The organism is Streptomyces sp. NPDC005955, assembly GCF_042871255.1.
In the GTDB taxonomy this organism is placed as follows: Bacteria; Actinomycetota; Actinomycetes; order Streptomycetales; family Streptomycetaceae; genus Streptomyces.
Map to the genome: position 1 here is coordinate 57672 of NZ_JBIAIF010000012.1, position 57671 is coordinate 115342.

Annotated in this window: 49 protein-coding genes and 7 tRNA genes (2 of these 56 cut by a window edge); 40 read left to right on the forward strand and 16 right to left on the reverse strand. The window is 73.3% G+C overall.

The genetic code is table 11. The features are described 5' to 3' along the window. From cobT to ACFYOU_RS25255, 3 genes are all read left to right on the forward strand, one after another. On the forward strand, positions 1-3337 hold the 3' portion of the coding sequence (gene cobT, locus ACFYOU_RS25245) for a nicotinate-nucleotide--dimethylbenzimidazole phosphoribosyltransferase (protein WP_391308730.1). The gene continues 1367 nt to the left of window position 1, outside the view; the window shows 3337 of its 4704 coding nt (coding positions 1368-4704); its start codon lies beyond the left edge, outside the window; its stop codon occupies positions 3335-3337. 286 nt (positions 3338-3623) lie between these two features. Then, complete coding sequence (gene cobA, locus ACFYOU_RS25250; protein ID WP_385493204.1) at positions 3624-4889, forward strand: uroporphyrinogen-III C-methyltransferase; 1266 nt, start codon at positions 3624-3626, stop codon at positions 4887-4889. Between the two features lie 104 nt (positions 4890-4993). Next, a complete protein-coding gene (locus ACFYOU_RS25255) occupies positions 4994-5812 on the forward strand; it encodes a TrmH family RNA methyltransferase (protein ID WP_391308732.1) in 819 nt (272 codons plus the stop codon). A gap of 31 nt (positions 5813-5843) precedes the next feature. Here ACFYOU_RS25255 and ACFYOU_RS25260 read toward each other — a convergent pair whose 3' ends face one another. Then, on the reverse strand, positions 5844-7193 hold the full coding sequence (locus ACFYOU_RS25260; RefSeq protein ID WP_391308733.1) for a protein kinase: 1350 nt from the start codon (positions 7191-7193) through the stop codon (positions 5844-5846). Positions 7194-7826: 633 nt separating this feature from the next. Here ACFYOU_RS25260 and ACFYOU_RS25265 point away from each other — a divergent pair. From ACFYOU_RS25265 to ACFYOU_RS25275, 3 genes are all read left to right on the forward strand, one after another. After that, complete coding sequence (locus ACFYOU_RS25265; protein WP_391308735.1) at positions 7827-8033, forward strand: hypothetical protein; 207 nt, start codon at positions 7827-7829, stop codon at positions 8031-8033. 247 nt (positions 8034-8280) lie between these two features. Beyond that, on the forward strand, positions 8281-9276 hold the full coding sequence (locus ACFYOU_RS25270) for a phosphotransferase (RefSeq protein WP_391308736.1): 996 nt from the start codon (positions 8281-8283) through the stop codon (positions 9274-9276). Positions 9277-9388: 112 nt separating this feature from the next. Beyond that, the gene (locus ACFYOU_RS25275; protein ID WP_385493210.1) at positions 9389-9697 is read left to right on the forward strand and encodes a zf-TFIIB domain-containing protein; all 309 of its coding nucleotides are present in this window, start codon (positions 9389-9391) and stop codon (positions 9695-9697) included. 157 nt (positions 9698-9854) lie between these two features. Here the strand turns inward: ACFYOU_RS25275 and ACFYOU_RS25280 are convergent. The 5 genes from ACFYOU_RS25280 to ACFYOU_RS25300 form a co-directional block, all read right to left on the reverse strand. Next, a tRNA-Val gene (locus ACFYOU_RS25280) sits at positions 9855-9929 on the reverse strand. A gap of 81 nt (positions 9930-10010) precedes the next feature. Continuing rightward, a tRNA-Val gene (locus ACFYOU_RS25285) sits at positions 10011-10082 on the reverse strand. A gap of 22 nt (positions 10083-10104) precedes the next feature. Then, positions 10105-10176 (reverse strand) — tRNA-Val (locus tag ACFYOU_RS25290). 1 nt (position 10177) lies between these two features. Continuing rightward, positions 10178-10251, reverse strand: a tRNA-Cys gene (locus ACFYOU_RS25295). A 36-nt stretch (positions 10252-10287) separates the two neighbouring features. Then, positions 10288-10360 (reverse strand) — tRNA-Gly (locus ACFYOU_RS25300). Positions 10361-10504: 144 nt separating this feature from the next. Between ACFYOU_RS25300 and ACFYOU_RS25305 the strand changes: the two genes are divergently transcribed. From ACFYOU_RS25305 to ACFYOU_RS25315, 3 genes are all read left to right on the forward strand, one after another. Next, the gene (locus tag ACFYOU_RS25305) at positions 10505-11563 is read left to right on the forward strand and encodes a chorismate-binding protein (protein ID WP_391308738.1); all 1059 of its coding nucleotides are present in this window, start codon (positions 10505-10507) and stop codon (positions 11561-11563) included. Continuing rightward, on the forward strand, positions 11560-12378 hold the full coding sequence (locus tag ACFYOU_RS25310; RefSeq protein ID WP_391308740.1) for an aminotransferase class IV: 819 nt from the start codon (positions 11560-11562) through the stop codon (positions 12376-12378). Before ACFYOU_RS25305 ends, ACFYOU_RS25310 begins: the two co-directional genes overlap by 4 nt. Before the next feature lie 74 nt (positions 12379-12452). After that, on the forward strand, positions 12453-13271 hold the full coding sequence (locus ACFYOU_RS25315; protein WP_391308742.1) for a GNAT family N-acetyltransferase: 819 nt from the start codon (positions 12453-12455) through the stop codon (positions 13269-13271). Between the two features lie 18 nt (positions 13272-13289). On the opposite strand, the gene ACFYOU_RS25320 is transcribed toward ACFYOU_RS25315, so the two are convergent. After that, complete coding sequence (locus ACFYOU_RS25320) at positions 13290-13808, reverse strand: DsbA family protein (protein ID WP_391308743.1); 519 nt, start codon at positions 13806-13808, stop codon at positions 13290-13292. A gap of 163 nt (positions 13809-13971) precedes the next feature. On the opposite strand from ACFYOU_RS25320, the gene ACFYOU_RS25325 reads away from it, so the two are divergent. Both ACFYOU_RS25325 and ACFYOU_RS25330 read left to right on the forward strand, forming a co-directional pair. Continuing rightward, complete coding sequence (locus ACFYOU_RS25325; RefSeq protein ID WP_391308745.1) at positions 13972-14448, forward strand: hypothetical protein; 477 nt, start codon at positions 13972-13974, stop codon at positions 14446-14448. A gap of 126 nt (positions 14449-14574) precedes the next feature. Beyond that, complete coding sequence (locus ACFYOU_RS25330; protein WP_391308903.1) at positions 14575-15165, forward strand: hypothetical protein; 591 nt, start codon at positions 14575-14577, stop codon at positions 15163-15165. Between the two features lie 31 nt (positions 15166-15196). On the opposite strand, the gene ACFYOU_RS25335 is transcribed toward ACFYOU_RS25330, so the two are convergent. Then, the gene (locus ACFYOU_RS25335; RefSeq protein WP_391308747.1) at positions 15197-15766 is read right to left on the reverse strand and encodes a CGNR zinc finger domain-containing protein; all 570 of its coding nucleotides are present in this window, start codon (positions 15764-15766) and stop codon (positions 15197-15199) included. Positions 15767-16039: 273 nt separating this feature from the next. Continuing rightward, complete coding sequence (locus ACFYOU_RS25340; RefSeq protein WP_003959770.1) at positions 16040-16453, reverse strand: SsgA family sporulation/cell division regulator; 414 nt, start codon at positions 16451-16453, stop codon at positions 16040-16042. A 190-nt stretch (positions 16454-16643) separates the two neighbouring features. Here ACFYOU_RS25340 and ACFYOU_RS25345 point away from each other — a divergent pair, with 190 nt between their 5' ends. Both ACFYOU_RS25345 and ACFYOU_RS25350 read left to right on the forward strand, forming a co-directional pair. Then, a complete protein-coding gene (locus ACFYOU_RS25345; RefSeq protein WP_391308749.1) occupies positions 16644-17087 on the forward strand; it encodes a TIGR02611 family protein in 444 nt (147 codons plus the stop codon). Between the two features lie 82 nt (positions 17088-17169). Beyond that, positions 17170-17241: transfer RNA gene (locus ACFYOU_RS25350), tRNA-Val, on the forward strand. Positions 17242-17479: 238 nt separating this feature from the next. Here the strand turns inward: ACFYOU_RS25350 and ACFYOU_RS25355 are convergent. Then, positions 17480-19936 (reverse strand): SCO7613 C-terminal domain-containing membrane protein, encoded by a 2457-nt coding sequence (locus tag ACFYOU_RS25355; protein ID WP_391308751.1) that lies wholly within the window; start codon positions 19934-19936, stop codon positions 17480-17482. Positions 19937-20053: 117 nt separating this feature from the next. Here ACFYOU_RS25355 and ACFYOU_RS25360 point away from each other — a divergent pair, with 117 nt between their 5' ends. Together ACFYOU_RS25360 and ACFYOU_RS25365 are read left to right on the forward strand one after the other, a co-directional pair. Then, a complete protein-coding gene (locus tag ACFYOU_RS25360) occupies positions 20054-20545 on the forward strand; it encodes an SRPBCC family protein (RefSeq protein WP_391308753.1) in 492 nt (163 codons plus the stop codon). A 39-nt stretch (positions 20546-20584) separates the two neighbouring features. After that, positions 20585-20656, forward strand: a tRNA-Val gene (locus ACFYOU_RS25365). Between the two features lie 66 nt (positions 20657-20722). Here the strand turns inward: ACFYOU_RS25365 and ACFYOU_RS25370 are convergent. After that, positions 20723-21448 carry an exonuclease domain-containing protein gene (locus tag ACFYOU_RS25370; protein WP_391308754.1) on the reverse strand — a complete coding sequence of 242 codons (726 nt, stop codon included), beginning with the start codon at positions 21446-21448 and terminating at the stop codon, positions 20723-20725. Positions 21449-21818: 370 nt separating this feature from the next. Here ACFYOU_RS25370 and thrS point away from each other — a divergent pair, with 370 nt between their 5' ends. Then, positions 21819-23795, forward strand: coding sequence for a threonine--tRNA ligase (gene thrS / locus ACFYOU_RS25375; RefSeq protein ID WP_387001007.1), 1977 nt, complete (start codon positions 21819-21821; stop codon positions 23793-23795). A gap of 51 nt (positions 23796-23846) precedes the next feature. After that, entirely contained in the window at positions 23847-24407 is a 561-nt protein-coding gene (locus ACFYOU_RS25380) for an HIT family protein (RefSeq protein WP_389765581.1), read from the forward strand. 50 nt (positions 24408-24457) lie between these two features. Here ACFYOU_RS25380 and ACFYOU_RS25385 read toward each other — a convergent pair whose 3' ends face one another. Together ACFYOU_RS25385 and ACFYOU_RS25390 are read right to left on the reverse strand one after the other, a co-directional pair. After that, positions 24458-26116: a hypothetical protein gene (locus tag ACFYOU_RS25385; RefSeq protein ID WP_389765583.1), complete on the reverse strand. Its 1659-nt coding sequence runs from the start codon at positions 26114-26116 to the stop codon at positions 24458-24460. 326 nt (positions 26117-26442) lie between these two features. After that, positions 26443-28650, reverse strand: a complete 2208-nt coding sequence (locus tag ACFYOU_RS25390; protein WP_391308758.1) for an elongation factor G-like protein EF-G2 — start codon at positions 28648-28650, stop codon at positions 26443-26445. 195 nt (positions 28651-28845) lie between these two features. On the opposite strand from ACFYOU_RS25390, the gene pgsA reads away from it, so the two are divergent. The 15 genes from pgsA to ACFYOU_RS25465 all read left to right on the forward strand — a co-directional run bounded on the left by pgsA (position 28846) and on the right by ACFYOU_RS25465 (position 44856). After that, positions 28846-29589 (forward strand): phosphatidylinositol phosphate synthase, encoded by a 744-nt coding sequence (gene pgsA, locus ACFYOU_RS25395; RefSeq protein WP_389765626.1) that lies wholly within the window; start codon positions 28846-28848, stop codon positions 29587-29589. Further along, the gene (locus ACFYOU_RS25400) at positions 29586-30518 is read left to right on the forward strand and encodes a phosphatidylinositol mannoside acyltransferase (RefSeq protein ID WP_391308760.1); all 933 of its coding nucleotides are present in this window, start codon (positions 29586-29588) and stop codon (positions 30516-30518) included. Before pgsA ends, ACFYOU_RS25400 begins: the two co-directional genes overlap by 4 nt. Then, entirely contained in the window at positions 30515-31675 is a 1161-nt protein-coding gene (locus tag ACFYOU_RS25405) for a glycosyltransferase (RefSeq protein WP_391308762.1), read from the forward strand. Before ACFYOU_RS25400 ends, ACFYOU_RS25405 begins: the two co-directional genes overlap by 4 nt. Positions 31676-31723: 48 nt before the next feature. After that, positions 31724-32266: a hypothetical protein gene (locus ACFYOU_RS25410; RefSeq protein WP_387000997.1), complete on the forward strand. Its 543-nt coding sequence runs from the start codon at positions 31724-31726 to the stop codon at positions 32264-32266. Between the two features lie 423 nt (positions 32267-32689). Continuing rightward, a complete protein-coding gene (pdxS, locus tag ACFYOU_RS25415; protein ID WP_385493246.1) occupies positions 32690-33538 on the forward strand; it encodes a pyridoxal 5'-phosphate synthase lyase subunit PdxS in 849 nt (282 codons plus the stop codon). 82 nt (positions 33539-33620) lie between these two features. Beyond that, positions 33621-34262 carry a pyridoxal 5'-phosphate synthase glutaminase subunit PdxT gene (gene pdxT, locus ACFYOU_RS25420; protein WP_389765592.1) on the forward strand — a complete coding sequence of 214 codons (642 nt, stop codon included), beginning with the start codon at positions 33621-33623 and terminating at the stop codon, positions 34260-34262. 112 nt (positions 34263-34374) lie between these two features. Next, complete coding sequence (locus ACFYOU_RS25425) at positions 34375-35127, forward strand: YebC/PmpR family DNA-binding transcriptional regulator (RefSeq protein WP_385493233.1); 753 nt, start codon at positions 34375-34377, stop codon at positions 35125-35127. 205 nt (positions 35128-35332) lie between these two features. Next, positions 35333-35878, forward strand: a complete 546-nt coding sequence (ruvC, locus tag ACFYOU_RS25430) for a crossover junction endodeoxyribonuclease RuvC (protein ID WP_391308765.1) — start codon at positions 35333-35335, stop codon at positions 35876-35878. Beyond that, on the forward strand, positions 35875-36483 hold the full coding sequence (gene ruvA / locus ACFYOU_RS25435; protein ID WP_391308767.1) for a Holliday junction branch migration protein RuvA: 609 nt from the start codon (positions 35875-35877) through the stop codon (positions 36481-36483). Before ruvC ends, ruvA begins: the two co-directional genes overlap by 4 nt. A 118-nt stretch (positions 36484-36601) precedes the next feature. Then, positions 36602-37693, forward strand: a complete 1092-nt coding sequence (gene ruvB / locus ACFYOU_RS25440) for a Holliday junction branch migration DNA helicase RuvB (RefSeq protein ID WP_385494203.1) — start codon at positions 36602-36604, stop codon at positions 37691-37693. 164 nt (positions 37694-37857) lie between these two features. Continuing rightward, positions 37858-38367 carry a preprotein translocase subunit YajC gene (gene yajC / locus ACFYOU_RS25445; RefSeq protein ID WP_387000986.1) on the forward strand — a complete coding sequence of 170 codons (510 nt, stop codon included), beginning with the start codon at positions 37858-37860 and terminating at the stop codon, positions 38365-38367. 139 nt (positions 38368-38506) lie between these two features. Beyond that, positions 38507-40294, forward strand: coding sequence for a protein translocase subunit SecD (secD, locus tag ACFYOU_RS25450; protein ID WP_391308769.1), 1788 nt, complete (start codon positions 38507-38509; stop codon positions 40292-40294). A 1-nt stretch (position 40295) separates the two neighbouring features. Beyond that, the gene (gene secF / locus ACFYOU_RS25455; protein ID WP_389765601.1) at positions 40296-41393 is read left to right on the forward strand and encodes a protein translocase subunit SecF; all 1098 of its coding nucleotides are present in this window, start codon (positions 40296-40298) and stop codon (positions 41391-41393) included. After that, on the forward strand, positions 41390-41929 hold the full coding sequence (locus tag ACFYOU_RS25460) for an adenine phosphoribosyltransferase (RefSeq protein ID WP_389765603.1): 540 nt from the start codon (positions 41390-41392) through the stop codon (positions 41927-41929). Before secF ends, ACFYOU_RS25460 begins: the two co-directional genes overlap by 4 nt. A gap of 377 nt (positions 41930-42306) precedes the next feature. Beyond that, positions 42307-44856 (forward strand): RelA/SpoT family protein, encoded by a 2550-nt coding sequence (locus tag ACFYOU_RS25465; RefSeq protein WP_389765605.1) that lies wholly within the window; start codon positions 42307-42309, stop codon positions 44854-44856. Positions 44857-44944: 88 nt separating this feature from the next. On the opposite strand, the gene ACFYOU_RS25470 is transcribed toward ACFYOU_RS25465, so the two are convergent. Then, entirely contained in the window at positions 44945-46174 is a 1230-nt protein-coding gene (locus ACFYOU_RS25470) for a DUF349 domain-containing protein (RefSeq protein ID WP_389774278.1), read from the reverse strand. 134 nt (positions 46175-46308) lie between these two features. Continuing rightward, positions 46309-47136, reverse strand: a complete 828-nt coding sequence (locus tag ACFYOU_RS25475) for a peptidylprolyl isomerase (RefSeq protein WP_391308772.1) — start codon at positions 47134-47136, stop codon at positions 46309-46311. A gap of 211 nt (positions 47137-47347) precedes the next feature. Between ACFYOU_RS25475 and ACFYOU_RS25480 the strand changes: the two genes are divergently transcribed. The 5 genes from ACFYOU_RS25480 (at position 47348) to rpsD (ending at position 52628) form a co-directional block, all read left to right on the forward strand. Further along, positions 47348-48055 (forward strand): MBL fold metallo-hydrolase, encoded by a 708-nt coding sequence (locus ACFYOU_RS25480; protein WP_391308774.1) that lies wholly within the window; start codon positions 47348-47350, stop codon positions 48053-48055. A 13-nt stretch (positions 48056-48068) separates the two neighbouring features. Next, a complete protein-coding gene (gene hisS, locus ACFYOU_RS25485) occupies positions 48069-49331 on the forward strand; it encodes a histidine--tRNA ligase (RefSeq protein WP_391308775.1) in 1263 nt (420 codons plus the stop codon). A 219-nt stretch (positions 49332-49550) separates the two neighbouring features. After that, entirely contained in the window at positions 49551-50195 is a 645-nt protein-coding gene (locus tag ACFYOU_RS25490; RefSeq protein WP_391308777.1) for a vitamin K epoxide reductase family protein, read from the forward strand. Between the two features lie 90 nt (positions 50196-50285). Continuing rightward, positions 50286-51665 carry an AAA family ATPase gene (locus ACFYOU_RS25495; RefSeq protein ID WP_391308778.1) on the forward strand — a complete coding sequence of 460 codons (1380 nt, stop codon included), beginning with the start codon at positions 50286-50288 and terminating at the stop codon, positions 51663-51665. Positions 51666-52013: 348 nt separating this feature from the next. Then, the gene (rpsD, locus tag ACFYOU_RS25500) at positions 52014-52628 is read left to right on the forward strand and encodes a 30S ribosomal protein S4 (protein WP_073792029.1); all 615 of its coding nucleotides are present in this window, start codon (positions 52014-52016) and stop codon (positions 52626-52628) included. 31 nt (positions 52629-52659) lie between these two features. Here rpsD and ACFYOU_RS25505 read toward each other — a convergent pair whose 3' ends face one another. Next, entirely contained in the window at positions 52660-54933 is a 2274-nt protein-coding gene (locus ACFYOU_RS25505) for an ATP-binding protein (protein ID WP_391308781.1), read from the reverse strand. Between the two features lie 248 nt (positions 54934-55181). On the opposite strand from ACFYOU_RS25505, the gene ACFYOU_RS25510 reads away from it, so the two are divergent. The 3 genes in view from ACFYOU_RS25510 to alaS are tightly spaced (at most 6 nt apart) and all read left to right on the forward strand, a layout consistent with a single transcriptional unit that may run on beyond the window. Then, a complete protein-coding gene (locus ACFYOU_RS25510) occupies positions 55182-55625 on the forward strand; it encodes a DUF948 domain-containing protein (RefSeq protein WP_389774296.1) in 444 nt (147 codons plus the stop codon). A 6-nt stretch (positions 55626-55631) separates the two neighbouring features. After that, entirely contained in the window at positions 55632-56003 is a 372-nt protein-coding gene (locus ACFYOU_RS25515) for a DUF6167 family protein (protein ID WP_389774299.1), read from the forward strand. Then, positions 56003-57671, forward strand: partial view of an alanine--tRNA ligase gene (gene alaS, locus ACFYOU_RS25520; RefSeq protein WP_391308784.1) — the 5' portion only. The gene runs 1004 nt beyond the window's last position; the window shows 1669 of its 2673 coding nt (coding positions 1-1669); it begins with the start codon at positions 56003-56005; the stop codon falls past the right edge of the window. The genes ACFYOU_RS25515 and alaS overlap by 1 nt, the downstream gene beginning before the upstream one ends.

A 57671-nucleotide genomic window follows, 5' to 3' on the forward strand; every position in this document is an offset into this window, starting at 1 on the left:
CGAGGCGCGGGTCGCCGAAGTTCCGGCCCCGGTCGGTGAGTTCGTCCCGGTCGCGGGTTCCGTGCCCTCCACCCCGCACCTCGCGCCGACCCCGCCGCACGCCCTCGTCCTCCCGCCGCAGCAGGAGCCGCCCGTACCCGCCGCGCCGGAGGTGCCCGAGGCCCCCGCGCCGGAGGCCACCGCCGTGCCCGAGGCCGTCGAGCCCGCGCCCGTCGCCCCGGTCGTGACGCCCGCTCCGGCGACGGAGCCCGGGGCCACCCCGGCCGCCGGATCCGTGGACCCGCAGCCCGAGTCCGCGGCCGACACCGCTGAACCGGCCGCCGACCAGCCCGCGACCGCCGCCGTCGCCCCCGCCGCCGTCGCCCCCGCCGCCGTCGAGCCCGGCCCGGCCCCCGCGCAGGACCAGCCCGCCACGCCGCCGTCCGACGCGGTCACCGCCCCGGCCGCGGTCGCGACCGCGGAGCCGGCCCAGGTCGCACCGGACCAGCCGGAGCCCTCCGGGGTCACCGCCCCCGAGGCCACCGCCCCCGAGGCGGAGCCCGCGGTGGCCGAGGCCGTGCCCGACTCGGTCACCCCGGACGCGGTTGCCGAAGCAACGCCCACGGCACCCGTCGAAGCCGCCGTCCCCGAGGAGCCCTCCGCCGAGGAGCCCCCCGCCGAGCCGACTCCGGCCGTGGCCGCGCCCGAGCCGACCGACGCCCCCGCGGCAGGGCCGGACCCGTCCGGTGCACCCGAGACGCCCGCCCCCGCCCAGCAGGAAGCGCCCGCCGACGGGCCCACCGCCGCGGCCCCCGTCACCGAGGCGCCCACCGCGCCCACCGACGAGACCGCCGCGGCAGCACCGGCCGAGCCGCACGAGGCACCCGCCGAAGCCACCGCATCGGCCCCCCCGGCCGAGGCAGCGGCTGACGCGACGACGACCGGCGCCCCGGCCGCCGAAGCCCCCGTAGCCACGGCCGAGGCCGCCGAAGCGCCCGCAGCCCCGGCCGCCGAGGCGACGCCGAACGCACCGGAAGCGCCCTCCGGGCCGGCCGCGGAAGCCGAGGTGACGGCGGAAGCCGACACCGCAGTTCCCGCCGAGGCACAGAGCGCGCCGGAGGCCGTGGCGGCCCCGGAGCCCGCGCGTCCTCAGGCACCCGCCGACCAGGCCCCCGCCGACCAGGCGCCCCCCGCCGAGACCCCGGCCTCCCCGGTCACCCCCGAGGCAGCCGACGCCGCCGAGCCGGCCGAGGCCCCGGCCGCCCCCGTCGACTCCGCCGACCCCGCGGAAGAATCCCCGGCCACCGACGGGACCGACGTCCCCGAAGGCGCCGACGTCCCCGAAGACGCCGACACCGCCGAAGCAGCCGAAGCGGAGACCCCCGCGCAGACCCCGGACAGCCTGCCCACCCACTCCGCCGACGACGAGCCCGGCGGCCCCGACGCGGGCACGGAGGCGGACACCGTCACCGTCTCCGTCCAGGACCGCAGCGCTGCCGCCGCCGGCCCGGCGGCCACCCCGGCCCCGTCCGAGGACCAGGCACCCGAGCCCGCCGAACCGGCCGGTCCCGCCGACCAGCCGGCCCCCGCCGACCCCGTCGCCCCCGAGGCGCCCCACGCCGCCCGCCCCGCCGCCCCGGCCTACGACGAGGCCGAGCGCGAGGCGGTGCTACGGGTCATGCGCGAGCGCCGGGACATCCGCAACGGGTTCCGCTCCGACCCCATTCCGCACGAGGTCCTGCTGCGGGTCCTGGAGGCCGCGCACACCGCGCCGTCCGTCGGCCACTCCCAGCCCTGGGACTTCGTGGTGATCCGGTCCGAGGAGACCCGGCAGGCGATGCACGAACTGGCCGCCCGCCAGCGCGACGCCTACGCCAAGTCCCTGCCCAAGGGCCGGGCCAAGCAGTTCAAGGAACTGAAGATCGAGGCGATCCTCGACACCCCGGTGAACATCGTCGTCACCGCCGACCCGACCCGCGGCGGCCGCCACACCCTCGGCCGCCACACCCAGCCGCAGATGGCCCCGTACTCCTCCGCGCTCGCCGTGGAGAACCTGTGGCTCGCCGCCCGCGCCGAGGGCCTCGGCGTCGGCTGGGTCAGCTTCTTCGACGAGCGCGAGATGGTCCGCGCCCTCGACCTCCCCGAGCACCTGGAGGTCGTCGCGTACCTGTGCGTGGGGTACGTCGACGAGTTCCCCGAGGAGCCGGAGCTCGCGCAGGCCGGTTGGTCCCAGCGCCGCCCGCTGTCCTGGGTCGTCCACGAGGAGACGTACGGGCGCCGTGCCCTGCCCGGCGAGGAGCCGCACGACCTGCTCGCCGAGACCGTCGCCGGCATCCGCCCCCTGGACGCCAAGGCGCTCGGCGAGGCGTGGGAGCGGCAGAAGCGGATGACCAAGCCCGCCGGAGCGCTCGGCATGCTGGAGATCATCTCGGCACAGCTCAGCGGCCTCTCCCGGGTGTGCCCGCCGCCGATCCCGGAGCCGGCGGCCGTCGCGGTCTTCGCGGGCGACCACGGGGTGCACGCCCAGGGCGTGACCCCCTGGCCGCAGGAGGTCACCGGCCAGATGGTCGCCAACTTCCTCAGCGGCGGCGCGGTCTGCAACGCGTTCGCCCAGCAGGTCGGCGCCGAGGTGTGCGTCATCGACGTCGGTGTGGCGTCCGACCTGCCCGCTTCACCCGGCCTGCTGCCGCGCAAGGTGCGCGCCGGCACCGCCGACATGACCACCGGGCCCGCGCTGACCCGCGAAGAGGTCACCTCGGCCATCGAGGTCGGCATCGAGACCGCCCGCGACCTGGTGGCCGCGGGCAACAAGGCGCTGCTCACCGGAGAGATGGGCATCGCCAACACCACCGCGTCGGCCGCGCTGATCTCCGTGTACACCGGGGCCGACCCCGCGGAGGTCACCGGTCGGGGCACCGGCATCAACGACGAGACGCTGGCCCGCAAGACGGACGTCGTCCGGCGGGCGCTGCAACTCCACCAGCCGGACCCGGCCGACCCGATCGGCGTGCTCGCGGCGGTCGGCGGCCTGGAACACGCCGCGTTGGTGGGTCTGGTGCTGGGCGGCGCCTCCCTGCGCACCCCCGTCATCCTGGACGGCGTCAGCGCGGGTGCGGCGGCCCTGGTCGCCCGGGCCATCGCCCCCGAGGCGCTCGCGGCGTGCATCGCCGGCCACCGCAGCGCCGAGCCGGGCCACGTCGCGGCCCTCACCAAGCTCGGACTGCGGCCCCTGGTCGACCTGGACCTGCGGCTCGGCGAGGGAACCGGCGCGCTGCTCGCCCTGCCGCTCGTCCAGAGCGCCGCCCGCGCCATGCACGAGGTGGCCACCTTCGACTCCGCCGGGGTCACCGAGAAGTGACCCGCCCCGATCCGGGGGAGCACCGGCCGCGCGACCGGCCGCAGTTCCCCCGGATCGCCGGGCCCGTCACCGCCCCGCTCGGCACCGGCCCGGCGGGGCCTCCCGCCGCGCCCCGGTTCCGACGCCCCGGCGACCGCCCCGACCGCGGCCCCGACCAGCGAAACCGTATCGTTGACCAGCGGGAACCCCGCCCACGGGCATCCGACACGTCCCAGCCGTGGGGTCCCCCGCCCGTCCGGAACAGCACGCCGCTCCACCGTCGCAGCGGCCCACCCGAGGAGCCGCCATGCCCACGTCCGCCAGCGATCCGGCCTACCCCGTCGGGCTCCGCCTCACCGGCCGCCGGGTCGTGGTGCTCGGCGGCGGCCAGGTGGCGCAACGCCGCCTTCCCGCACTGATCGCAGCCGGCGCCGACATCCACCTCGTCTCGCCCTCGGCCACCCCCTCCGTGGAGGCCATGGCCGACTCCGGCGAACTCACCTGGCACCGCCGCCGCTACGAGGACGGCGACCTCGCGGACGCCTGGTACGTCCTGGTGGCCACCCAGGACCGCGCGGCGAACACCCGGGCGTCCGCGGAGGCCGAGGCCCGCCGGATCTGGTGCGTGCGCTCCGACGACGCCGACGCCGCCACCGCCTGGACCCCCGCCACCGGCCACAGCGCCGGCGTCACCGTGGCCGTCCTCACCACCGACGCCCAGGGCCGTGACCCCCGGCACACCGCGGCGATCCGGGACGCCGTGGTCGAGGGCCTGCGCGACGGGACCCTGGTCGCCCCCCACCACCGGGCCCGCGCCGCGTCCGTCGCGCTCGTCGGCGGCGGCCCCGGCGACCCCGACCTGATCACCGTCCGCGGCCGCAGACTGCTCGCCGAGGCGGACGTCGTCATCGCGGACCGGCTCGGCCCCCGCGATCTGCTCGCCGAACTGCCGCCGCACGTCGAGGTGATCGACGCGGCGAAGATCCCCTACGGCCGGTTCATGGCCCAGGAGGCCATCAACGAGGCGCTGATCGAGCACGCCAGGGCCGGCCGGACGGTGGTCCGGCTCAAGGGCGGCGACCCGTTCGTCTTCGGTCGGGGCATGGAGGAGGCCGAGGCGCTGGTCGAGGCCGGCATCCCGTACACGGTCGTGCCCGGCATCTCCAGCTCGATCTCCGTGCCCGGCGCGGCGGGCATTCCGGTCACCCACCGGGGCGTCGCCCACGAGTTCACCGTGGTCAGCGGCCACGTGGCACCCGACGACGACCGCTCGCTGGTGGACTGGGCGGCCCTCGCCCGACTGCGCGGCACCCTCGTCGTGCTGATGGGCGTGGACAAGATCGGCCGGATCGCTGAGGCACTGATCGCCCACGGCCGGGGCGCCGACACGCCCGTGGCCCTCGTCCAGGAGGGCACCACCGCCGCCCAGCGCCGGGTGGACGCGACGCTCGCGACCGTCGCCGCCACCGTCGAGCGCGAGGGCGTGCGCCCGCCCGCGGTGATCGTCATCGGTGACGTCGTCCGGGTCGGCCCCCAGGCGCCGGGCGCCCCCACCGGGGCCGCACCCAGCTGAACCCGTACCGGCCCGGTGCCACCCACCGGGCCGGTGGGCACGGCCGCAGCGCCCACCCCTCCCACCTCCACTGGCCCCGAACCCGGACAAGGCGGTACCACCCCGTGGCCGAACTGATCACCGTCGAGGACCCCGACGACCCCCGACTGCGGGACTACACCGGACTCACCGACGTCGAACTGCGCCGCCGGCGCGAGCCCGCCGAAGGACTGTTCATCGCCGAGGGCGAGAAGGTCATCCGCCGTGCACGGGACGCCGGGTACGCGATGCGGTCGATGTTGCTGTCGTCCAAATGGGTCGACGCCCTGCGCGACGTGATCGACGAACTCCCCGCGCCCGTCTACGTGGTGACCCCCGAACTGGCGGAGCGGGTCACCGGTTACCACGTCCACCGGGGCGCCCTCGCCTCCATGCAGCGCGCCCCCCTGCCGACCGCGGACGACCTGCTCACCACCGCCCGCCGGGTCGTCGTCATGGAGTCGGTGAACGACCACACCAACATCGGCGCCATCTTCCGTTCCGCCGCGGCCCTCGGCATGGACGCCGTGCTGCTCTCCCCGGACTGTGCCGACCCGCTGTACCGCCGTTCCGTGAAGGTCTCCATGGGCGCCGTGTTCTCCGTGCCGTACGCCCGACTGGAGTCCTGGCCGAACGGTCTGGAAGCGGTGCGCGCGGCGGGCTTCGACCTCCTCGCGCTGACCCCCGACGCGCAGGCGGTCACCCTGGACGCGGCGGCGCCGCACCGCCGGGAACGCGTCGCGCTGATGCTGGGCGCCGAGGGCGACGGCCTCTCCGCCCGGGCCCTGCGGGCCGCGGACGAGTGGGTCCGCATCCCGATGGCGCACGGCGTGGACTCGCTGAACGTCGGCGCCGCCGCGGCGGTCGCCTTCTACGCGGTCGTCACCGGCCGCCCGACCGCCTGATCCGACGGCCCGACCGGCGCCCCGCCAGCGGTCAGCGGGCGGCGGTGGCGTCGGGAGCGGCCCGGTCCGCGGCGTCCGTCACCGCGGGGACGGGAACCCCGGCCCCGCTGGCGGGACCCTGGCAGCCCTGGGCAGCGGCGATGCCCAGCGCCACCAGCAGCGTCACCACCACGAACACGATGAGCCGCTGGCGCAGCAGCCGGGGGTTCGCCGGACGCCGCCCCGCACCCGTCGGCCGCTGCCTCTCGCGCCCGTTGCGGGGGGCGGGCCGGGCGCCCGAGCGGGGGGCCCGGGTGCCGCTCCGCGATCCGTTCCCCGGACGGGTGCCCGAGCGGTTGGCGCCGGAGGATTGGGTGGGGCGGGGCGGGCGACCCGCTCCGGAGCGCTGGGTCGGCTGCGCGGCCCGGGACGCCTTGGACGACGAGGAGGGCCGCGGGGGCGGGGTGCCCTGCGGACGGCGCTGGGTGCGCTGGGCGGCGTACTCCGCGGCCAGCCCCCCCGACGGCCGGTCCGGCTGACCGCGCGGCACGGGCGGTCGCGGATCGGTCAGCCCCTGGGCCTCACGAGCGGCGATCTCCTTGAGCCGCAAGGACAGTTGCAGGGTGCTGGGCCGCTCCTCCGGGTCCTTCGCGAGACAGGCCCGCACCAGCGGCGCCAGTGCATCGGGCACTCCGCCCAGCTGCGGCTCCTCGTGCACCACGCGGTACAGCATCACCTCGGAACTGCCGTGGCCGAAGGGCGAGTCGGAGGTCGCCGCATACGCGAGCGTCGCCCCGAGCGCGAACACGTCGGTCGCCGGGGTGACGGCGGCACCCCGCACTTGTTCGGGGGCGAGGAAGCCGGGGGAGCCCACCGCGGTGCCGACGTGCGTCAGCGTGCTCGCGCCGGTCGCCCAGGCGATGCCGAAGTCGATGATCCGGGGGCCCTTGGGGGACAGCAGGATGTTCGACGGCTTCAGGTCCCGGTGGACGACCCCGGCCTCGTGGACCGCGACCAGCCCCTCGGACAGTGCCGCTCCGATCGCCGCCGCATCGGCCGCGGGCAGCGGACCGTCGTCGGCGACCCGGTCGTGCAGGGAGGGCCCGGGTACGTACTGGGTGGCGAACCAGGGCCGCTCCGCCTCCAGATCGGCGGCGACCAGCCGCGCCGTGCAGCCACCGCGGATCCTGCGGGCCGCCGACACCTCACGGGCGAACCGCTGGCGGAACTCCTGGTCCTCGGCGAGATCGGGGCGGATGACCTTCAGCGCGACCCGCTGGCCACGACGGTCCGACCCGAGGTAGACGACCCCCATGCCGCCCGCTCCGAGCCGTCGGTGCAGCCTGAACGAGCCGACCACACGCGGGTCCTCACGCCTCAGGCGCATCATCGCCATGTTCATCCCCGCTGCCCGGTCCGGTTGACGAGCCACAGCTTACGTACACCGGGCCCGGAGCGCGCAGAGGCCGCGCCCTCTCGATCCGATCGATTGTCCGTGCCGGACCAACAGTGTGAAGGGGGGTCAGGGAACCGGCGCGGCTCGGGCGCCGGACCCGCGACCGGGACCAACCGGCTTTTCGGCCAAGGCGGTTGACCCGACGGCGGACGGCGGCACCGGAGCACCGGCACGCGTGCCCCGGGGGCGCCGCGAGGAGGTGCGGGCAGCGGGCCGAGCGGGTCGCCACGGGGCGTCACGGACGCGAGCGGACGGGGCGGAAGTGAGCGAACTCACCCGTGACGGGCGCACCGCCCCGAGCACCCGCCGCCCGCCCCGCGGGTCCCCTCGGGGAAGACCCCGAGACGTGCGCGCCCGTCTCCACCCAGGGGAGTACGTGCGGGGGAGCCGGTCATCCTTGCGGAGGCCAGGCAATCGGTACGAGGGCATGACGACCGGACGGCTCCCCGGTCATAGATTTGTCGTCAAGCGGCGGGTGCGGTACTCGTCCCCCGAGGTCAAGCGCCCGCCGCTCCGTACACACGACGTGCGACGGGCCCGGCACCGGGTCCCGCACGGGAGACAACCAGGAGAGGGACCATGGCGGACACGGCCACCCGGACCATGATCCGTGCACGAGGACGCAACGCGTACGCCGCGTTCGACGGCAGCCGGCCCGGTGAGCGCCACCCCCTGGTGGCGACGGCCATGGTCCTCCCCCTGGCGGCCCTGCTCGTAGTCGTCTTCGGCGGCTGGGAAGCAGTGGTCACCCAAGCGTCGTCCGTGGTGGAGATGCTGGGGCGCTGAGCGGCGCCCCGGGCCCGGAAGAGCGGTCCGGGCGGGGACATCCCACCATGAAACCCCGTGGGGACGGGGGTGCGGCGGACGGCACAAGGCCCGCGCAACCTGGGGAGGTTGCGCGGGCACTTTGCTGTGTCAACCCCCCAGCCCCCAGCCCGCAGCCCCGGGACCTGAGGGGCCGGACGGGCTCGTAGGCTGACCGGAGCGCGGCGGTCGGTACGGACGGCCCGTCGAACCAGGGGCGGGGCAGTCGATGAGCGGTGCGGTGGTGCAGGGACTGCGGGTACGGGCCCGGACCGCGGTCCACGGGGCGGACCCGGAGTGCGACTGCGGGCACGTCGGTGACGTGCTCGCCCGGCGGGACGACGGGGTCGTGGTGCGCCACGGCGACGTCGTGGCCAAGGCGCACGCCGACGGCTCCGATCCGGAGGAACTGGCCGCCCGGATCGCGGTGGCGGGCCACCCGGCGCTGGCGGACGTGCTGCTGCCCCCGCTGGCCCCCGGCGCGACGGAGCACACCGCCGCCCCCGCGACGACACTGGCCGGCCGCCCGGTCAGCCTCTGGCCGTACGGGGTCCCGGTCGATCCCGACGCCCCCGAGCGCGCGCCGTGGGAGGCGGCGGGCGCCCTGCTGGCCCGCCTCCACCGCGTCGACGTGTCCCGGCTGCCCGGCCCCCTGCCCGCGATGCGCGGGCCGACGAAGGCCGCGCTGGCCGTCCACCGGATGCGGACCGGGGCCGGTGGCGGGTCCGGCCTCCCCTGGCCGCTGCGCGCGGGCCCGGCCGCAGCGGCGGTCGCAGCCGTGGAACGCGCCTGGCGGACCCTGCCGCCCTGGGCGCGGGACGAGGCGGCGGCACCCGGCCCGCCCGCGCTCTGCCACGGCGACCTCCACCTGGGGCAACTGGTCAGGGCGCCGGACGGCCCCTGGCGCCTGATCGACGTGGACGACCTCGGCGCCGGGCCGGCCGTCTGGGACCTGGCCCGGCCCGCCGCCTGGTACGCGTGCGGGCTGCTCGGTCCGGACGAGTGGAGCCGTTTCCTCGGCGCGTACCGCGCGGGGGAGGGCCCCGCGGTGCCCGCCGGGGGCGACCCCTGGCCGGCGCTGGACGTCGCCGCGCGGGCCCTGACCGTGCAGACGGCGGCCCTGGCGATCACCAGGAGCCTGCGGGAGGGCCGCCCGCCCGACGGGGACGAGTGGGCGGTGATCAGTGCCTGCGACCGGATGGGCGGGGCGCCGCCCGCCGAGTGACCCGTTCGTCGGGGGAGTTGGCCGGGAGGGAAGCGAAGTAAGGTGCAGGAGAACGAAAGCCGGGCAGTATTCCGGCGAAGCGGTACCTAACGGCGAGGAGTTGAGCCCGTCCATGCAGTGTCCGAAGTGCCACGCGCCCATGAACACGTACAACCGCAACGGCGTCCAGATCGAGCAGTGCTCCGGTTGCCGCGGGATATTCCTGGACTACGGCGAGTTGGAGGCGCTGACGCGGTTGGAGTCCCAGTGGACCCAGCCCGCGCCGCCGCCGCCCGCCCCGCAGGGCTACCCCGCCCAGGCCCCGCCCGCACCGGCCTGGGGCGCACCGCAGCACGGTGGGCACGGCGCGCACCACGGTCACCACGGGGGTCACGGCGGCCACCGGAACCGCGGCTTCGGGCGGATGCTGTTCTCCTCCTGAGCCCACGGCCCGCCCGCCGCACGACGGCGCGTGAACGGTTCCGTGTCCCCGGAGGCCCCCTGGTCCCCGGGGCACGGAGTCGGTCCTTGCGCACGTGAGGCACACGGCCCGGGCACGACGCAGCCCCCGGTGTCGAGGACGACCGGGGGCTGACGGGTGGTGCGCGATACTGGGATTGAACCAGTGACCTCTTCCGTGTCAGGGAAGCGCTCTCCCGCTGAGCTAATCGCGCGGGGTGTCCCGGGAGACTACCAGGAGCGGTGACCCGGAGGCCCGCCCGGAAGTCGACCGGAGGGTGGTGCGGTGTACTGCGTGCGCGATACTGGGATTGAACCAGTGACCTCTTCCGTGTCAGGGAAGCGCTCTCCCGCTGAGCTAATCGCGCGGGCACCCGAAGCCGGGTCCAGTGGACGATACTGGGATTGAACCAGTGACCTCTTCCGTGTCAGGGAAGCGCTCTCCCGCTGAGCTAATCGTCCGTGGAGGTGGAGACGGGATTTGAACCCGTGTAGACGGCTTTGCAGGCCGTTGCCTCGCCTCTCGGCCACTCCACCAGGGATGCGACGGGTTCTGGGAACTCCCCGCTCCTGAGCGGACGACGAGGTTCGAACTCGCGACCTCAACCTTGGCAAGGTTGCGCTCTACCAACTGAGCTACGTCCGCATGTCGTTTCGGTGCGCTTGCGCGTCCCGGCGACGTGTTGAACTCTAGCGGATTCCCGGGGAACCACAAAAACGCGTTTACGCAGCGTGCTGCCCCGACACCACCCCACGGCGCCCACCGGGCCCCCGGCCTAGACTCGCAGCCGTGCGTACCCTCCCCGCCCTGGCCCGCTTCGGCGGCCTCCTCGCCACCGGTCTGCGTGACGTGACCAGCGATCCCGCCGCGCTGGACGGCCGGGGCTTCTGGGCCGTGTGCGCCGACTTCGAGGGCCGGCTGGTGTGCGCGCGCTTCGACGACGTACGACCCGCCCCGGTGCCCGCGCCGGCTCCGGGGGCGTGGCGGGGCCCCGGCCCGGACGACTGGGCGTCCTCGCTCGACCGCGAGGCGTACACCCGGGGCGTGCGGCGCGTCCGCGACCACATAGCGGCGGGCGAGGTCTACCAGGCGAACCTGTGCCGGGTCCTGTCGGCTCCCGTGGCTGCGGACGCGGACGTGGACGCGTTGACCGCACTGCTCGCCCGCGGCAACCCCGCCCCCTACGCCGGAACGATTCGCCTGCCGGAACACGGCGTGGAGGTCGCCACCGCCTCGCCCGAACTGTTCCTGCGCCGCACGGGCCGGACCGTGGAGTCGGGGCCGATCAAGGGCACCGGACGCACCGAAGCCGACCTGCTGGAGAAGGACCACGCCGAGAACGTCATGATCGTGGACCTGGTCCGCAACGACCTCGGCCGGGTCTGCGTCACGGGCTCGGTCACCGTCCCCGACCTCTGCGTGGTCGAGAAGCACCCCGGGCTCGTCCACCTCGTCTCCACCGTCCGCGGCGAACTGCGCCCCGGCGCGGGCTGGGCGGAACTGCTGGGCGCTGCCTTCCCGCCCGGGTCCGTCACGGGGGCGCCCAAGTCCAGCGCCCTGCGGATCATCGAGGCCCTGGAGGTCGGACCGCGCGGCCCCTACTGTGGGGGCATCGGCTGGGTCGACGCCGACCGGGGCACGGGTGAGCTGGCCGTGGGCATCCGCACCTTCTGGATCGACCGTGCCGCGGGTCTGCTGCGCTTCGGCACCGGTGCGGGCATCACCTGGGGCTCGGACCCGGAACGCGAGTGGCGCGAGACCGAACTGAAGGCGGCCAGACTACTCACCGTGGCATCGGGCGGCGCGCCGCCCCCCACGGACCCCGACCCCCTGGAGGGCTCCCTGTGAAGATCTGGCTCGACGGCGGACTCCGGGACGGCGCATCCGCGCGCGTCTCCGTGTTCGACCACGGACTCACCGTCGGTGACGGGATCTTCGAGACGATGAAGACCGTCGACGGGCGGGCCTTCGCCCTGACCCGCCACCTGGACCGGCTGGCGCGCTCCGCCCGCGGCCTCGGCCTGCCGGAACCCGACCTCGACGAGGTCCGCCGGGCCTGTCGCGCCGTCGTGGACGCCAACCCCATGCCGCTCGGACGGCTGCGCGTCACCTACACCGGGGGCGATTCCCCGCTCGGCTCCGACCGGGGAGAACACCCGCCCACCCTGGTCGTCGCGATCGGCCCGGTCTCCCGGCGCGCCGACACCACCGCGGTCGTCACGGTGCCCTGGACCCGCAACGAGCGCGGGGCGCTGGCCGGGCTGAAGACCACCTCGTACGCCGAGAACGTGGTCGCGCTCGCCCGGGCCCGGGAACGGGGCGCCACGGAGGCGCTGTTCGGCAACACGGTCGGACGGCTCTGCGAGGGCACCGGATCGAACGTCTTCGTCGTCCTCGACGGCCAGCTCCACACCCCGCCCGTCGCCTCGGGCTGCCTCGCGGGCATCACCCGTGCGCTCGCCGTCGAGTGGTCGGACGCACAGGAGACGGACCTGCCGTTGGACGTCCTGGACCGCGCGGAGGAGATCTTCCTCACCTCGACGCTGCGTGACGTCCAGGCCGTGCACCGCGTCGACGGCCGTGAACTGCCGGCGCCCGGACCGGTGACCGCCAAGGCGATGCGGATCTTCGCCGAGCGGTCCGCCGACGACCTGGACCCGTGAGCCGGTGACCGCGCCCCCGGGCGCGCTCGCGAAATCCCGATGACTGGGTGCCGCCCGGCGGGTAGACATCAGCGATGACCACCACCCTGCGGCCGACCGGGCCGCTCCAGCAACTCGCCGACGGGGGCCGCTCCCGGCACTTCCGGATCTGCGTCAACAGTCGTCCCGTGGGCGAGATCGACCTCGCCACCGACGAGCGGTTCGGCCCCCGGGTGGCCCGGGTGCGCGCGCTGCGGGTCGACGAGCCGGACCGGGGCCGCGGCCGGGGGACGGTCGCCGCGCTCGCCGCCGAGGAGGTGGCCCGCGGCTGGGGCTGCCGGCGGATCGAGGCCTCGGTCCCGGCCGACGCCCCGGTGGCCCTCCGACTCGGCCGGGCCCTCGGGTACGTGGAGCGCAACCGGCTGATGGCCCTCGACCTCGACCGGGCGGCGCCCCCGCTCCCGGACGGCCCGGCCCGGCCGATGACCCCGGCCGAGTACGGTCCCTGGCGCACGACGTCCCAGGAGGCGTACGTCGGTGACTGGATCGAACGGGGCGTGCCGGAGGACGAGGCCCGGGCCAAGGCCGAGCGCGACTACCTCCGTCTGTTGCCCGACGGACTCGACACCCCGGGGGCGGCGATCAGCGTCCTCGAACACCGGGGCACGGTGGTCGGGACGATCTGGGTCGCCCACGGCGCCGAGAGTTCCTACGTCTACGAGGTGGAGGTCGTCCCGGAGCACCGGGGCCACGGCCACGGACGCACCCTGATGCGGCACGCCGCGGCGCAGGCGCTCGCCGCGGGGCACCGGACGCTCGGCCTCAACGTCTTCCTCGGCAACACCCCGGCCCTGCGGCTGTACGAGTCCCTGGGGTTCGAGTCGACCGTCCACCACCTCTACAAGCCCCTGTGACCGTTGCGGCGGGAAGGGTCAGCGGGCGAGCAGTCCGTCCACGATCTCCTCGATGCGCTCCCGCAGTCCGTCCTGACTCTCGCCCCCGTCGAGCCGTTGCCCGTCGATGACGTACGTCGGGGTGCCCGTCACGCCCAGCGCCTTGCCCTCCGCCTGGTCGGCGTCGACGATCAGGGTGTGCCGCCCGTCGATCAGCGCGGTGTCGAACTCCTCCGCGTCCAACCCCAGCTCCCGGGCCACCTCGACCAGCAACGCCTCGCCCCCGCGGTCCAGTTCCTCGGCCCGGGCGAGCACCGCCTCGACGTAGGGCCAGCCCCGGCCCTGCACCGTCGCTTCCTCCGCGGCCTGGGCGGCGGCGAACGCGTGCCGGTGCTTGGCCAGCGGGAAGTGGCGCAGCCGCAGCTCCAGTCGGTCCCCGTAGCGGGCCCGCAGGGCGTGGAGGTCGTCCAGCGCGGTCCGGCAGTCGGGACACTGGAGCTCGCACCAGAGGTCGAGGACGGGACGGCCCGCGGGCTGCGGGGAAGCGGAGTCGTTCATGGGGCAAGTCTCGCAGCTCTCCCCGGCCGGTCCGGCCCGGGACCTGGGGAGGAGATCGACCCCGAGTTCTCCCTGAGGTGCGTTCCGGCCGTGGCCCGCGGGGCCGGGGTCGGTGCAGGATGGAGGGGGACGAACCGTCCGACCGATTCAGCTGGAGGCCGGCATGATTGCCGAAACCGTGTGTTCCGCCGTGGCCGTGGCGGGCCTGGGCATCGCGGCGGTCACCGCCTACCGCAAGCGGTTCCTCGCCGCGGCCCGGACCGCCGCCTATGCGCTCGTACCGCTCGGGCTGGTCATGACCGGGGCCGTCCAGTGGATCGTGGACACCGCTTTCAGCCCGACCGCGTGGGCCGGGTTCGGGGTGCTCGGCGTGGCGTGGGGCCTGTTCATGACGACCCGGGCGGTGGAGCGGCGGCGCGGGGTGAGCCGCAAGGACCGGCGGGCGGCCAAGGCCCAGGCGAAGGCGGCCGGTGCCGCGGAGCGGGAGGCGGTGGCGCCCGGCGCGTCGTCGCAGGCGGGCGGCCGTCCGTCGCTCAAGCCGTCCAAGTCGTCCGCCAAGCCCGCCTCCCGACCGTCCTCGGCCCCCGGCTCGGAGGACTTCAGCGACATCGAGGCCATTCTGAAGAAGCACGGCATCTGACGGCTGTCGACTCCCGCCGGGCGCCGCGCCCGGGCACGAACGCCCTGCCGAGCCATCTCAGCATGTGACACGGAATCCGGTGAACTCCCGCCCAATACGGGCGTGTTGATCGCGTCGCGTCGGGTGATGCGTCATCATCGGCGCGAGATGCTCGACACCACGCACCACGGTGCCGCCCTCGTCGATCCAGTCGCCGCCGATGCGGCGGACCGGGCCGGTCGGGCCCCCCTGGACGACGGCGCCACCAGGAACCACACAGCCACCCCCGCCCACACAGCCACCTCCGCCCACACCGTGCGCCCCAGCGCACGCCGGCCACGGAACCGACGCACCGCGCCCCCGGTGCGGCTCCCCTCCGGAGCCGACCCGTCCCGCGCGCACCCGGCAGGACCACCCCCGTCCCCGGTGGCGGTCCGCCGGGCGCACGCCCGCCCGACGGGCCGCAAGGACCTCCGACGGTCACCCTGGGTCACCACGTACGGGGGGCGGTCAGCGCGTCCCGTCAGCCGGCGGGACCCGGTCGAGCCGCCGCCGGCCGCCCCTCCTCGACCGGAACCGACCGGAACGCCTTCCGTCGACGTGCCCGCGGGGGTTCCCCAGGAGGCGCAGGGCTGTCTCTTCGCCCTCTCCCAACCACCACTGATGATCTTCCTGACGGTGATCGGCACCCTGCTGATGATGGGGGCGGTGCACGACCTGTTCCTGCTCGGGCGCTGACCGGGCCCGGGGGACGGGCGGTCCGCCCCGTTCAGCCGGTGGCCCCCCTGCGGCGGGCCCGGTACGCGGCGACGTGCAGGCGGTTGCCGCAGGTGCGGCCGTCGCAGTAACGACGGGAGCGGTTGCGGGACAGGTCCACGAAGGCCCGCCGGCAGTCCGGGGCCGCGCAGCGCCGCAGCCGCTCCTGCTCCCCGGCGACCACGAAGAACGCGAGGGCCATCCCGCAGTCCGCCGCGAGGTGGTCCCCGATGGAGGCTCCCGGCGCGAAGTAGTGCATGTGCCAGTCGTAGCCGTCGTGGTCGGTGAGCCGTGGGGTGGTGCCCGCCCCGGCCACCAGTTCGTTGATCAGTGCCGCCATCGTCGCCGGACCGTGGCCCGCGAACGCCTCGGCGAACCGGGCGCGGACCCGGTGCACGGCCGTGAGGTCCGCCTCGGTCAGGGCGCCGACGTCACTGATCTCGTGGTCGTGCACGAAGGCCCGCAGTGCGGTGAGGTCGGCCAGTCCGTCACTCTTCGGATCGGCGTCGTCGTCCTCCGGCGCGGAGTTCACCAGGTCGACCACGGTGTTCAGGGCGCACCGGGTGTCATGGGTGATCAGCACGAATCGCTCCCCTGGCCGCGAACCGGACCCGTGGCCCGTCTTGAGGGCCGATGCTACTGGCTCCGCGAGCCCCTGTACGGGCGCCTGCGCCCCTCCCGGGCCCCGGACGCACTCACCGGCGCCCCCGCACGGTGTTCCGCTGCGGTGGCGCCGGTGAGTGCCCTCTACGGGGGCCGGGGCCCGCGCCGTCTCCCCGAGTCGGACGGCGTCGGGCTCGTTCGGTGTGGCTGTGCCTGCCCTCTCTCGTCGTGCGGTGGCCCTCCCGGACCTCTCCTAGCTCTCGGCCAGGATGTGGGACAGCTCCGTATCGAGATCGAAGTGGCGGTGTTCCGTGCCCGGCGGCACGGCTGCGTCCGTTCGCTTCAGGAACGATTCCAGGGCCCGCGCCGGGGCCTCCAGCAGAGCCTCGCCTTCGGGGGAGCTCAGGGCGATGCACACCACGCCCTGACCGTGGCTCCGGGACGGCCAGACGCGGACGTCGCCGGTGCCGGTGGGCCGGTGCAGGCCCTCGGCGAGGAGATCGCGGGCGAAGACCCACTCGACGGTCTCCTCGGCTCCGGTGTGGAAGGTGGCGTGCACGGCGTAGGGATCGGCCGTGTCATACCGCAGTCCTGCGGGAACAGGCAGTGAGGACTCGCTCGACACAACGAGGCGCAGGTGCAGCTCGCAGCTGACCGTGGTGTTCATAAGCGCCATGGCCTTTCGCTCAGTGTGCGCTCGGGGATTCGCACGTCGGCGAAATCGACATGCCACCTACGGTGCCGTTGTAAACCCCTCTGAGGGTTTTGCGTGTCTTTAGGTACCCCGTACGGCGGAGCCATTGTTCGTACCACGGGACCATTCCGGTGACCGGATTCCTTCGGGTACGTTTGTCCCCATGAATACGGGGAGTGACGGAACGGGGAAGGTGGCCTTGGCGGCCGACGACGCGGAAGACGAGCAGGCGGAACGGCCCCTGGGCTCCCGGGCCCCGGCGTACGTCCAGCGGCGCAAGGTGCTGCACCTGAGCTGGCAGGTCGGCGTGTTCATCGTGGGACTCGCCGTGGTCGGCGCCGGCGTCGCGATGCTGGTGCTGCCCGGTCCCGGCTGGCTGGTGATCTTCGCCGGCATGGCCATCTGGGCGACCGAGTTCGTCTGGGCCCAGCTGGTGCTCCGCTGGACGAAACGCAAGGTCACCGAGGCGGCGCAGCGGGCGCTCGACCCCAAGGTGCGCCGTCGGAACATGATCCTCACGGGGCTCGGTCTCACCATCATCGGGGTGCTCATGGGCTACTACCTGTGGAAGTACGGGCTGACCATGCCCTGGGACGTCGAGTGGTGAGCCGCTCGGCGGGCCCGTCCGGGGGGCGGGCCGGGGTGGTCGGAGCGCCGGCTGACATGCGGTAATGTTCTCCGTGCACCCGGGGCGATTAGCTCAGTGGGAGAGCGCTTCGTTCACACCGAAGAGGTCACTGGTTCGAACCCAGTATCGCCCACCCCGGACCCGTGGCCCGGAGGCCCCAAAGCCTCCGGGCCACGGGTATTTGGCGTGATGCTTCACTGACCGTGTTCGAGGCTGAATTGTCACCGTCGCTTTCCGGTGAATTCCACGCGCCGGAACTCCGCTTCTCCGGGGTGATTCTGACCGGCGCTCAGTTCGCCCCGCCACGACCCCCGTCGAAGCCCCGCCCGGAGCCGCGCGGCCCCGGGCGGGGCACCCTCACCCGTCGGCCCTCAGTGCAGCCGACCGAGCGCCGTACGGAATCGGCGCACGTCCCGTAGACGGTGTTCGTACGTCGCGCCCACCCCCAGCAGCAGCAGACCGGCGAGCGCCGGCGGCAGCCAGCGCGGCAGGGCTCCCGCCACCTGGGCGACGTACGGGGCGAGTTCGTGCAGGGCCACCAGTGCGACGACCGTCCCGCCGAGGACCAACGGCGCCTGGAGGCGGTGGCGCGCGCCCACCAGGGTCACGCCGAGCGCCCCCGCGCCGAGCAGCAGCGGCCGTACCCATCCGGGGTCAGACCAGGCGGCCATCAGCGAGGGCAGCAGCGTCACGGCCAGGCCCGGTCCGTACGCGGCCCAGGAGGAGGTCAGCGGACGGCCCCGCCTGCGCAGCACCCCCACCGCCAGGGCCAGCGCCGTCACCGGAAGGGCGTACGCCTCCGGGGCCGTCACCTCCCAGCCGAGCAGCCGGGCCCAGGTGGAGAGCACGAACAGCGTGGCCGCCACGTACCCCGCCGCCCGCCGGTCGGCGCGCAGCGCGGTCACCGCCGCCAGTGCGCCGCACACGCCGAGGACCAGGGAGAGCACCGCTGCGTCCGGTGCGGCGAGCAGCACCGCGACGACCGCCGCCGGCACCCCGCCGCCCTCCACGGCCCGGGTCAGCGGATCGTCCCCGAGCCAGGCCGCGAGCAGGACGGTGACCGTCGGCACGGTGAGGAGCAGCAGGGCGGTACCCGGGTGGCCGAGGTCGAGCGCGGCTCCGACGGCCCCGAGCAGACCGGTGGCGTAACCGAGGCAGACCACGGCCGCCACCGGGGCCGCGAGCGGCACGCGGCTCCCGCGCAGCGCCCGACCGGCGCCGGCGGACACGGCGCACAGGGCACCCAGGACCACCAGGGTGGCGGTCTGCGTGGCCAGGGCCAGGGACGTGGTGCTGAGCGAGGTCAGCAGGGCGAGCAGCAGCGCCGGGTGCGGCAGGGCCGTCGGCCCGCCCTCCTTGCCGGGCGTGGCGCCGCCGGGTGCGATCCCGCCGTGACGGCACCCCCGGGCCACCAGGACGGCCACCAGCACCCCGTACGCCGTCAGCGCCGCCGCGTAGGGCAGTCGCAGGGCCGACGGGAGCGAGACGGCGCCCGCCCAGCCCAGTACGACGACGGCGAGCCGCAGCCGCGGGTCCGGGGCACCGCCCCGCTCCCGCAGGACGGCGAGGCCGTACGCCACGGCGGCGAGCACCGCGAGCACCACGGTCGCCGCCAGCGGCTCCGGGAGCCCGGCACTCCCTTCCGGGGACGGCAGGTGCTCGGGGGTCCCGGACCACACCGCGCCCCACTGCCGCAGCGGTCCCACCACGCCCAGCGCCACCACGGGGCCCGCCCACAGCAGGCCCGCCGCCTGCACGACCCCCGCCGCCAGCAGCACACCGCGGCGCACCGGACCGGCCGGCCACCGCGACGGGTCCGGCAACAGGGCCGCGGCGCCCAGGACGAGCGCGACCGACAGGTACCCGGGAAGCACCCAGGCGTCCGGCAGGAACCGGGCCGGAGCGACACCGAGCGCCGCCACCGCGAGGAGGCCGCCGGTCAGCGACAGCGCCAGGGCGAGCCCCGTCGACGTCACCGCCCGGGCCGCGGCCACCGCGAGGGCCGCGGTCGCCGCCAGCAGCGCGGCACCGACCAGGGAGTCCGCCCACGAGTCGGCCGACCCCACCTGCCACAGGCTCGCGAGCACCGCCGCCGACCCCACGACCCCCGCCGTCACGGCGGCGGTGATCCGCACGGCACGGCCCGGGGCGCGCAGCGCCAGCACCGTGTCGCCGGCGCTCGTCACCAGGAGCGCCGCAGCCAGCACCGGGACCTCCGCCCCCGCGGCCACCGCCCACAGGAACAGCACCGGTTGTGCGGCGAGCACCGCGGCGGGGACGGGCAGCCGCAGGGCGCGGACCGCCAGCCCGTAACCCGCCCACCCGGTGGCCAGGGCCGCCGCGGCGACCGCCGTGTAGGCCGTCGTCCCCAGTTCGGGCAGCGCCACCCGGTGCACGGCGTACGCGTCCAGGACCGTCAGCACCAGGCCGGTGCCGGCGATCGCCTCGGCGGTGGAGCGCAGCCCCCGGCGCAGCGCGACCAGCGGCACGGCGAGCGCCGCCGCGGTCACCGCGCCGAGCACCAGGGAGCGCCCCGCGATGCCCATCCGCCCCCAGCTCAACAGCGTGAAGGCGACGGCCGCCACCGCCAGCAGCAAGCCGCCCAGCACCAGCAGGAGGTTCTGCACCCCGCGCGCACCCGTGTCGGGGCGCAAAGCCCTCGACCCGGGCGGGGGGCCCGGGCGGGCCGGTGGCGGGACGGGGGTGGCCCGAAGCACGTTCAGCAGCCAGGCCCGGCGCTGGAGCAGGACCGCTCGACGGGCGTCCAGCATCCCGAGTTCGCGGTCCACCAGCCGTAGTTCCTCGGCCGGCGGGGGGTAGTTCGTCATACCGGGAGTGTGACGAGGCTCGACGCGCACCACCTGAGCACGCGTACTCAGCCGCCGTACTCAGTGGTCGGGCGCGTCCCGCCGGGAGGGGCGCCCCCGCCCGGGCACACTGCCGGCATGGACTGGTGCCACTACCGCCTCCACAGCCGTTGGGACCTGCCCGCGCCGCCCGGCACCGTCTTCGCCGTCCTGGAACGGGCCGAGGACTACCCGCGCTGGTGGCCGCAGGTCCGGGAGGTGACCCCGGCGCCCGGGCGCACCGGCGACGGGGAGCCCACCGGCACCGCCCGGTTCCGGTCGTTCCTGCCGTACGCCCTCGTCGTCACCGCGACCCGCGTCCGGAGCGACCCGGCCGCCGGCGTGCTGGAGGTCGCCATGAGCGGGGACCTCGACGGCTGGGCCCGCTGGACCCTGGCGCCCGGTGGGCTCGGCACCCTCGCCCGCTACGACCAGGAGGTCGAGGTGCGCCGGCCGTCGATGCGGCGGCTCGCCGTGCCGGGCCGGCCCTTCTTCCTGCTCAACCACGCGTGGATGATGCGCTGCGGGCGGCACGGCCTCACCGCGCTGCTGCGTCGGGGCACGTACCCGGGGGCGGGCGGAACGGTTTGAACGAACCCGCCCGGGGCCTGTATGGTTCAGTGCGTTCCCGGGCGATTAGCTCAGTGGGAGAGCGCTTCGTTCACACCGAAGAGGTCACTGGTTCGAACCCAGTATCGCCCACCCGGGAGAGGACCGGTCCGCCGAGAGGCGGGCCGGTCCTTCTGCGTGCGGACGCCCGCCGGGCCCTCAGACGGCGGTCCGCAGTTCGGGGCGCAGCGGCCAGGCCGGGTCGACCGCCTCCTCGGTGCCGGGACGCGCGAACCACGCCTGGGGACCGCGGGCTTGTGCGGCGTGCCAGACCGCCTGGAGGGTGTGCAGTTCGGCGGGCGAGAGCCGGCCGAGCCGGGCCGCGAAGCGCTGGCCCACCGCTCGGACCACCTCGATCGCCCGCAGGGCGTCGGCCGCCGTGTCGTGCGCCCCGACCGGTTCCACGGCGTAGTGCGCGCACAGGTCGGCCAGGGTCCGGCCGCCCTTGCGGTAGCGGTCGAAGTGCCGGTCGAGCACCCACGGGTCGAGCACCCGCAGCGGGGTGGTCTCCAGGTAGCGGGGGAGCGTGGCCGCCCGGTGCCGACGCAACTCGCGGTCCAGCAGGGTCAGGTCGAACGGCGCGTTCATCACCACCAGGGGGCGGCCCGCCGCGCCGTGGTCGCTGAGCGCGCGGGCGATCTCCTCCATCACCGGGGACGGCCACCGGCCGGTCCGCGCCACCTGCTCGTCCGTCAGGCCGTGCACCGCCGTGGCCCGCTCCGGTATCGGCACGCCCGGGTTGACCAGCCAGCGCGTCACCCGGGGGCGCCCGCCCGGCGCGTCCTGACAGACCACGGCCGCCGCGACGATCCGGTCGGACTCGACGTCCACGCCGGTGGTCTCCGTGGCGAAGGCGGCCAGCGGGCCCTCGTACCAGAGCGTCATGGTCACCCAACTCCTCAGTCCAACGCGGCACTTGGCTGTCACCTACTGCCCGCTCGGGTGATACCCGGGCCGCTTCGGGCATACGCGGGCCGGCGGCAAGACCCCGCCTCGGTTACGGCAGTTCGACGACCCGTCGGCACCGCTGGCAGCGGAGGGGGAACGTCCCCCCTCCGAGGAGACCTGGCGCCGCCGTGCGGGCCGGGGCGCGGTGACCGGGCGCGGCCGGGCCGGGGCGCACGAGGGCGCGCCGGGGGAGTGCACGGGGCGTCGCCCGGGGTAACCGTTTCGCGGTGGACGGCCCCGGCTCGGTACGATCCGGGGAGCGCGTACCCGCGACTGGTAGCGCCCCACCTTCAGGCAGGAGAGTCCGGTGTCAGACGTCCGTGTGGTCATCCAACGCGATTCCGAGCGGGAAGAGCGAGCGGTGACGACGGGCACCACGGCCGCCGACCTGTTCCCCGGCGAGCGTTCCGTCGTCGCCGCCCGGGTGGACGGCGACCTGAAGGACCTCGCGTACGAGGTGCGCGACGGGGAGAGCGTCGAGCCCGTCGACATCTCCTCCGAGGACGGCCTCGACATCCTGCGCCACTCCACCGCGCACGTCATGGCGCAGGCCGTGCAGGAACTGTTCCCCGAGGCCAAGCTCGGCATCGGCCCGCCGGTCCGGGACGGCTTCTACTACGACTTCGACGTGGCCAGGCCCTTCACCCCCGAGGACCTCAAGGCCGTCGAGAAGAAGATGCAGGAGATCCAGAAGCGCGGCCAGCGCTTCTCGCGCCGCGTCGTCAGTGACGAGGCGGCCCGCGAGGAGCTGGCGGACGAGCCGTACAAGCTGGAGCTGATCGGCCTCAAGGGCGCCGCCTCGCACGACGACGGCGCGGACGTCGAGGTCGGCGCCGGCGAGCTGACGATCTACGACAACCTGGACGCCAAGACCGGGGACCTGTGCTGGAAGGACCTCTGCCGGGGCCCCCACCTGCCGACCACCCGGAACATCCCCGCGTTCAAGCTGATGCGCAACGCCGCCGCGTACTGGCGCGGCAGCGAGAAGAACCCGATGCTCCAGCGCATCTACGGCACCGCCTGGCCCTCCAAGGAGGAGCTGAAGGCGCACCTCGACTTCCTCGCCGAGGCCGAGAAGCGCGACCACCGCAAGCTCGGCAACGAGCTGGACCTCTTCTCGATCCCCGACCAGATCGGCTCCGGCCTCGCCGTCTTCCACCCCAAGGGCGGCGTGGTCCGCCGGGTCATGGAGGACTACTCCCGGCGCCGCCACGAGGAGGAGGGGTACGAGTTCGTCTACACCCCGCACGCCACCAAGGGGAAGCTGTTCGAGACCTCCGGGCACCTCGACTGGTACGCCGACGGCATGTACCCGCCCATGCAGCTCGACGAGGGCGTGGACTACTACCTCAAGCCCATGAACTGCCCGATGCACAACCTGATCTTCGACGCGCGGGGTCGCTCCTACCGTGAGCTCCCGCTGCGCCTGTTCGAGTTCGGGACGGTGTACCGGTACGAGAAGTCGGGGGTCGTGCACGGCCTCACCCGTGCCCGCGGCTTCACCCAGGACGACGCGCACATCTACTGCACCAAGGAGCAGATGGCGGACGAGCTCGACTCGACGCTGACCTTCGTGCTGAACCTGCTGCGCGACTACGGCCTCACCGACTTCTACCTGGAGCTGTCCACCAAGGACCCCGAGAAGTTCGTCGGCTCCGACGAGATCTGGGACGAGGCCACTGAGACGCTGCGCAAGGTCGCCGAGAAGCAGGGCCTGCCGCTGGTCCCGGACCCGGGCGGCGCCGCCTTCTACGGCCCGAAGATCTCCGTCCAGGCCAAGGACGCCATCGGCCGGACCTGGCAGATGTCGACCGTGCAGCTCGACTTCAACCTGCCGGAGCGCTTCGACCTGGAGTACACCGGCCCCGACGGCACCAAGCAGCGGCCGGTCATGATCCACCGTGCGCTGTTCGGGTCGATCGAGCGGTTCTTCGCGGTGCTCCTGGAGCACTACGCGGGGGCCTTCCCGGCGTGGCTGGCCCCGGTCCAGGCGACCGGCATCCCGATCGGTGACGCCCACGTGCCGTACCTGGAGGACTTCGCCCGGCAGGCCCGCAAGCGCGGGCTACGGGTGGAGGTCGACTCCTCCTCGGACCGGATGCAGAAGAAGATCCGCAACGCGCAGAAGCAGAAGGTGCCGTTCATGATCATCGCGGGCGATGAGGACATGGCGAACGGCGCGGTCTCCTTCCGCTACCGCGACGGCTCCCAGGAGAACGGCATCGCCGTCGCCGACGCCCTCGCCAAGATCGAGCAGGTCGTCGCGGACCGCACCCAGGTCTGATCCGGCGCTCCGGCGTCCGGCCCCCGGGAGGCTCGTCCTCCCGGGGGTCCTATGCTGCACAGCATGACGACGAGTGAGCCGGAGCACCAGATCGGAGTGGGCGTCCCCGACGCTTTCCAGAGACTGTGGACGCCCCACCGGATGGCGTACATCCAGGGAGAGAACAAGCCGACCGGCCCCGGGGTCGACGACGGCTGTCCGTTCTGTTCGATTCCGGCCAAATCGGACGAGGACGGGCTGATCATCGCCCGGGGCGAGCAGGTCTACGCGGTGCTCAACCTGTACCCGTACACCGGCGGGCACGCCATGGCCGTGCCCTACCGGCACGTCGCCGACTACACCGAGTTGGACCGGAGCGAGACGCTGGAGCTGGCGGACTTCACCCAGCGCCTGATGACCGCACTGCGGGCCGCGTCCGGAGCGCACGGCTTCAACATCGGCATGAACCAGGGGACCGTCGCCGGCGCCGGCATCGCCGCGCACCTGCACCAGCACGTGGTGCCGCGCTGGGGCGGTGACACCAACTTCATGCCCGTCGTCGGACACACGAAGGTGCTGCCCCAGCTCCTCGCCGACACCCGGACCATGCTCGCGGCGGCCTGGCCCGTCTGAGCCGCCCACCGCCCGCGCCCTTCGGGGCGCGGGCGGTGCAGCCGCGGACCTCAGGCGTCGTACAGGTCGGCCTTGCGCGGTGACGGGTCCTGGACGGCGCCCGAGAGGAACGCCGAACGGGCTCCGAACTTGTCGGTGTCGACGCCGTTCTCGTCGAGCACCTTGAGCGCCGCCGCGTGCACCACCCGCAGCACCGGAGTGGCCGCCCGCAGCGCGTCGTCCGCCATGAACCGGTGCCGCCAGGGCTGCGAGGCCCATGCGTGCCGCAGCCCGAACGGCTCCGGCAGCGACATCTTGCCGCCGAGCCAGTCCAACAGCGGCGGGTACCAGGTGAGCGGCGCCCGCGCGGCCAGCCGCACCACCTCGTCCGGTTCGATCAGCGGCAGGTTCACCGTCCTGGTCTCCCAGAACCTGATCGCCTTGGACACGGACTTCGTCTTCGGCGACGACGGTGTGGTGAACAGCCCGTGCACCGGCCCCAGGGCGTGCCCCGTGACCTCGATGCGCAGCGTCTCGTGGAGCACCGTGACGGTGATCATCATGGTGATCACCAGCTGGCCGTCCCACAGGACGAACTGGACGCCCAGGTAGTGCCGGTCACCGCTGCCGAACTGCTGCTCGTTGCAGATCCGCTGTATCTCGTGCGACTTGATCTGGTACGCGTCGACGTCCGTGCCGCTGGGTCGCGACACGCCCTTCGCGCCCTCGCCGATCGGCGTCACGATCCAGTGCCGTATCGAGGGGGTCGGGAAGCCACCGGTGTGCAGGGGGCCGCGGGTCAGCATCCGCAACTGGTCGTGGATGGCGCGCACCACGTCCCAGCTGCGGAACGGATGGATCTCCTTGCCGGGCTCCCGGGACACCAGGTCCTCGGCGAGCTGCCAACTGCCCCAGCGGGTGCCCATCCCCAGGATGCCCTTGGGGCCGGCGTAGAACACGGAGTTGGACTGCTGCTCGGCGCCCAGTCGGGCCAGCCCCTGGCGCAGCGCCTCGGCGGCCGTCTGGTTGGGGTGGGTGGGCACCGACTCGGGGATCTTCGCCCCGACCCCGCCGCCGGACAGCAGACCGTCCCAGCGCGAACGCAGGTCCTGCGCCGTCCGCTCGCAGATCTGCTTGGCCCACACCCAGCCGACGACCGGGGCGACGATCGCGGCCCGCGCGTACCAGGGCCAGAAGCCGGTGAACGGCAGCTTCCACAGCAGCAGGGCGGCGAACACGCCGACCCCGATCAGCAGCGCGGTGCCCAGCGTGGAGGCGCGCTTGTCGGTGGAGCCGTTCACCCAGCGGCGCACCTGGAAGACCAACAGCCAGCCCAGCAGCCCCGGGAGGAAGACGAACCCGCACAGCGCCATGATCGCGGTGAGCCAGCTGTCCCGGTGCTTGCGGATGCGACTGGCCGCCAGGGCGTGTTCCACGACGGCCTGCGGATCGATGCCGAAGGACTGGATCAGCGGCGCCCGGCCGCCCCCCAGCATCCGGACCTGGATCGCCCGGGAGAACGCCTCCCCGAGGTTCGGCGCGAACAGGGACGCCCAGGGGCGACCGCCGTCGACGCCCGACTGGTACAACTCGTTGTCCGCCTGCTTGATGTCCTCGATCGGACTGTCCCGGTACGCGGCCGACGCGAGCGCCGTGGTGGCCGCGGTCTGACCCGATGAACCCGAGAGCGGAACCTGAGCCCCCGGAGTGAAATCGAAACCGTCCGCCACCGCAGAACCCCCTCCTTGCCGCGCTGTCGCTCCTGCGGCCCTTCCCGACGTGACTGCTCCGCACACCTGTTGACCAGGTGGACGGCTGGATCGAACCGCCCCCGCAGTCGTGACGGCACGGGGCGCACGCGCACCGCGACACGACCAGGACTCAGCGTATCCGCAGGGGCCGGTATCCGTCAGGGGACGACGAAAGGCCACCCGCCGGGGCGAGTTCGCCCCCGCCCCCGTCCCGCCCCCGTCCCCGTCCTCGGCCCCGCCCCTGCCCCTACCCCGCCCTGCCTTCGCCCCGCCCTCGCCACCGGGGCCGACGCCGACGCCGACGCTCAGGCGCCCGCCTCCTGTTGCCCCCGCACCCGCTCCGCGACCTGCCGCGGCATCGGTTCGTGACGGAGGTAGGCGCGGCTGAAGCGGGCCGTCCCGTGCGCCAGCGAACGCAGGTCCACCGCGTACCGCCCGATCTCGATCTCCGGGACCTCGGCCCGTACCAGCGTGCGGCCCCCGGGCTCCTGCTCGGTGCCCACCACCCGGCCCCGCCGCCCGGTCAGATCGCTCATCACCGGGCCCACGTACGCGTCGCCCACCAGGACCCGCACCTCGGCGAACGGCTCCAGCAGATGGACCGTCGCGCCCTCGGCGGCCTCCCGCAGGGCGAGCGCCCCGGCCGCCTGGAACGCGGCGTCCGACGAGTCCACCGAGTGCGCCTTCCCGTCCCGCAGGGTGACCCGCACGTCGATCAACGGATGGCCCGCGACCACCCCCTTGGCCGCCCGCGCGCGCACGCCCTTCTCCACCGAGGGGACGAACGCACGGGGCACCGCCCCACCGACCACCGCGTCCACGAACTCGATCCCCGAACCGCCCGGCAGCGGCTCCACCTCGATCTCGCAGACGGCGAACTGCCCGTGCCCGCCCGACTGCTTGACGTGCCGACCCTGTCCGGTGGAGGGGCCCGCGAAGGTCTCCCGCAGCGGCACCCGGTGGGGCACGACGTCGACCTGCACCCCGTACCGGGCGCGCAGCCGCTCCAGGGCCAGCTCGGCGTGCGCCTCCCCGACGCACCACAGGACCACCTGGTGGGTGTCCTGGTTCTGCTCCAGCCGCAGCGTCGGGTCCTCGGCGGCGAGTCGCGCGAGCCCCGTCGACAGCCGGTCCTCGTCGGCCTTGCCGTGCGCCTGGACCGCGACCGGCAGCAGCGGGTCGGGCAACTCCCACGGCGCCATCAGCAGCGGGTCGTCGGTCGAGGACAGGGTGTCACCGGTCTCCGCGGCGCCCAGCTTCGCCACACACGCCAGATCACCCGCGACGCACTCGGCCAGCATCCGCTGCTGCTTCCCGAAGGGCGAGGTCAGCGCACCGATCCGGGCCTGCACGTCATGGTCCTCGTGGCCCCGGTCGGCGAGCCCGTGCCCGGACACGTGCACCGTCGCGTCCGGCCGCAGCGTCCCGGAGAACACCCGCACCAGCGACACCCGGCCCACGTACGGGTCCGACAGCGTCTTCACGACCTCCGCGACCAGCGGGCCGTCCGGGTCGCAGACCACCCCGGGCCGCCCCGCACCGTCCGGGGTCGTGACCGGTGGCGCCGTGCGCTCCAACGGGGTGGGGAAGCCGCCGGTCAGCAGCTCCAGCACCTCCACCGTGCCGAGGCCCTGCCGGGCCCCCGGGGCGGCCGGGGCCGCCGCGAGCACCGGGTGGAACACCCCGCGCGCCACGGCCCGCTCCAGGTCGGCCACCAGCGTCTCCACCTCGACGGCCGCGCCGGCGAGGTAGCGGTCCATCAGCCCCTCGTCCTCGCTCTCGGCGATGATCCCCTCGATCAGCCGGCTCCGCGCCTCCCGGACCAGCGACACCTGCTCGGGTCCCGGTTCCGCCGCCACCCGCCGACCGGAGGAGTAGTCGAAGGACCGCCCCGACACCAGGTCGACCAGCCCGGTCACGGGCGCGTGGCCGTCCGGCCCCGGCCCGCCCCGCACCGGCAGGTGGAGCGGCAGCACCGCATCGGGGTCCGCACCGCCGAAGGTCCGGGCGCACAGCTCCGCCACCTCCTCGAAACCGGCGCGCGCCGACTCCAGGTGGGTGACCACGACGGCCCGGGGCGTCCCCGCGGCGGCGCACTCCTCCCACAGCAACCGGGTCGCCCCCGCCGTCACCTCCGGCCCCTCGGCCGCCGACACCACGAAGAGCGCCGCGTCGGCCGCGCGCAGCCCGGCCCGCAGCTCCCCGACGAAGTCCGCGTAGCCCGGGGTGTCCACCAGGTTCACCTTGCAGCCGTTCCACTCCAGCGGGACCACGGACAGCTGCACCGAACGGTGCTGCCGGTGCTCGATCTCGTCGTGGTCGGAGACGGTGTTGCCGTCCTCGACCCGGCCCGCCCGGTTCACCGCCCCCGCGGTCAGCGCCAGGGCCTCCACCAGGGTCGTCTTGCCGGAGCCGCTGTGGCCCACCAGCGCCACGTTCCGGACCGACGCGGGACCGTCGGCCGGCACCACCCCCGCGGCGGCTCCGGGCTGCGCGTTCGCCTTGTCGCCCATGGCCTGCCTCCCGGTCGTGTGCACGGTGGGAGCCCCGTCCGGAGCGGGTCCGCGGGGCCGCCCGGGGAGGGCGGCCCCGCAGGACGCCCGCGGTGCTCTGGAGCCTTCCCCTCCCGTAACCGTGCGTCCATCCGTCGGACGCGGCCACCGGGGCGGACGGTGCCCGGGGGGAGCACGCGGCCGGGCGTGGCTACGATGGGCCAGCCGGAGGCCAGCAAGGGCCGACCGGTCCACCGAACCTCCGGGAAGGCCATGCTGAACAAGTACGCGCGTGCATTCTTCACGCGTGTCCTCACGCCGTTCGCCGCATTTCTGATCCGCCGCGGGGTGAGCCCGGACACGGTCACCCTCCTCGGGACCGCCGGAGTGGTGGTGGGCGCGCTGGTCTTCTTCCCCCGGGGCGAGTTCTTCTGGGGGACGATCGTCATCACCCTGTTCGTCTTCTCGGACCTCGTCGACGGGAACATGGCCCGCCAGCTGGGCCGCTCCAGCCGTTGGGGGGCGTTCCTCGACTCCACCCTGGACCGGGTCGCCGACGGGGCCATCTTCGGCGGGTTCGCCCTCTGGTACGCGGGGCAGGGCGACAACAACGTCCTGTGCGCGGTGTCGATCTTCTGCCTGGCCAGCGGCCAGGTGGTGTCGTACACCAAGGCGCGCGGCGAGTCGATCGGGTTGCCGGTCGCGGTCAACGGCCTCGTGGAGCGCGCCGAACGGCTCGTGGTGTCGCTGGTCGCGGCGGGCCTCGCCGGACTGCACGCCTTCGGGGTCCCCGGCATCGACGTGCTGCTCCCCATCGCGCTGTGGATCGTCGCCGTGGGCAGCCTCGTCACGCTCGTCCAGCGGGTGATCACCGTCCGCAAGGAGGCCGCCGAGGCCGACGCCGAGAACCCGCGCCCGCCCAGCGGACACACCGCCGCCGGCACCGAGGCGACCGGATGAGCCTCGGCGACCGGCTCGCGGACACCCTGTACGGCACCGGCTGGGCCACCGTGAAGAAGCTGCCGGAGCCGGCCGCCACCCGTCTGGGCCGCACGGTCGCCGATCTCGCCTGGAAGCGCCGCGGTCAGGGGGTCCTGCGGCTGGAGGCCAACCTCGCCCGGGTGGTCCCGGACGCCGGCCCCGAGCGCCTCGCGGAGCTGTCCCGGGCCGGCATGCGCTCCTACCTGCGCTACTGGATGGAGTCGTTCCGGCTCCCCGCCTGGAGCGAACAGCGGGTGCGCACCGGATTCACCTGCGAGGACCTGCACCACCTCACCGACGGGCTCGCCGAGGGCCGGGGCGTCGTCCTGGCCCTGCCGCACCTCGCCAACTGGGACCTCGCCGGGGCGTGGGTCACCACCGAACTCGGGACGCCGTTCACCACCGTCGCCGAACGCCTGAAGCCCGAGACCCTGTACGACCGCTTCGTCGCCTACCGCGAGGGCCTCGGCATGGAGGTGCTGCCGCACAGCGGTGGCGCCGCCTTCGGCATCCTCGCCCGCCGGCTGCGCGCGGGCGGCCTGGTCTGTCTGGTGGCGGACCGCGACCTGTCCGCGTCCGGGGTCGAGGTCCGGTTCTTCGGGGACACCGCCCGGATGCCGGCCGGGCCCGCCCTGCTCGCCCAGCAGACCGGGGCCCTGCTGCTGCCCGTCACCCTCTGGTACGACGACTCGCCGGTGATGCGGGGCCGGGTCCACCCGCCCGTCGAGGTGCCCGTGTCAGGTGACCGGGCCGAGAAGACGTCCCTCATGACCCAGGCCCTGGCGGACGCGTTCGCCGCCGGGATCGCCGACCACCCGGAGGACTGGCACATGCTCCAGCGGCTGTGGCTCGCGGACCTCGACCCGGCGCGGGCGCCCGACGCCCCGCGGTACGGGGGAGCGGCATGAGGATCGGCATCGTCTGCCCGTACTCCTGGGACGTGCCCGGCGGCGTCCAGTTCCACATCCGCGACCTCGCCGAGCACCTGATCGGGCTGGGCCACGAGGTCTCGGTCCTCGCGCCCGCCGACGACGAGACCCCGCTGCCCCCGTACGTGGTGTCCGCCGGGCGCGCGGTGCCCGTCCCGTACAACGGTTCGGTGGCGCGGCTCAACTTCGGGTTCCTGTCCGCCGCCCGGGTGCGCCGCTGGTTGCACGACGGGACCTTCGACGTGATCCACATCCACGAGCCCGCCTCGCCCTCGCTCGGGCTGCTGGCCTGCTGGGCCGCGCAGGGACCGATCGTGGCGACCTTCCACACCTCCAACCCGCGCTCGCGGGCGATGATCGCCGCGTACTCCATCCTCCAGGCCGCCCTGGAGAAGATCAGCGCCCGGATCGCGGTCAGCGAGTACGCCCGCCGGACCCTGGTCGAGCACCTGGGCGGCGACGCGGTCGTCATCCCCAACGGCGTCGACGTCGACTTCTTCGCGCGCGCCGAACCCCGCCCCGAGTGGCAGGGCGAGACGATCGGTTTCATCGGACGGATCGACGAGCCGCGCAAGGGCCTCCCGGTGCTGATGGGCGCCCTGCCCCGGATCTTCGCCGAACGCCCGGGCGCCCGGCTCCTGGTGGCGGGCCGCGGGGACGCCGAGGAAGCCGTGGCGACCCTGCCCGCGCCCCTGCGCTCCCGGGTCGAGTTCCTCGGCATGATCAGCGACGAGGACAAGGCCCGGCTGCTGCGCAGCGTCGACGTGTACGTGGCGCCGAACACCGGTGGCGAGAGCTTCGGCATCATCCTCGTCGAGGCCATGTCCGCGGGGGCGCCCGTCCTCGCCTCCGACCTCGACGCGTTCGCCCAGGTGCTGGACCGCGGCAACGCCGGGGAACTCTTCGCCAACGAGGACGCGGACGCACTCGCCGAGGGCGCGGTCCGGCTGCTGGCGGACCCCGAACGGCGTGCGGAACTGCGCCGGCTCGGCAGCACGCACGTGCGCCGCTTCGACTGGTCCACCGTGGGCGCCGACATCCTCTCCGTCTACGAGACCGTCACCGCGGGTGCCGCGGCCGTCGCCGCGGACGAGCGGGCCACCGGGCTGCGCGCCCGGCTCGGCATCGGCAACTGACCGCGCGCCCGGCGGCTCCCCGCGGGCGGGCGGCTAGCCTTGCCCCCCGTGACCTCCACATTGATCTGGATCGTCGTGGCCCTGGTGGCCGTCGGCCTCTACCTGAGCTGGACCGCGGGGCGGCTGGACCGCCTGCACACCCGCATCGACTCGACCCGCGCCGCCCTGGACGCGCAACTGCTGCGACGGGCCTCCGTCGCCCAGGAACTGGCCACGTCGGGGGTGTTGGACCCGGCGGCCTCCATCGTCCTGTACGAGGCGGCCCACGAGGCCCGGCAGGCGGACGAGGAGCACCGCGAGGTCGCCGAGAGCGATCTGAGCCAGGCGTTGCGCGCGGTCTTCGGGGAGGCCCCCCAGATCGAGGCGGTCCGTGCGGTGCCGGGCGGTGAGGAGGCCACCGGCGAACTGGCCCGCGCGGTGCGCATGGTGCCGATGGCCCGCCGGTTCCACAACGACGCCGTACGCGCCGCCCGGGCCCTGCGCCGGCACCGCAAGGTCCGCTGGTTCCGACTGGCCGGGCACGCACCCTTCCCGCTGGCGTTCGAGATGGACGACCGGCCGCCGGCCGCACTGGCGGAGCGCGCCGCCTGACCGCCAACCCGCCCCACAGGCTGCACGTACTGCTCCGCGTACCCCACAGGCTCCCCGTACCCCGCGCAGGCCCCGCAAGCCCCACGGGTCGCACACGGCTCCACGGAGCCGCAGCAGGGCGCACGGCGGGGCGCTCCCCGGTGGCCGTGCGCGGGGGAGCGGCGCCCCCCCCGCGCACAGCTGCCGGGGCCACTGCGCCGGCCGGGCGGGCGCGCCGGCCGGGTGGACGGGCCAGAACGATCCACCGGCTCCCCATTGGCTCTTGTCGCCCGACCCGTCCGAAAGGTTTCCTCGGGGCAGCAGCATCACTCTTCCCCCGAGCGAGGTCCTTCCGTGTCCAGCACGCTTCCCAGCACCGACCAGACCGCCCCGGCCGCCCCGCAGGGCACCCCCGCCACCGGCACCGCGCGCGTCAAGCGCGGCATGGCGGAGCAGCTCAAGGGCGGCGTGATCATGGACGTCGTCACCCCGGAGCAGGCGAAGATCGCCGAGGACGCGGGTGCCGTCGCCGTCATGGCCCTGGAGCGGGTCCCGGCCGACATCCGCAAGGACGGCGGGGTGGCCCGGATGTCCGACCCGGACATGATCGAGGGCATCATCGGGGCCGTCTCGATCCCCGTCATGGCGAAGTCCCGCATCGGCCACTTCGTCGAGGCCCAGGTCCTCCAGGCGCTCGGCGTCGACTACATCGACGAGTCCGAGGTGCTGACCCCCGCCGACGAGGTCAACCACTCCGACAAGTTCGCCTTCACCACCCCGTTCGTCTGCGGCGCCACCAACCTCGGCGAGGCGCTGCGCCGGATCGCCGAGGGCGCGGCGATGATCCGCTCCAAGGGCGAGGCCGGCACCGGCAACGTGGTCGAGGCCGTCCGGCACCTGCGGCAGATCAAGAACGAGATCGCCCGGCTGCGCGGCTACGACAACAACGAGCTGTACGCCGCGGCCAAGGAACTGCGCGCCCCCTACGAGCTGGTCAAGGAGGTCGCCGAGCTGGGCAAGCTGCCCGTGGTGCTGTTCTCCGCCGGCGGCGTCGCGACCCCGGCCGACGCGGCGCTGATGCGGCAGCTCGGCGCCGAGGGCGTCTTCGTCGGCTCCGGCATCTTCAAGTCCGGCGACCCGGCCAAGCGCGCCGCGGCGATCGTCCGCGCCACCACCTTCTTCGACGACCCCAAGGTCATCGCCGACGCCTCCCGCAACCTCGGCGAGGCCATGGTGGGCATCAACTGCGACACCCTCCCCGAGACGGAGCGGTACGCCAACCGCGGTTGGTGACCGGCCACCGCCCCCGGTACGGCGCCCCCGCGGCGCCGTACCCCCGTACCGCACCGAGTAGCGAGGCACAGGTCACCCGACCATGACGACCACCACCGTGATCCCGCCGCAGTCGACCGCGCCGGACGCCCGCACGCCGCTGATCGGCGTGCTCGCCCTCCAGGGCGACGTACGGGAGCACCTGGCCGCGCTCGCCGCGGCCGGCGCCGCGGCCCGACCGGTCCGCCGCCCCGAGGAACTCGCGGAGGTGGACGCCCTGGTGGTCCCCGGCGGCGAGTCCACCACCATCTCCAAGCTCGCGGTGCTCTTCGGGCTGATGGAGCCGCTGCGGGCGCGGGTCCGCGCGGGAATGCCCGTCTACGGCACCTGTGCGGGCCTGATCATGCTCGCCGACCGCATCCTCGACCCCCGGTCCGGTCAGGAGACGATCGGCGGGATCGACATGGTGGTGCGGCGCAACGCGTTCGGCCGGCAGAACGAGTCCTTCGAGGCCGCCGTCGAGGTCACGGGCGTCAGCGGGTCCCCCGTGGAGGGGGTCTTCATCCGCGCCCCCTGGGTCGAGTCCGTCGGCCCCGGCGTCGAGGTGCTGGCCACCCACGCCGGGCACGTGGTCGCCGTCCGCCAGGGCCGTGCGCTGGCCACCTCCTTCCACCCGGAACTGACCGGCGACCACCGGGTGCACGCCCTCTTCGTGGCGATGGTGCGGGCCGCCGTCGCCTCCTGAGGGAGAACGGCCGGCGCCCGGGACGGGTCGGGCGTGCGGACGGCGGGCCGTGCGATCCTTGTAGGATCGCTGGCGTTCGTAAAGAGATGGGTTACGCGAAGGAGACAGGCAGATGTCCGGCCACTCTAAATGGGCCACGACGAAGCACAAGAAGGCCGTGATCGACGCCAAGCGCGGCAAGCTCTTCGCGAAGCTGATCAAGAACGTCGAGGTCGCGGCCCGCCTCGGTGGCGTCGACCTCGAAGGCAACCCGACGCTGTTCGACGCCGTGCAGAAGGCCAAGAAGCAGTCGGTTCCCAACAAGAACATCGACTCCGCGATCAAGCGCGGTGGCGGTCTCGAAGCCGGTGGCGCCGACTACGAGACGATCATGTACGAGGGCTACGGCCCCAACGGCGTCGCCGTGCTGATCGAGTGCCTCACCGACAACCGCAACCGGGCCGCCTCCGACGTGCGGGTCGCGATGACCCGCAACGGCGGCTCCATGGCGGACCCGGGCTCGGTGTCGTACCTCTTCCACCGCAAGGGCGTCGTGATCGTCCCCAAGGGCGAGCTGAGCGAGGACGACGTCCTCGGCGCCGTCCTGGACGCGGGCGCCGAAGAGGTCAACGACCTCGGCGAGTCCTTCGAGGTGCTGAGCGAGGCGTCCGACCTGGTCGCCGTCCGCACCGCCCTCCAGGAAGCCGGCATCGACTACGACTCGGCCGACACCAACTTCGTCCCGACCATGCAGGTCGAACTGGACGAGGAGGGCGCCAAGAAGATCTTCAAGCTGATCGACGCCCTGGAGGACAGCGACGACGTGCAGAACGTCTTCGCCAACTTCGACGTCCCGGACGACGTGATGGAGAAGGTCGACGCCTGACGCCGCGGCCCGCGCACCGTCCCCGGACGGACGCGCGGACCGCACCGGGCACCGCCGACGGGCCGACGGGACACACCCGTCGGCCCGTCGACGTGTACGGGCCGACGGGTCCCGCCCCGTACGGTCGATGCGGGGCGCGCCGTGCCCCGTTGTCAGCGGGTGCCGATAGCCTGCGGGAACAGGTGATCGACGGGAGGCGGTTGGCGTGCGCGTACTGGGGGTGGACCCCGGGCTGACCCGCTGTGGGGTCGGGGTGGTGGAGGGCGTCGCCGGGCGGCCGCTCACCATGGTCGGCGTCGGCGTGGTCCGCACCCCTGCCGATGCGCCCCTCGGCCACCGACTGGTCGCCATCGAGCAGGGCATCGAACAGTGGCTCGACGAACACCGCCCGCAGTACGTGGCCGTGGAGCGGGTCTTCAGCCAGCACAACGTGCGCACGGTCATGGGCACCGCCCAGGCCAGCGCCGTGGCCCTGCTCTGCGCCTCCCGCCGGGGACTGCCCGTCGCCCTGCACACCCCCAGCGAGGTCAAGGCCGCCGTCACCGGCAGCGGGCGCGCGGACAAGGCCCAGGTCGGAGCCATGGTCACCCGCCTGCTCAGGCTCGACGCCCCGCCGAAACCCGCCGACGCCGCCGACGCCCTCGCCCTCGCCATCTGTCACATCTGGCGCGCCCCCGCCGTGAACCGCCTCCAGCAGGCCCACGACGAGGCCCGCCGGGCCAGCACCCTCGCACGGAAGGTCAACCGATGATCGCCTTCGTCAGCGGCCCGATCGCCTCGCTCGCCCCGGACGGGGCCGTCGTCGAGGTCGGCGGCATCGGCATCGCCGTCCAGTGCGCGCCGAACACCCTCTCCGCGCTCCGCGTCGGCCAGCCCGCCAGGATCGCGACCTCGCTGGTCGTCCGCGAGGACTCGCTCACGCTCTACGGATTCGCCGACGAGGACGAACGCCAGACGTTCGAACTGCTCCAGACCGCGAGCGGCGTCGGCCCCCGGCTCGCCCAGGCCATGCTCGCCGTGCACAGCCCCGACGCGTTGCGCCGCGCCGTCGCCTCGGCCGACGAGAAGGCGCTGGTCGCCGTTCCCGGCATCGGCAAGAAGGGCGCGCAGAAGCTCCTCATCGAACTCAAGGACCGGCTCGGGGCCCCCGTCGGCACCGCTCCGGCATCCGCCGCCCCGGCCGCCCCCGGCTGGCGCGACCAGCTCCAGACCGCCCTGATCGGCCTCGGCTACGCCCCCCGCGAAGCCGACGAGGCGGTCACCGCCGTGACCCCGCAGGCCGAGGCGGCCGAGGGCGCCCCCCAGGTCGGCACGCTCCTCAGGGCGGCCCTCCAGAGCCTGAACAAGGCCCGCTGACGCCCCGGCGCCCCCCGTCGTGGGGGCGCCGGTGACGTCTGCCCCCCCCCGCACCGGCTTTCGCACGCCACCCGCCGGCCGGACCGACCGGCCCCCTCCACCACCCCGAGGCACGCTGATGAACTGGGACGACTCGACCGACGAGACCTCCGCCGCCGAGGCCGACCGGCTGGTGGGAGCGTCCGCCGACCGTGAGGACCAGGCGGTGGAGGCGGCCCTGCGGCCGAAGGACCTGGCCGAGTTCATCGGTCAGGAGAAGGTCCGCGAACAGCTCGACCTGGTCCTGCGCGCCGCCCGGGCGCGCGGCGCCACCGCCGACCACGTCCTGCTGTCCGGTCCCCCCGGCCTCGGCAAGACCACCCTGTCCATGATCATCGCGGCCGAGATGGGCGCCCCCATCCGGATCACCAGCGGCCCGGCCATCCAGCACGCGGGCGACCTCGCCGCCGTCCTCTCCTCCCTCCAGGAGGGCGAGGTCCTCTTCCTTGACGAGATCCACCGCATGTCGCGGCCCGCCGAGGAGATGCTCTACATGGCCATGGAGGACTTCCGCGTCGACGTGATCGTCGGCAAGGGACCCGGGGCCACCGCGATCCCCCTGGAACTGCCGCCCTTCACCCTCGTCGGCGCCACCACCCGCGCCGGACTGCTGCCCCCGCCGCTGCGCGACCGCTTCGGCTTCACCGCGCACATGGAGTTCTACGGCCCGCCCGAACTGGAGCGCGTCGTCCACCGGTCCGCCGGACTCCTCGACGTCACGATCGACACCGGGGGCGCCGCCGAGATCGCCGGCCGGTCCCGCGGGACCCCCCGCATCGCCAACCGACTGCTGCGCCGGGTCCGCGACTACGCACAGGTCAAGGTGGACGGAGCGATCACCCGTGAGGTCGCCGGGGCGGCCCTGCGGGTCTACGAGGTGGACGAACGCGGCCTCGACCGGCTGGACCGGGCGGTGCTGGAGGCGCTGCTCAAGCTGTTCGGCGGCGGTCCGGTGGGCCTGTCCACGCTGGCCGTCGCGGTGGGGGAGGAGCGCGAGACCGTCGAGGAGGTCGCCGAGCCCTTCCTGGTCCGGGAGGGGCTGCTCGCGCGCACGCCCCGTGGTCGGGTGGCCACGCCGGCGGCCTGGGCGCACCTCGGACTGACCGCCCCCGAGCGGGCCCCGGGCGGATTCGTCGGCGGAATCGGACAACAGGACCTGTTCGGGGCGTGACGGCGCGTGTCCTCGCGGGGTCGGGAACCCCGGTGCCATGCTGAGCGTTGTTCCATCAGCGCGGACTCGCTTAGACTCCGCCGATGGCCCCCTCATGGGGGCGTCACCACACCCCCAATGATCAGGCCGCGCCGCAAGCGGTCCCTTGAAGGAAGTTCCGACCCGTGAGTCTCGTGACCCTCCTCCCGTTCATCGTGCTCATCGGGGCCATGTTCCTGATGACGCGGTCTGCGAAGAAGAAGCAGCAGCAGGCCGTCCAGATGCGGGACCAGATGCAGCCCGGATCAGGCGTCCGCACGATCGGTGGCATGTACGCCACCGTCAAGGAGGTCAGCGAGGACACGGTCCTCCTCGAAGCCGCCCCCGGCGTCCACCTGATCTTCGCCAAGAACGCGATCGCCGTCGTCCTCGAGGACGACGAGTACAACCGTCTCGTGCACGGCACGGACGAGACCGACGAGACCGACGGGTCTGACGACCTCGACGGCGCAGTCGTCCCCGATGACGCTTCCTCCCTCACCGAAGCCGCCGAATCCGAGGACTCCCGCGCCTCCCGCATCGACCTCGGCAAGAAGGACGCCGACACCGAAGCCGCCGGTGACGCGGCGGACGGGGCCGAGAAGGCGGCCGATGCCGAGCCGAAGAAGACCGACGGCGAGTCCGACGCGAAGTAGTCACGCCCGGGAGCTCCGCCGAGACCGCTCACGCGCGGTGGCTCCCGGGTCGTGCTGGCTTCACGCCGCGTCTCCACACCAGTGACCGGCCGTCGGCGCCCGACCCGCGCGGGGCGGCTGGAGAGGGAGAAACGACAAGGTGGCAGCACCCAAGAAGGGCCGTAAGCCGAGTGCACAGGGAAAGCCCGGGCGCACGCTGGTCCTGATCCTGATCGCCATGGTGGCGCTCACCGGGGGAATGTTCCTTTCGGGGCACACTACCCCGCGACTCGGGATCGACCTCGCCGGCGGTACGAGCATCACGCTCAAGGCGAAGAACGAACCCGGCCAGAAGAACGCGGTCAACCAGACCAACATGGAAACCGCCGTCGGCATCATCGAACGGCGGGTGAACGGCCTCGGCGTGTCCGAGGCCGAGGTGCAGACCCAGGGCAACGACAACATCATCGTCAACATCCCCCGGGGCACCGACGAGGAAACAGCGCGTGAGCAGGTCGGCACGACCGCGAAGCTGTCCTTCCGACCCGTCCTGAGCGGCATGCCGGTCACCGAGTCGGGCAAGGAGTCGCCCAGCCCGTCCCCGAGCGCCTCCGGCGACAAGGGCAAGGCCGGCGAGAGCGGCAAGCCCTCGGCCAGCTCCAGCAGCTCCGCCTCCCCCTCGCCGTCGAGCAGCGCCACCACCCAGGGCCGCGCGGTGACCGGGGCCCTCGCCGCCGACGCCACCCCCAGCGGTTCCGCCTCGGCCGAGCCGTCGGACTCCACCAGCCCGGCGCCGTCGTCCAGCTCCTCCGCCGACGCGGCCGCCGCCGCCCAGGCCACCGACCTCCAGAAGCGACTCGAAGCGCTCGACTGCTCCACCGCCGAGGGCCGCCTGAACGCCAGCGACAAGGCCCGGGCCGCGAAGCCCGAGGACCCGGTCGTCGCCTGCGACCCGGACAGCGGCTACAAGTACGTGCTGGGCCCCGTCGCCGTCGAGGGCAAGCGCATCTCGGACGCCAGCGCCGTCATCGACCCCCAGGGCGTCGAGGGCTGGATCGTGCAGATGGACTTCGACAAGAAGGGCGCGGACCAGTTCGGCAAGATCACCTCCGAGCTCGCCGCGAAGGGCGCCCCGCAGAACCAGTTCGCCATCGTCCTCGACGGTGAGATCACCTCCGCCCCCTCGGTGAACACCGCGATCACCGGTGGCAACGCCCAGATCTCCGGCAACTTCAAGCAGGAGGAAGCCGAGAACCTGGGCAACATGCTCTCGTACGGCGCCCTGCCGCTGACGTTCGAGGAGCAGAGCGTCACCACCGTCACCGCCGCGCTCGGCGGTGAGCAGCTGGAGGCCGGCCTGATCGCCGGTGCCATCGGCCTCGCCCTCGTCGTGATCTACCTGGTGGTCTACTACCGCGGCCTGGCACTGATCGCCATCGCCTCGCTGCTGCTCTCCGCGGCCCTCACCTACGTGCTGATGTCCCTGCTCGGCCCCGCCATCGGCTTCGCGCTGAACCTGCCGGCCGTCTGCGGTGCGATCGTCGCCATCGGCATCACCGCCGACTCGTTCATCGTGTTCTTCGAACGGGTCCGCGACGAAGTCCGGGAAGGCCGCTCGCTGCGGCCCGCCGTCGAACGAGGCTGGCCCCGTGCCCGACGCACCATCCTGGTTTCCGACTTCGTGTCGTTCCTCGCCGCCGCCGTGCTGTTCATCGTCACGGTCGGCAAGGTCCAGGGCTTCGCGTTCACGCTGGGCCTCACCACCCTGCTCGACGTGGTCGTGGTGTTCTTCTTCACCAAGCCGCTGCTGACCCTGGCCGCCCGCTCCAAGTTCTTCGCGGACGGTCACCCCTGGTCCGGCTTCGACCCGAAGCGCCTCGGGATCAAGGCCCCGCTGCGCCGCACCCGCCGCCCGTCCGCCCCTCTGACCGACCCGAAGGAGGCGTGACATGTCGCGACTCGGTGAACTGGGCGCCAAGCTGTACCGCGGCGAGGTCGGGTACGACTTCGTCGGCAAGCGCCGCTTCTGGTACGGCGTCTCCATCCTGATCACCATCACGGCGATCGTCGGCCTCGCGGTGCGCGGCCTGAACATGGGCATCGAGTTCCAGGGCGGTGCCGTCTTCACCACGCCCAAGGTGAGCGTGTCCGCCGCCCACGCGGAGAAGGTCGCCGAGGAGGCGGCCGGGCACGACGCGATCGTGCAGGAACTGGGCACCGGCGGCATGCGGATCCAGATCAGCAACGTCGACACCAGCAAGGCCGACCAGATCCGGCCGACGCTCGCCAAGGAACTGAACGTCGACCCGAAGGACATCAACGCCGAGCTGGTCGGCCCCAGTTGGGGTGAACAGATCGCCAACAAGGCATGGACCGGCCTCGGCGTGTTCATGATCCTCGTGGTGATCTACCTGGCGATCGCCTTCGAATGGCGGATGGCACTCGCCGCACTGATCGCCTTGATCCACGACATCACCATCACCGTGGGCGTCTACGCCCTCGTCGGCTTCGAAGTCACGCCCGGTACCGTCATCGGTCTGCTGACGATCCTGGGCTACTCGCTGTACGACACGGTGGTCGTCTTCGACTCGCTCAAGGAACAGTCGAAGGACCTCACCAAACAGACCCGCTTCACCTACAGCGAGGTCGCGAACCGGTCCATCAACAGCACCCTGGTGCGGTCGATCAACACCACGGTCGTCGCGCTGCTGCCGGTCGCCGGTCTGCTGTTCATCGGTGGCGGTGTCCTCGGCGCCGGCATGCTCAACGACATCTCGCTGTCGCTGTTCGTCGGTCTCGCGGCCGGTGCCTACTCGTCGATCTTCATCGCCACGCCGCTCGTCGCCGACTTCAAGGAGCGCGAGCCGCAGTTCAAGGCGCTCACCAAGCGGGTGCTCGCCAAGCGGGCCCAGGCCGCCCGCGACGAGGCGGCGGCCGGCGGCGACGGTGCGCAGCCACAGGACTCCGTGCCCGACGGCGAGCAGCACGCCGTCGTCGGCCCCCGCAGCCAGCGGGGCCGCGGCCGCTCCTCGGGGCGGCGCCGATGACCGGGGTGAGCGAGCTGTTGCTGAGCCGCATCCGGGACGTGGCGGACTACCCGGAGCCGGGCGTGGTGTTCAAGGACATCACCCCCCTGCTCGCCGACCCGGAGGCGTTCACCGCGCTGACCGACACCCTGACCGAGCTCACGCTGCGGTACGGGGCCACCAAGGTCGTCGGTCTGGAGGCCCGGGGCTTCATCCTGGGCGCTCCGGTCGCCGTACGGGCGGGGGTGGGCTTCATCCCCGTCCGCAAGGCCGGCAAGCTGCCCGGTGCCACCCTCAGCCAGTCGTACGACCTTGAGTACGGTTCCGCCGAGATCGAGGTGCACGCCGAGGACCTCACCCCCGAGGACCGGGTGATGGTCATCGACGACGTCCTCGCCACCGGCGGCACGGCCGAGGCGTCGCTGTCGCTGATCCGGCGCGCGGGCGCGTCGGTGGCCGGGGTCGCCGTCCTGATGGAGCTGGGCTTCCTGAACGGCCGGACCCGGCTGGAGGCCGCGCTGGACGGCGCCCCCCTCCAGTCCCTCATCACCATCTGACCGTCCCGCCGCCGACCGCGGCACGGTTTCGGGGCGCCCCCGGGAACACCAGGTTCCCGGGGGCGCCCCTTTTCCGGCGATGCCCGGTCTTCGGCGGCTCCAGGAATTCTTGGCGCATATCTTGCGTTGACAGCCGCACAGGATGTCCCATGGGCCACAGCAGCGCCCCGGGCACCTCCCGGGGCCCTGACAGATTCCTGCGCGCGGGTGTCGCGCATCGCCGTCCCGGGACCACCGGGGGCGTCCGCGGTGCCCACGGTCACGACGGCCGCTCGCGCAGGGCGGCGTCCCGCACGACAGGAGGCCGCGGCCCGGGGTCGATACCATGGGCCTGCCGGGACCTGACCGGAGGACCCGGAAGCGCACGAGGAGCGCACTTGCCAGACGAGCCCCAGCCATTCGCCGCCACGCCCGACACGCAGGCAGAACGGGCGGCGGCCCGCACCACCGCGACCGCCAAGCCCGCGCAGGACGCGCGGCCGGGCAAGCCGGCCGAGCACGCGCGCAGCGGTCGGGCGGAGGAACCGTCGCGCCCGAAACCGTCTCCGCGGCCCGCTCCCGCCTCCCCGGCGTCCGGCCCGGCCCGCCCCGCCCCCGGGCAGGCTTCGGCGCGCTCCGCCTCGTCCAACCGGGTCCGTGCCCGGCTCGCCCGGCTGGGCGTCCAGCGCTCCAACCCGTACAACCCGGTCCTGGAACCGCTGCTGCGGATAGTGCGGGGCAACGACCCCAAGATCGAGACGGCTACCCTGCGCCAGATCGAGAAGGCGTACCAGGTCGCCGAGCGCTGGCACCGTGGTCAGAAGCGCAAGAGCGGCGACCCGTACATCACGCACCCGCTGGCCGTCACCACGATCCTCGCCGAGCTCGGCATGGACCCGGCGACCCTCATGGCGGGCCTGCTGCACGACACCGTCGAGGACACCGAGTACGGCCTCGACACCCTGCGCCGGGACTTCGGGGACACCGTCGCCCTGCTGGTGGACGGCGTCACCAAGCTGGACAAGGTCAAGTTCGGCGAGGCCGCGCAGGCCGAGACCGTCCGCAAGATGGTCGTCGCCATGGCCAAGGACCCGCGCGTCCTGGTCATCAAGCTCGCCGACCGCCTCCACAACATGCGCACCATGCGCTACCTCAAGCGGGAGAAGCAGGAGAAGAAGGCCCGCGAGACGCTGGAGATCTACGCCCCGCTCGCCCACCGGCTGGGCATGAACACCATCAAGTGGGAACTGGAGGACCTCGCCTTCGCGATCCTCTACCCCAAGATGTACGACGAGATCGTCCGGCTCGTCGCGGAGCGCGCCCCCAAGCGGGACGAGTACCTGGCCATAGTGACCGACGAGGTCCAGGCCGACCTGCGGGCCGCCCGCATCAAGGCGACCGTCACCGGCCGCCCCAAGCACTACTACAGCGTCTACCAGAAGATGATCGTCCGCGGCCGGGACTTCGCGGAGATCTACGACCTGGTGGGCATCCGCGTCCTGGTGGACACCGTCCGCGACTGCTACGCGGCCCTGGGCACCGTCCACGCGCGCTGGAACCCGGTTCCGGGGCGCTTCAAGGACTACATCGCGATGCCCAAGTTCAACATGTACCAGTCGCTGCACACCACCGTGATCGGGCCCAACGGCAAGCCCGTCGAGCTCCAGATCCGCACCTTCGACATGCACCGCCGGGCCGAGTACGGCATCGCCGCGCACTGGAAGTACAAGCAGGAGGCCGTGGCGGGCGCCTCCAAGGTCCGCACCGACGCCCCCAAGAGCCCGGCCGGCAAGGCGGGCAAGGACAGTGCGGCCGTCAACGACATGGCGTGGCTGCGCCAGCTGCTCGACTGGCAGAAGGAGACCGAGGACCCGGGCGAGTTCCTGGAGTCCCTGCGCTTCGACCTGTCCCGCAACGAGGTCTTCGTCTTCACGCCCAAGGGCGACGTCATAGCGCTGCCCGCGGGCGCCACCCCCGTCGACTTCGCGTACGCCGTGCACACCGAGGTGGGCCACCGCACCATAGGGGCCCGGGTCAACGGCCGGCTCGTCCCGTTGGAGTCCACGCTCGACAACGGCGACCTGGTGGAAGTGTTCACCTCGAAGGCGACCAACGCCAGCCCCTCCCGGGACTGGCTCGGCTTCGTCAAGTCCCCCCGGGCCCGCAACAAGATCCGCGCCTGGTTCTCCAAGGAACGCCGCGACGAGGCCATCGAGCAGGGCAAGGACGCCATCGCCCGCGCGATGCGCAAGCAGAACCTGCCCATCCAACGCATCCTCACCGGGGACTCCCTGGTCACCCTCGCCCACGAGATGCGCTACCCGGACATCTCCTCGCTGTACGCGGCGATCGGCGAGGGCCACGTCGCCGCGGCGAACGTCGTCCAGAAGCTCGTCCAGGCGCTCGGCGGCGAGGAGGCCGCCAGCGAGGACATCGAGGAGAGCGTGCCCCCGGCGCGCGGCCGCGGCCGCAAGCGCCGCTCCAACGCCGACCCCGGGGTGGTCGTCAAGGGCGTCGACGACGTCTGGGTGAAGCTGGCGCGCTGCTGCACCCCCGTGCCGGGGGACCCGATCATCGGGTTCGTGACCCGCGGCAGCGGCGTCTCGGTGCACCGCGCGGACTGCGTCAACGTCGAGTCCCTGTCCAAGCAGCCCGAACGCATCCTGGACGTCGAGTGGGCGCCCACCCAGTCCTCGGTGTTCCTCGTCGCCATCCAGGTCGAGGCGCTGGACCGCTCCCGGCTGCTCTCCGACGTCACCCGGGTCCTGTCGGACCAGCACGTCAACATCCTCTCGGCGGCCGTCCAGACCTCCCGCGACCGGGTGGCCACCTCCCGGTTCACCTTCGAGATGGGCGACCCCAAGCACCTCGGGCACGTCCTCAAGGCGGTCCGCGGAGTGGAGGGCGTCTACGACGTCTACCGCGTCACCTCGGCCCGCAGGCCCTGAGCGGGCCGGTCACGGAGCACGACGAAGGGGGCTGACCCGCACCGGAGCGTGCGGGTCAGCCCCCTTCGTCGTCGCTACGGGCCCGGGGTCAGCCCCCGAACTCCTGGAGACCCTTGAGCGCCTGGTCGAGCAGCGCCTGCCGGCCCTCCAACTCACGCTCCAGCTTGTCCGCCTTGGCGTTGTTGCCCTGCGTCCGCGCCGCGTCGATCTGCGCCCGCAGCTTGTCCACGGCCGCCTGGAGCTGACCGGTCAGGCCCTCGGCACGGGCCCGTGCCTCCGGGTTGGTCCGGCGCCACTCCGACTCCTCCGAGTCCTGGAGGGCCCGCTCCACCGTGTGCATCCGGCCCTCGACCCGCGCCCGGGCGTCCCGCGGCACGTGACCGATGGCCTCCCACCGCTCGTTGACCGAACGGAACGCGGCCCGGGCCGCCTTCAGATCCGTCACCGGGAGCAGCTTCTCGGCCTCCGCGACCAGCTCCTCCTTGAGCTTCAGGTTCTCCGTCTGCTCGGCGTCACGCTCGGCGAACACCGAACTGCGGGCCGCGAAGAACACGTCCTGCGCACCCCGGAAACGGTTCCACAGGTCGTCCTCGTGTTCCCGCTGGGCCCGGCCCGCGGCCTTCCAGTCCGCCATCAACTCGCGGTAGCGGGCCGCCGTCGGACCCCAGTCCGACGAACCCGACAGCGCCTCCGCCTCGGAGACCAGCCGCTCCTTGGTCTTGCGGGCCTCCTCGCGCTGCGCGTCCAACGACGCGAAGTGCGCCTTGCGCCGCTTGGAGAACGCGGAGCGGGCGTGCGAGAAGCGGTGCCACAGCTCGTCGTCGGACTTCCGGTCGAGGCGGGGCAGCCCCTTCCAGGTGTCCACCAGCGCCCGCAACCGCTCACCGGCGGACCGCCACTGCTCGCTGCGGGCCAGCTCCTCCGCCTCGGAGACCAGGTCCTCCTTGGCCTGCCGCGCCTCGTCGGACTGCTTCGCCCGCTCGGCCTTGCGCTCCTCACGGCGCGCGTCGACCGTCTCCACGAGCTTGTCGAGCCGCTTGCGCAACGCGTCGAGATCGCCCACCGCGTGGTGCGCGTCCACCTGTTCACGGAGGTGACCGACCGCGGTCTGGGCGTCCTTCGCCGACAGGTCGGTGGTCCTCACCCGGCGTTCGAGGAGGCCGATCTCCACGACCAGGCCCTCGTACTTGCGCTCGAAGTAGGCCAGCGCCTCCTCGGGAGAGCCGGCCTGCCAGGAACCGACGACCTGCTCGCCCTCGGCCGTCCGCACGTACACGGTCCCCGTCTCGTCGACGCGGCCCCACGGGTCGCTGCTCACAGCGCCTCCTCCACATGATGCCCGCGCGGGCCGAGGCGGCCCCCGGGCATCGTCCACAGTTTCGTCACGGTCAATCTAGGCGACCGGCGGGGCGGCTGTCCGCATCCCGCGCGACCGGATTTACGCAGTCCGGATCAGGACTTGGTGACCGTGGCCTTGTTGATGACCACGGTCGCGTTGGGCTTGGTCGTCCCCATCTGGTCCGGGGCCGCGGCACCCGCGCCCGCGATCTTCTTCAGCACCTTCATGCCCGACGCGGACAACGTGCCGAACGGCGTGTAGTCCGGCGGCAGCTGGCTGTCCTGGTAGACCAGGAAGAACTGGCTGCCGCCCGAGTCGCGGCCCTTGTTGGTCTGCCCGTTGTACTGGTTGGCCATGGCCACGGTCCCCGCCGGGTACACGTTGCCCTTCAGCCGCTTGTCCTTCAGGTTCTCGTCCGGGATCGAGTAGCCCGGCCCGCCCTGCCCGGTGCCCTGCGGGTCACCGCACTGGAGCACGTAGATGCCGCTGGTGGTGAGCCGGTGGCACTTGGTGTGGTCCAGGTAGCCCTTGTTCAGCAGGAAGTCGAACGAGTTCACCGTGCGGGGCGCCGCCGCCGCGTCGAGCCCGATGTCGAGGACACCGCACGTGGTGTCCAGCTTCATCGTGTACTTCGCGGACTTGTCGATGGCGAGCTTGGGTTCCTTCTTGTACGTCGCCGTCTTCGGCTTGCCCGCGGCGGGCTTCTCGCACGGGTCCGGGGCCTTGCTCGGCGAGGCCGCGGCCCCGCTCTTCTTGTCGCCGCCGCCGTCGAAGGCGCCCGCGGCGTACGACACCGCGCCGCCCGCCACGACCACGGCCAGTACCGCCGCGATCACCGCGTTACGCGTACGCCCCTTGCGCCGTGCGTCCTCGCGCCGCTGCTGCTGCCGCAAGAACTTCTCCCGGGCGAGCTGCCGCCGCCGCTGCTCCTGGCTGACCAACGGGATGTCTCCGTTCCTGTCGTGGTCAGTCGTGGCTACGCCTCGAAAACCCTGACCGCCTGCACATGTGCCCCGTACCGTATCCGGGTTCGCTGTGTGTACGGCAGCGCCGGTAGGCTCTGGGGGAGCCGCGCCCTCCGGACGGCGGGCGTCACGGCATCCCATTCGTACGAGACGTACGAGAACATTCCGAGACACACGAAGGACGATCGTGCTCATTGCGGGGTTCCCCGCCGGGGCCTGGGGCACCAATTGTTATCTGGTCGCCCCCGCCGCCGGCGAGGAGTGCGTGATCATCGACCCGGGCCACCAGGCCGCCCAGGGAGTCGAGGACGCCATCGCCAAGCATCGACTCAAGCCCGTCGCGGTCATCCTCACCCACGGCCACATCGACCACGTGGCCTCGGTGGTCCCGGTGTGCGGCGCGCACGACGTGCCCGCCTGGATCCACCCCGAGGACCGGTACATGATGAGCGACCCGGAGAAGGCGCTCGGCCGGAGCATCGGGGCGCCCCTGCTGGGCGAGCTGACCGTGGGCGAGCCCGACGACCTCCGGGAGCTGACCGACGGCTCCACCCTGGAGCTCGCCGGCCTCGACCTCACCGTGGCGCACGCACCCGGGCATACCAGGGGGTCGGTGACCTTCAGGATGCCCGAGGGCGCGGACGTGCCGTCCGTGTTCTTCTCGGGCGACCTGCTCTTCGCCGGCTCCATCGGACGCACCGACCTGCCCGGCGGCAGCCACCCCGAGATCCTGCGGTCCCTGGCCCGGGTGTGCCTGCCGCTCGACGACTCGACCGTGGTGCTGTCCGGCCACGGCCCCCAGACCACCATCGGCCGGGAGCGCGCCACCAACCCCCATCTGCGGCAGGTGGCCGACGGCCAGGGAGCCCCCGCGGCCCCCCGACGAGGAATGTGACGAGACCAACCCCGTGAGCACCTTCACCGCCCCCAAGGGCACGTACGACCTGATCCCCCCGACCAGCGCGGTCTTCCTCGCCGTCCGCGACGCGCTCGCGGCGCCGCTCAGGGCCGCCGGGTACGGGTACGTCGAGACCCCCGGCTTCGAGGACGTCGAGCTCTTCGCCCGTGGCGTCGGCGAGTCCACCGACATCGTCACCAAGGAGATGTACACCCTCACCACCAAGGGCGGCAGCGAACTGGCGCTGCGCCCCGAGGGCACCGCCTCCGTGCTGCGCGCCGCGCTGGAGGCCAACCTCCACAAGGCCGGCAACCTGCCGGTCAAGCTCTGGTACTCCGGCTCGTACTACCGCTACGAGCGCCCCCAGAAGGGCCGCTACCGCCACTTCTCGCAGGTCGGCGCCGAGGCCATCGGCACCGAGGACCCGGCACTCGACGCGGAACTGATCCTGCTGGCCGACCAGGCGTACCGCTCCCTCGGTCTCACCGGCTTCCGCATCCTGCTCAACTCGCTCGGCGACCGCGAGTGCCGGCCCGCCTACCGGGCGGCGCTCCAGGACTTCCTGCGCGGCCTCGACCTGGACGAGGAGACCCGCCGGCGCATCGAGATCAACCCGCTGCGCGTCCTCGACGACAAGCGCGCCGAGGTGCAGGCCCAACTCGCCGGCGCCCCGCTGCTGCGGGACCACCTGTGCGAGGCGTGCCGCGCCTACCACGCCGAGGTCCGCGAGCTGCTGACCGCCCAGGGCGTCGCCTTCGAGGACGACCCGCGGCTGGTGCGCGGCCTCGACTACTACACCCGGACCACCTTCGAGTTCGTCCACGACGGCCTCGGGGCGCAGTCCGCGGTGGGCGGCGGCGGCCGGTACGACGGCCTGTCCGAGATGATCGGCGGCCCCGCGCTGCCGTCCGTCGGCTGGGCGCTCGGCGTGGACCGCACCGTCCTCGCGCTGGAGGCCGAGGGGATCACCCTCGACGTCCCGCCCGCCACCAGCGTGTACGCGGTGCCGCTCGGCGAGGAGGCCCGCAAGGTCCTCTTCGCCGTGGTCGCCGACCTGCGCCGGGCGGGGATCGCGACCGACTTCGCCTACGGCGGTCGCGGCATCAAGTCCGCCATGAAGTCCGCGCACCGCTCCGGCGCCCGGTTCGCGCTGGTCGCGGGGGAGCGGGACCTGGCGGACGGAGTGGTCCAGCTCAAGGACATGGAGTCGGGCGAGCAGCAGCCCGTCGCCCTGGACGCGGTCGTCGAGGCGCTGCGCTCCCGGCTCGGCTGAGCGCACATCCGTACGAGGGGGTCGCGCGGCCGGGTGCCGTGCGGCCCCCTCGTCGTCCTTCCCAGAGGACCCGTCCGACGCCGGGGCGGAGCCCGCCACCTGCGACTCGGGCCGCCACCGGGCGGACGGACCTTATCCGTACCGAACGGTGGGACCCAGGTCACGTACGGCACAATGACCCTGCCCTTGGACCGCGACTCGACTGACGGAAACGGCGAGATGACCAAGACGACGACAGCAGAACCCCCGGTGTCCTCGGCCCCTTCCGCGCCGGACACTTCGAGAGTGGGCGCCGGCCGGGGGCTCGCCCTGCTGCTGGTGATCACCGGCGCGGCCGGACTCCTCGCCGCGTGGATCATCACCCTCGACAAGTTCAAGCTCCTGGAGAACCCGGACTACGTCCCCGGGTGCAGCGTCAACCCGGTCATCTCCTGCGGCAACATCATGAAGAGCGAGCAGGCGAGCGTCTTCGGGTTCCCCAACCCGATGCTCGGGCTCGTCACCTACGGCATCGTCATCGCCGTCGGCATGAGCCTGCTCGCCGGTGCCCGCTTCCCGCGCTGGTACTGGCTCACCATGAACGCCGGAATGCTCTTCGGCGTCGGCTTCTGCGCCTGGCTCACCCAGCAGTCCCTCTACGAGATCAACGCCCTGTGCCTGTGGTGCTGCCTCGCCTGGGCCGCCACGATCATCATGTTCTGGTACGTGACCTCCTCCAACATCCGCAACGGCTTCCTCCCGGCACCGAGCTGGCTGAAGGGCTTCTTCGCCGAGTTCACCTGGGTCCTGCCCGTCGTGCACCTCGGCATCATCGCCATGCTGATCCTGACCCGCTGGAAGGACCAGCTCTGGGCGGCCAGCTGAGCCGCTCGGCCGCTGGGCCGCGGTCCGTGCCGCCCCCCGGGCCACTGCCCGGCGGCACGGGCCGCGGCGCCGCTGACATAGGGTTCACCCGTGGAACCCGATCTCTTCACCGCGGCAGCCGAGGAACGTCAGGAGAAGGACCCGGCGAGCAGCCCGCTGGCCGTGCGCATGCGCCCGCGCACCCTTGACGAGGTCGTCGGCCAACAGCACCTGCTCAAGCCCGGAGCCCCCCTGCGCCGCCTGGTCGGCGAGGGCGGCGGCGGCCCGGCCGGCCCCTCCTCGGTGATCCTGTGGGGCCCGCCCGGCACCGGGAAGACGACCCTCGCGTACGTCGTCTCCAAGGCCACCAACAAGCGCTTCGTGGAACTCTCGGCGATCACCGCCGGCGTCAAGGAGGTCCGCGCGGTCATCGAGGGCGCCCGTCGCGCCACCGGCGGCTACGGCAAGGAGACCGTCCTCTTCCTGGACGAGATCCACCGCTTCAGCAAGGCGCAGCAGGACTCGCTGCTGCCGGCCGTGGAGAACCGCTGGGTCACCCTGATCGCCGCCACCACCGAGAACCCGTACTTCTCGGTGATCTCCCCGCTGCTCTCCCGCTCCCTGCTGCTCACCCTGGAACCCCTCACCGACGAGGACCTGCGCGGTCTGCTGCGGCGGGCGCTCACCGACGGACGCGGGCTCGGCGGCGCCGTCACCCTCGACGGGGACGCCGAGGGCCATCTGCTGCGGATCGCCGGCGGGGACGCCCGGCGCGCGCTCACCGCGCTCGAAGCCGGTGCCGGTTCCGCCCTCGCCAAGGGCGAGGGCACGGTGACGCTGACCACCCTGGAGGAGTCCGTCGACCGGGCGGCGGTGAAGTACGACCGCGCGGGCGACCAGCACTACGACGTGACCAGCGCCCTCATCAAGTCGATCCGGGGCTCCGACGTGGACGCCGCGCTGCACTACCTGGCCCGCATGATCGAGGCCGGCGAGGACCCCCGGTTCATCGCCCGCCGGCTGATGATCTCCGCCAGCGAGGACATCGGGCTCGCCGACCCGACCGCCCTGCCCCTCGCCGTGGCCGCCGCCCAGGCCGTCGCGCTCATCGGCTTCCCGGAGGCGGCGCTGACCCTCAGCCACGCCACCATCGCGCTGGCCCTCGCCCCCAAGTCCAATGCGGCGACCCTCGCGATCGGCGCCGCCATGGAGGACGTCCGCGCCGGTCTCGCCGGCCCGGTCCCCGCGCACCTGCGGGACGGCCACTACCAGGGCGCCGCCAAGCTCGGTCACGCCCAGGGCTACCTCTACCCCCATGACGTCCCCGGCGGCATCGCCGCCCAGCGGTACGCGCCCGAGGCCGTCGAGGGCAAGCACTACTACCGGCCCACCCGGTACGGGGCGGAGGCCCGGTACGCGGACGTCGTGGACCGGGTCCGCGCCCGCCTGCGGGGCGAGCAGCCGGGCGGCTCCGACACCCCCGCGGAGTAGCCGAGCACCGGGCCGGGTCATCCCGACCCCGGACACCCGCTAAACTGGCCCGAGTGCTGCGTCCCGTGTCCGACTCCGGTCGGCTCACCAGAGCGGGACGAGCAGCCGGGACCCGGTCCGTGAGGACGGGGTTCCAGGAGCGTCGCGCACCGTCGAACGGTGTCGCGGGCAGCCCACCACCCCCCTGCGGCGGTCGGTGGGCCACTCGCGTGCTGCACGTATGTGCCCAGACCAGGGGAGCGGCTGCCCGAGGGTCCACCAGGACCCCCCGGGTTTCCCCAGGCTGCGGATGCGACCTCCCCTAACCCTGGTGAAGCCGTATTCGCACAGAGTGAGAGAGGTTGGTTCGTGCCGAACCAGTCCCGTCCCAAGGTCAAGAAGTCGCGTGCCCTCGGCATCGCGCTGACCCCCAAGGCCGTCAAGTACTTCGAGGCCCGTCCCTACCCGCCGGGTGAGCACGGCCGCGGTCGCAAGCAGACCTCGGACTACAAGGTCCGTCTGCTGGAGAAGCAGCGTCTGCGCGCGCAGTACGACGTGTCCGAGCGCCAGCTCGTCCGCGCCTACGACCGCGCCAGCAAGGTCCAGGGCAAGACCGGCGAGGCCCTGATCATCGAGCTGGAGCGCCGCCTCGACGCCCTGGTCCTGCGTTCGGGCATCGCCCGCACCATCTACCAGGCCCGTCAGATGGTCGTCCACGGCCACATCGAGGTCAACGGCAAGAAGGTCGACAAGCCCTCCTTCCGCGTCCGCCCCGACGACGTCGTGATGGTGCGCGAGCGCTCCCGCGAGAAGACGCTGTTCCAGGTCTCCCGTGAGGGTGGCTACGCGGCCGACGGCGAGACCCCGCGCTACCTCCAGGTCAACCTGAAGGCCCTGGCCTTCCGCCTCGACCGGGACCCGCAGCGCAAGGAGATCCCCGTGATCTGCGACGAGCAGCTCGTCGTCGAGTACTACGCCCGCTGACCCGGACGTAGCACTCCCCGCGCCCCGCGCATCAGCCCGTCGTCTCCCCGCTCCACGGAGCAGGGGAGGCGGCGGGCCGTGTCGTTTCCGCCGCCGCCCCGCCCCCGGGGCCGTCCCCCTCCCGGGGTTCCTGCGGTGCCACGGGCACCGGTTGCGCGCTCCGGCCCAGGGCCCGTCGCACGGCGGCGTCCAGTCCGAGCCGGGCGCCCTCCCGCACCGCCGCCTCGTACGCCGCCGGGCCCAGCCGGGCGCGGCACCGCCGCTCACCCGACGCCCGCGGGTCACGGGACGGGGCCGAACCGAACAACGGCGACCCCACCGAGGGCCACAGGGCGCCCGCCGCCCCCCGGAGCACCGCCGCCTCCGCCGGATCGCCCTCGTCCAGGGTGACCAGCGCCAACAGCTCGATCGCGAGCAGGGCGCCCACCAGGTCCTGGAATCCGTGCTCGATGACCAAGCACTCCTCCACCAGCCGCCGGGCCCGGGCCGGATCGCCCTCCGACCAGGCCACGTAGGCGAGGACGAGCAGCGCGTACGCCAGGGCCCAGCGCTCGCCGTGGTCCTCGCAGACCTCGCGCACCTCCTCGCACAGCCGTACCGCCTCGGCCGTGCGGCCCGCCCCGCCCCGGTCGTCCGGTGCCCCCTCGCCCGGGAAGCCGCCCTGGACGAGGACCGCCGTCGCCAGCTCCACCCGGGCCAGCAGCACCAGGCTGTTCAGCTCGCCGATGTCCTCGTAGCGCTCCAGGGCCGAGCGCAGCAGCCGCTCGGCGCGCACCGCGTCGTCGCCGACCAGGGCCAGGAAGCCGGTGCGGTGCTCGGCGTAGGCGACCGCCACGGCGTCGTCCGTGCGCTCCGCCTCGTCCCGGCACTCGTGGAGCGCGGTGAGCGCCGCGACCGTGTCGCCCTGGAGCAGCGCCACGTGCCCGAACGCGCACAGCGCCTTCAGCCGGGCGTCCGGGACTCCGTCGGACTCCGCCTCGGGGCCCTGGTCGAGTTCGATGCTCCGCTGGAGCCAGTACCGGCCCTCGGCCAGCCGTCCGCACCCCACCCAGCAGAACCAGAGGGTGCCCGCCAGGTGCAGCCCCGGTCGGGTGTCCCCGGGCTCGTTCAGCGCGTGTTCCAACGCGGCCCGCAGGTTCGGCAGCTCCACCTCGATCCGTGCGGCGGCCTCCTTCTGACGCGACGAGAACCACTCCAGTTCGCACCAGGTCGCCAGCCCCGCGTACCAGTCGCGGTGCCGGTGCCGCAGCCGCGCCGTGTCCCCGGAGCCCTCCAGCCAGTCGGCGCCGTACGCCCGGACGGTCTCCAACATGCGGTACCGCACGCCGCCGGGGCCGTCCTCGCGACTGACCACGGACTGCGCCAGCAACTCGCCGAGCACGTCGAGCACCTCGTCGGCGGACAGCCCCTGCGCCCCGCACACGTATTCGGCGGCCTCCAGGTCGAAGGACCCGGCGAACACCGACAGCCGCGCCCACAGCAGCCGCTCCTGCGCGGTGCACAGTTCATGGCTCCAGCCGATGGCGGTGCGCAGCGTCCGGTGCCGGGGCGGTGCGTCCCGGCCGCCGCCGGTCAGCAGCCGGAACCGGTCGTCGAGCCGGTGCAGGAGCTGCCCCGGCGACAGCACGGTCAACCGACCGGCCGCCAGTTCCACCGCGAGCGGGATGCCGTCCAGCCGCCGGCAGATCTCCCGCACGTCCGCCGTGTTGTCCTCGTCCAGCGCGAAACCCGGCACGGCGGCCTCGGCGCGGTCGGCGAACAGCGCCACGGCGTCCCGTTCGTCCAGCGGGGCGAGCGGGACCACGCGTTCGCCCCGCACCCCGAGCGGACGCCGCCCGGCGGCGAGGACCCGCAGCCCCGGGGCGGCCCGCAGCAGGTCGCCCACGAGGGCGGCGCAAGGGGCGACCAGGTGCTCGAAGCCGTCCAGGACGAGCAGAGCGCGCTGCCCGGCGAAGTGTTCCCGCAGCACCTCCAGGGCGGGGCGGACGGCGTGGTCGACGAGCCCCAGCGACGCGGCGGCCGCCCGGTCGACGTGCTCCACGGCGTGCACGGCGGTGAGGTCCACCAGGCGCGCGCCGTCCGGAAGGGCGCACGCCGCCGCGGCCCGGGCCACCAGCCGTGACTTGCCGACCCCGCCGGGGCCGACCACGGTCACCAACCGGTCGTGGGCCGTCGCCTCGCCGAGACGGGTCAACTCGGGGGCGCGGCCCACGAAGGCGGTCAGCTCCAGCGGGAGGTCGCGGGGCACCTCGGCGACGTCCGAAGAATCGTTCGTTCGCGGCGCGGGCCGCGATGTGGGTCGCATGGGCAACGGAGCGTACTCACGCATAAGCGGTACGTACAATCAGTCCGCCCGGCTCCCCTGCGCCGCGGGCCCGGCGCGGCCCCCCGGTCCGTGGCGCGGCGGGGGCGAAATGGGGTGCGGAGCCCTGCTCCCGGCGCGATAGGCTCGTACGACACCTGTCGGCACCGGCCGGCGGTTCTCAACCACGTCGACCACGTCGACCATGACGCCCCGGTCCGTCCGGGCGATACCTCAGGGAGCGGTGCACAGTGTCCGGTGGAGAGGTTGCCGGGATCCTGGTGGCCGTCTTCTGGGCGATCCTGGTCTCCTTCCTCGCCGTCGCGCTGGCGAGGCTGGCCCAGACGCTGAAGGCGACCACCCGACTCGTCGCGGACGTGACCGACCAGGCCGTCCCGCTCCTCGCGGGGGCCACCGAGGCGGTGCGGTCCGCCCAGACCCAGCTCGACCGGGTCGACTCCATCGCCTCCGACGTGCAGGAAGTCACCCAGAACGCCTCCGCGCTGTCCTCCACCGTCGCCTCCACCTTCGGCGGCCCCCTGGTGAAGGTCGCCGCGTTCGGGTACGGAGTCCGCCGCGCCGTCGGCCGCAAGAGCGCCCCCGCCGATCCCCCGCCCACCGAGCGGACCCGCCGTACCGTGATCGTCGGCCGGACCGTCCCCACCGCCCGCCGTGGCAGGCGGAAGAAGGACTGACACGCGATGTTCCGCCGTACGTTCTGGTTCACCGCGGGCGCCGCTGCCGGGGTCTGGGCCACCACCAAGGTCCACCGCAAGCTCAAGCAGCTGACGCCCGAGAGCCTCGCCGCCCAGGCCGCCAACAAGGCCGTCGACGCGGGCCACCGGGTCCGGGAGTTCGCCCTCGACGTCCGCGCCGGCATGCTCCAGCGCGAAGCCGAACTCGGCGACGCGCTCGGTCTGCACGACCCGGTCGACCACCACGAGCTGCCCGCGCCGCGCCGCGCCGCCCTCGACAGCTACCCCCCAGTCGGCCCGAACGCACCGGAACACCTCGGTCACCGCACGCGTTCGGACCTGTATTCGCACAAGGACAACCGGAATGAGGACCACTGATGGAGTCGGCTGAAATCCGCCGTCGCTGGCTGCGCTTCTTCGAGCAGCGCGGGCACACCGTCGTGCCGTCGGCGTCGCTGATCGCGGACGACCCCACGCTGCTCCTGGTCCCGGCGGGCATGGTCCCCTTCAAGCCGTACTTCCTCGGCGAGGTCAAGCCCCCCTACGCCCGTGCCACCAGCGTCCAGAAGTGCGTGCGCACCCCGGACATCGAAGAGGTCGGCAAGACCACCCGGCACGGCACGTTCTTCCAGATGTGCGGCAACTTCTCCTTCGGGGACTACTTCAAGGAAGGCGCCATCAAGTACGCCTGGGAGCTGCTGACCAGCTCCCTCGCGGACGGCGGCTACGCCCTCGACCCCGAGCGGCTGTGGATCACGGTCTACGAGGAGGACGACGAGGCCGAGCGCATCTGGCGCGACGTCGTCGGCGTCCCCGCCGAGCGCATCCAGCGCCTGGGCAAGGGACCCAACTTCTGGTCCATGGGCGTCCCCGGCCCCTGCGGCCCCTGCTCCGAGATCAACTACGACCGCGGCCCCGAGTTCGGCGTCGAGGGCGGCCCCGCCGTCAACGACGAGCGGTACGTCGAGATCTGGAACCTCGTGTTCATGCAGTACGAGCGCGGCGAGGGCACCGGCAAGGAGGACTTCGAGATCCTCGGCGAACTGCCGAACAAGAACATCGACACCGGCCTCGGTCTCGAACGGCTCGCCATGATCCTCCAGGGCGTGCACAACATGTACGAGATCGACACCTCCCGGGTCGTGATCGACAAGGCCACCGAGCTGACCGGCGTCGCCTACGGCAAGACCCACGAGAGCGACGTGGCGCTGCGCGTGGTCTCCGACCACATGCGCACCTCCGTGATGCTCATCGGCGACGGCGTGACCCCCGGCAACGAGGGCCGCGGCTACGTGCTGCGCCGCATCATGCGCCGGGCCGTCCGCAACATGCGGCTGCTGGGCGCCACCGGTCCCGTCGTCGGCGAGCTGGTGGACACCGTCATCCGCTCCATGGCCGAGCAGTACCCGGAGCTGGAGGGCGAGCGCGGCCGCATCGAGGTCGTGGCCCTCGCCGAGGAGGCCGCCTTCCTCAAGACCCTGAAGGCCGGCACCAACATCCTCGACTCCGCCGTCACGGAGACCAAGGCCGGCGGGGGCACCGTGCTCTCCGGCGACAAGGCGTTCCTGCTGCACGACACCTGGGGCTTCCCCATCGACCTCACCCTGGAGATGGCGGCCGAGCAGGGCCTCGCCGTCGACCAGGACGGCTTCCGCCGGCTGATGAAGGAGCAGCGGGAGCGCGCCAAGGCCGACGCCCGCGGCAAGAAGACCGGTCACGCCGACCTCGGCGCCTACCGGGAGATCGCCGACAGCGCCGGCGAGACGGACTTCATCGGCTACTCCGACACCGAGGGCGAGTCGCGGGTCGTCGGCATCCTGGTGGACGGTGTCGCCTCGCCGGCCGCCACCGAGGGCGACCAGGTGGAGATCGTCCTCGACCGCACCCCGTTCTACGCCGAGGGCGGCGGCCAGATCGGCGACACCGGTCGCATCCGGCTGGACTCGGGCGCCGTGGTCGAGGTCCGCGACTGCCAGAAGCCGGTCCCCGGCGTCTACGTCCACAAGGGCGTCGTCCAGGTCGGCGAGGTCACGCTCGGCGCCGCCG

Excerpts from the sequence above, each read along its gene's own strand:
- cobA (WP_385493204.1), top strand. The coding sequence starts at position 3,624 with ATGCCCACGTCCGCCAGCGATCCGGCCTACCCCGTCGGGCTCCGCCTC.
- ACFYOU_RS25260 (WP_391308733.1), bottom strand. The coding sequence starts at position 7,193 with ATGAACATGGCGATGATGCGCCTGAGGCGTGAGGACCCGCGTGTGGTC.
- ACFYOU_RS25265 (WP_391308735.1), top strand. The coding sequence starts at position 7,827 with ATGGCGGACACGGCCACCCGGACCATGATCCGTGCACGAGGACGCAAC.
- ACFYOU_RS25270 (WP_391308736.1), top strand. The coding sequence starts at position 8,281 with ATGAGCGGTGCGGTGGTGCAGGGACTGCGGGTACGGGCCCGGACCGCG.
- ACFYOU_RS25275 (WP_385493210.1), top strand. The coding sequence starts at position 9,389 with ATGCAGTGTCCGAAGTGCCACGCGCCCATGAACACGTACAACCGCAAC.
- ACFYOU_RS25315 (WP_391308742.1), top strand. The coding sequence starts at position 12,453 with ATGACCACCACCCTGCGGCCGACCGGGCCGCTCCAGCAACTCGCCGAC.
- ACFYOU_RS25320 (WP_391308743.1), bottom strand. The coding sequence starts at position 13,808 with ATGAACGACTCCGCTTCCCCGCAGCCCGCGGGCCGTCCCGTCCTCGAC.
- ACFYOU_RS25325 (WP_391308745.1), top strand. The coding sequence starts at position 13,972 with ATGATTGCCGAAACCGTGTGTTCCGCCGTGGCCGTGGCGGGCCTGGGC.
- ACFYOU_RS25330 (WP_391308903.1), top strand. The coding sequence starts at position 14,575 with ATGCGTCATCATCGGCGCGAGATGCTCGACACCACGCACCACGGTGCC.
- ACFYOU_RS25340 (WP_003959770.1), bottom strand. The coding sequence starts at position 16,453 with ATGAACACCACGGTCAGCTGCGAGCTGCACCTGCGCCTCGTTGTGTCG.
- ACFYOU_RS25345 (WP_391308749.1), top strand. The coding sequence starts at position 16,644 with ATGAATACGGGGAGTGACGGAACGGGGAAGGTGGCCTTGGCGGCCGAC.
- ACFYOU_RS25355 (WP_391308751.1), bottom strand. The coding sequence starts at position 19,936 with ATGACGAACTACCCCCCGCCGGCCGAGGAACTACGGCTGGTGGACCGC.
- ACFYOU_RS25360 (WP_391308753.1), top strand. The coding sequence starts at position 20,054 with ATGGACTGGTGCCACTACCGCCTCCACAGCCGTTGGGACCTGCCCGCG.
- ACFYOU_RS25370 (WP_391308754.1), bottom strand. The coding sequence starts at position 21,448 with ATGACGCTCTGGTACGAGGGCCCGCTGGCCGCCTTCGCCACGGAGACC.
- ACFYOU_RS25380 (WP_389765581.1), top strand. The coding sequence starts at position 23,847 with ATGCTGCACAGCATGACGACGAGTGAGCCGGAGCACCAGATCGGAGTG.
- ACFYOU_RS25390 (WP_391308758.1), bottom strand. The coding sequence starts at position 28,650 with ATGGGCGACAAGGCGAACGCGCAGCCCGGAGCCGCCGCGGGGGTGGTG.
- pgsA (WP_389765626.1), top strand. The coding sequence starts at position 28,846 with ATGGGCCAGCCGGAGGCCAGCAAGGGCCGACCGGTCCACCGAACCTCC.
- ACFYOU_RS25400 (WP_391308760.1), top strand. The coding sequence starts at position 29,586 with ATGAGCCTCGGCGACCGGCTCGCGGACACCCTGTACGGCACCGGCTGG.
- ACFYOU_RS25405 (WP_391308762.1), top strand. The coding sequence starts at position 30,515 with ATGAGGATCGGCATCGTCTGCCCGTACTCCTGGGACGTGCCCGGCGGC.
- pdxS (WP_385493246.1), top strand. The coding sequence starts at position 32,690 with ATGGCGGAGCAGCTCAAGGGCGGCGTGATCATGGACGTCGTCACCCCG.
- pdxT (WP_389765592.1), top strand. The coding sequence starts at position 33,621 with ATGACGACCACCACCGTGATCCCGCCGCAGTCGACCGCGCCGGACGCC.
- ACFYOU_RS25425 (WP_385493233.1), top strand. The coding sequence starts at position 34,375 with ATGTCCGGCCACTCTAAATGGGCCACGACGAAGCACAAGAAGGCCGTG.
- ruvA (WP_391308767.1), top strand. The coding sequence starts at position 35,875 with ATGATCGCCTTCGTCAGCGGCCCGATCGCCTCGCTCGCCCCGGACGGG.
- ruvB (WP_385494203.1), top strand. The coding sequence starts at position 36,602 with ATGAACTGGGACGACTCGACCGACGAGACCTCCGCCGCCGAGGCCGAC.
- secF (WP_389765601.1), top strand. The coding sequence starts at position 40,296 with ATGTCGCGACTCGGTGAACTGGGCGCCAAGCTGTACCGCGGCGAGGTC.
- ACFYOU_RS25460 (WP_389765603.1), top strand. The coding sequence starts at position 41,390 with ATGACCGGGGTGAGCGAGCTGTTGCTGAGCCGCATCCGGGACGTGGCG.
- ACFYOU_RS25490 (WP_391308777.1), top strand. The coding sequence starts at position 49,551 with ATGACCAAGACGACGACAGCAGAACCCCCGGTGTCCTCGGCCCCTTCC.
- ACFYOU_RS25505 (WP_391308781.1), bottom strand. The coding sequence starts at position 54,933 with ATGCGACCCACATCGCGGCCCGCGCCGCGAACGAACGATTCTTCGGAC.
- ACFYOU_RS25515 (WP_389774299.1), top strand. The coding sequence starts at position 55,632 with ATGTTCCGCCGTACGTTCTGGTTCACCGCGGGCGCCGCTGCCGGGGTC.